This is a genomic window from Fibrobacter sp. UWH6 (genome assembly GCF_900142465.1).
Classification (GTDB): domain Bacteria; phylum Fibrobacterota; class Fibrobacteria; order Fibrobacterales; family Fibrobacteraceae; genus Fibrobacter.
Genome location: NZ_FRAX01000005.1, coordinates 57,672 through 115,342, shown reverse-complemented (window position 1 = coordinate 115,342; position 57,671 = coordinate 57,672). Strand labels below are relative to the sequence as shown.

The window sequence follows — 57,671 nt, the reverse complement described above, 5'->3', positions numbered from 1 at the left end:
GGTGCATTGGTAAAAAAGCATGGCGGCTCCAAGGTCTTGCTTCATTTCGGTGGCGGTTCTGCCGTTCGTTCCGGATTGATTGACCGCGTTAAGGCAAGCCTCGATGCCGCAGGCGTTCCTTTCGTAGAACTGGGTGGAGTTCACCCTAATCCGCTGGATACCAAGGTCTACGAAGGCATTGAAATTTGCCGCAAGGAAGGAATTGACTTTATTCTCGCTGTAGGTGGCGGATCTTCTATCGATAGCGCCAAGGCTATTGCCATGGGCGTTCCCTACGAAGGGGACTTCTGGGATTTCTATTGCGGAAAGGCCGCTCCGGCTGTTGCCTTGCCGGTGGGTACAGTGCTGACCATTGCCGCTGCAGGTTCCGAAGGTTCCGGCGACTCCGTCATAACCAAGGAAGATGGCATGCTGAAGCGCGGTGCCGGTGGCGATTGCATCCGTCCCCGTTTTTCTGTGCTGAACCCGGCTCTCACTTGCACATTGCCGGCCTATCAGACTGCCTGCGGTGCAACCGATATCATGGCTCACGTTTTTGAACGTTACTTCACCAACACTACCGAAGTGGAAGTTACCGACCGTCTTTGCGAAGCGGTTCTCATGACCATGGTGAAGGAAACTCCCCGCGTTATTGCTGACCCCAACAACTACGAAGCCCGCGCCAACATCATGTGGGCAGGCATGGTGGCTCATAACAATATCGTCGGTGTTGGCCGCGGTCAGGACTGGAACAGCCACGCCATCGAACATGAACTTTCTGGCATGTATGACTGCGCCCACGGTGCAGGTCTTGCTGTCATTATGCCCTCCTGGATGGAATACGTCATGGACCACAATGTGATGCGTTTCTGCCAGATGGCTACTCGCGTATTCGGCTGCGCCATGAATTTCGAAAAGCCCGAAGAAACGGCTCGCGCAGGTATTCGCGCATTCCGCAGTTTCCTCAAGAGCATCGGCATGCCCATCAACTTTGCTGAACTTGGCGCCAAGGAAGAAGACATTCCCGAAATGGTGCGTAAGCTGAATCCGGGTAATGGCTGGGGCTTTAAGCCGCTGAATGCCGACGACGTGACTAAGGTTTATCAGATTGCCGCCAAGGCAACAGTTTAATTTAGCTGTGAGGTATGAGGTCGGCACTTCGTGCCTAGAGGTATGAGGCAAATTTTCTCCATAGATACCTCATACCCCAAAGCTCCCCTGTAAGGGGAGCGACCTCTCACCTGAACTTTAACAAACTCATATTATGCGTGCACTTTTTATTGGCGGAACGGGGACCATCAGCATGGCCATTACTCGCCTGGCTGTAGAACTGGGATGGGAAATCTATTTGCTGAATCGCGGAAATAGAAACGCCGCGGATTTGCCTATGGCTGTGTTGGCGGACGGAACTCCCGCAATAAAGCAGATTACCGCTGACATTTACGATGAAGCTGAAGTGGCTTCTAAAATTGCGGACTTGCAGTTCGATGTGGTTTGCGATTTTATTGCCTTCCATTACAGCGCCCTGGAACGTGACTACCGACTGTTCAAGAACAAGACCAAGCAGTTCATGTACATCAGTTCCGCCAGTGCCTACCAGAAGCCTCTTTCTGACTACCGCATTAACGAGGGAACTCCCTTGGCTAATCCTTACTGGGAATACTCCCGTAACAAGATTGCGGGGGAGGAGTACCTGATGAAAATGTACCGCGAAGAAGGTTTCCCCATTACCATCGTGCGCCCCAGCCATACCTACGACGAACGCAAGATTCCTCTGGGCGTTCACGGCAAGAAGGGAAGCTGGCAGGTGGCCAAGCGCATACTTGAAGGTAAACCTGTAATTATTCACGGAGACGGAACCAGCCTCTGGACCATGACCCACAACAGCGATTTCGCCAAGGGCTTCGTGGGACTGATGGGAAACATTCACGCCATCGGCGAAAGCTTCCAGATTACCAGCGATGAAACCGTCACTTGGAATCAGGTGTACCAGAGCATTGCCAATGTGCTGGGCGTAGAACTGAAGGCGGTCCATGTGGCATCTGAGTTCCTGGCCGCTGTGGGGGACCCGTTTGGCTATGACTTTACGGGAAGCCTCCTTGGTGACAAGGCCAATTCCGTGGTTTTCGACAATTCCAAACTGAAGAAGGCTGTGCCTGGTTTCTGCGCCACCACACGCTTTGATCAGGGAATCCGCAAGACCATCGAGAATGTACTGACCCATCCGGAATTGCAGGAAGAGGACCCGGAATTCGACGAATGGTGCGACAAGGTAATTGAGGCTATGGAACGGACGAAGAAAAGCATATTGCAAAGCAAGTCCTAGCCGCGCCAAGGGTTGGCATGCCCGTTTAAGCGAATATTTTACTATATTTGAGATACCTTGAGAGGAGGTCTTCAACTCTCTGGGTCCCCCAACGGGGGTGCTTTCTGTCCTTTGGACAGTAGCACCTGCGGCTCGGTCATGAAAATGAACAAGTTCATTTTCGCGACACTCACCTGGGGGTGCTTTGGTTTCGACAGGGTTACTGAAGTGTTAGTTGCAAGCCGGGGTCTCAGACGAGGGCACCCGTAAAAAAGTCTGAAAAAAAATAAGTGCTGAAGAAAACTACGCACTCGCAGCCTAATTAGCGGCTACGCCGGGCCTCGACTCACTCCCATTGGGTAGTACGTCCGGACGCAATATGGGATGGGGGACTGTAATGCCTGGGTGCAGTTCCCGAGATTTACTAGGCTGGTCAAAGTTCGCGCCGACCTTCTTGGGCGTGGATTAGACGAGATCTCAAATGCGAAGGGAAAGCTTGTAGGAATGGACAGGGATGAAATCTTGGACAGGGGTTCGACTCCCCTCACCTCCACTAAAAAAGGCCTCGCTTTAAAAGCGAGGTCTTTTTCATATACAAACAGCGCTAGGTGATTTGCAGATTACAGCTCGGGCTGCTTGCCGGTTGCATAATGAATCGGTTATGGGGTTCTCTCTTGACATCTTTTTTTAGATGTGTATATTGCTGCTGGAATGTGAAGCCCGACGTAAGGAATGGTATTCCTGGATTCTCGTTGATTTCACTGTTATTATATGTTTTAACAGTTTTTTAGGGGAAAAGGAATTTACTCATGAGTCAACTCTCTGTTGATTGTGTTTTGCCGGCTGTTGAAAAACGTTTGGCGGAATTGAATTTGTATGCGGAACGTCTTCGTAAAAAGTTAAAGAGGGCCCCCGCGGGAAGGCTTCGTCTTGGGAAAAGCAATGGAGCTGTTCAATATTTTTGGGTGAAATCAAATAAAAAATCGGAAGGCGAGTACATCTCAAAGGAGAAACTTGCTCAGGTGAGGTCTCTTGCGCAGAAACGCTATGATGAGCAAATGTTGAAGGAGATTTTGGATGAAATCAAGGTCCTTGAACTTGTTCGGAAACGGTATCATCCATCGACTTTGGAAAAAATCTATTCATCGATGGGCCATGATAGGATGTCGCTTGTGGAACCGGCTGTGTTGCAAGAGGATGCTTTTGCAGAGCGTTGGCTTTCGGTCCCTTATGAGGGGAAGGCGTTTTTGGAAGATTCGGCTGAACAGGTGACTTCTTCGGGAATTCGGGTTCGGTCAAAGTCTGAAGCGATTATTGCAGAGACTTTGAATCGTCTTGGAGTTCCGTTTCGCTACGAATGTCCGCTAAATATGGGGGCGGAATCTTGCTGGTATCCTGATTTTACTTGCTTGAATATGCGAACCCGTGAGGAATTTTTGTGGGAACATTTCGGCTTGATGGACAAACCTGATTATGTGCAGGGATTTGTTTCCAAGGTTGTCAAACTTAGTTCCAAAGGGGTTGATGTGGGGCGAAACTTGATTATTTCGGTGGAAAATTTAAACCATCCAATGACTCCGGCTTATGCGGAACGGTTAATCAAGCGCTTTTTACTTTGAAAAAGGGGGCTTTTACTAACTAAGTTGGCGAAATAGCCTGGTTTGATTAGTAAAAATCCGTTTTTTTGGAGTGTGCTGAGTGCCGGTGAAAATAAAACTACTAACCAAAAAGAATGGAAATCAATTTTGGTTAGTATCTTTCCCTGACTGGATATAAAAACCTTTATGAATAAACTAAAATACTACTAACCAAATCTATGGGGAGGGAGTGTTTGGTAAGTAGGCGTTTGGGATACTACCTACCAAATGTGCAAAAAACTCAATTTGGTTAGTAAAATTATCGTTGGCCCAAGGTTTAATCCGTGTCCCCGTCAAAAAAGAAAAAGACCTGTCGTGACAGATCTTTTTCATAAGTCAATGCCGATTGGATTCGGCCTGACTTCTGGAATTACAGTTTCGGCTGCTTGCCAGTGAGACGTACGTGTCATCCCGGACTTGATCCGGGATCGTCCTGTTGATTTTTCAACAGGACAAATTTTTGTTAGAGTTCGGGCTGTTTTCCTGTGAGTCTAACAAAAATTTCGATGTACTTGTCGAGGGTGTTCTTCACCACGTCTGCCGGAATTTCGGGACCCGGATAGCACTTGCCCCAGTCCAAGGTTTCGAGCCAGTCACGGATGTACTGCTTGTCGAAGCTTTCCTGGTTCTTGCCGACCTGGTACTTGTCTGCAGGCCAGTAGCGGCTGGAGTCCGGAGTCAGAACTTCGTCGATAAGAACGGTTTCGCCGTCGATTTCGCCAAATTCGAACTTGGTGTCTGCCAGGATGATGCCCTTGGATGCGGCGTAGTCGCGAGCCTTGGTGTAGATGTCGAGAGACATGTTCTTCAGGTCGGTTGCAACCTTTTCGCCAACGATTTCGAAGGTCTGTTCGAAGCTGATGTTTTCGTCGTGGCCTACATCCGGCTTGGTGCTGGGGGTGTAGAGAGCGTTTTCAAGCTTGTCGCAGAGCTGCAGGTTGGAGGGGAGCACATGACCGCAAATGCGACCAGTCTTCTGATAATCCTTCCAGCCGGAACCCACGATGTAACCGCGGACGATGCATTCCACGGAATGACGGTGAGCCTTCTTCACGATCATGGAGCGACCGCGGAGGTAGTCGGCGTGCTTCTTCAGCACTTCCGGATATTCGTCCACGTTTGCAGTGATCAGGTGATTCTTCATGCCAAGCTGCTTGAACCAGAACAGAGAGAGCTGGTTCAGGATCTTGCCCTTACCCGGAATGGGGGTGGGGAGAACCACGTCAAAGGCGGAAAGACGGTCGCTAGCAACCATCAGGAAGCTGTCGCCCAGGTCGTACATGTCACGTACCTTTCCCTGGTGGAACAGCGGGACTTCAGTAATCGGGGTTTCGAATTTTAAGCTCATAGTAGCCATAATTTAGTAAAACGGCCGGTTTTTGTTTAGTGATTAAAATCTTAAGTTGCTCCTTAAAATTGAAATGTCTTAAGACAAACCATGGATGTTGTTTGACAAGATTGCGGAAAAAACTAATTTTGGGCCATCAAGTACTACCGTAAGGTTTTTGTATGAACAAGAAAAGTATATTGGCTGTGTCTACTCTGGCTTTTTTGGGCCTGCTAGGTTTAAACGCCTGTTCTGATGACGGTAGCTCCTCCACCGGGGCTGAAAATGGCGAAGAAACCATCGTTTCCAGCGAATCATCTGACGAAAAACCTGCTAGTTCCGACGTTGCAAAAAATTCATCAAGTTCCTCTGTTGGTAATCAGCAGAAGAAATCTTCCTCCAGCGCAAAGGAAGAATCTCCCAAAAGTTCTGCAAAGGAAATAGAATCTTCTGTAAGCGAAACTGAAAATGCTAAAAGTTCCGCAGAAGAACAGTCTTCTAGCTCTGCCGAGGTCAAGGAATCGTCTAGTTCCAGCACTCCCGCTGTGGAACACACCCCGGCATTCAAGGAAGACTTCCGTAGTGAATGCACCATTGGTGAAATTCCCACTTCCCTGAAAAACGCTAAATTGCCTGACCCGTTTAAGACTTTGGCTGGTACCCGAATTTCCACCAAGGCTGAATGGAAGTGCCGCCGTGAAGAAATTGGCGCCATGTACGAAAAGATTATGTACGGTGACAAGCCTCGTAACCCTGAAAAGGTGGAAGGCAAACTTGCAGGAAGCACATTTTACGTGACCGTAAGCGACAAGGGAAATACAGCTTCCTTTGCTGTGGTCATCGATAATGCCGGTACCAAGGATAATCCGAAGCCCGCCATGATTGGCTTTGGCGGTGGCTTTATGGGCAATACCTGTGGAAGTCTGGGAGAATCACTCGATGGACTTGATATTGCCCAGATTATTTTTAACCCCGATAACGTGGCTCCCGAAAGTAATCGTGGAAGCGGCAAGTTCTACGACATTTACGGATCCAATGCCAGCGCCGGTACCATCATGGCCTGGGCATGGGGCGTTAGCCGCTTGATTGACGCTCTTGAAAAATATCCGGAAGCCGGTATCGATGTCAAGCGTCTTGGTATTACCGGTTGTTCTCGCTGGGGTAAGGGGGCTTTGGCCGTTGGCGCCTTCGATACCCGTATCGCCCTCACCATTCCCCAGGAATCCGGTTCCGGTGGCGCCTCCCTCTGGCGCGTTGGCGCACAGGTCAATAAGCAGAAGGGTAAGCAGTTTGTTCAGGGCCTGAACAGTGCCGGTTCCGAAGGCAACTGGATGAAGACCACCTTCAAGAACTACGACGGTCGCGAAAACACTCTGCCCTTCGACCAGCACATGCTTGTGGCTATGGTGGCTCCCCGTCCCTTGCTGATCATTGACAATGCCGGCCAGGAATGGCTTGGCGAAGTTCCCTCCAACTATTGTGGCCAGGCTTCCAAGGAAGTGTACGACGCTCTTGGCGCAAGCGACAACTATACCTATAGTCAGGAAGGCGGCCACGCTCACTGTGCACTGCCTAATGGACAGTTTGACGAAGTCAAGGACTTCATCAACAAGTTCCTGGTTGGTAAGGAAGGTATCAAGACCGGTAAGATCGACTACACCAAGAATTCTGAGTTGATCAAGTGGAATAAGTCCGAGTGGATCGACTGGGAAACTCCAGACTTGAATTAGCTTGGATGTGGATGCAATTTGTATATTGTATTCCATGAAGTTTGTACAAGTAGCATTTTTTTCCCTATTGTCTGTTTCTCTAGTTTTTGGTCAGAAGGCTCCGACGAAAGCCGCTCCTATTGACCCCAAGGCGTCTGCGCCCACTCCTGCGACGACCATGCCCGCTTTTGAAATTACCGAAGAGGATATGGCCATGATCCGTATGCTCTTGAATAACGAAATGTTCAAGAATTCCTTTGCGGAACAGTGTACGGCAGAATCCGCAACACTTCTCGGGGCGGAACAGGCTGCCAAGTCCTGCAATTGCGCTTACGACGGACTGATCAAGAATGACAAGCTGCTTTATGCCTTGGCCACAACCGATAACGACGACGGATTTGACAAGTGGGGCTTTGATGTAATTGAACCCTGCTTGCCGGAGAAGTTTACAGCTGAAATGGGAAAGGCTTTCGTGAACCAGTGCGTCGCCGAAAGTGGTGAGGCCGCCCGCAGCGTCTGTGAATGTACCTACAAGGAAATTACCAAAAAGTATACTGTAAAATCCCTGGTGAAGTCCGCTTTCGAAAATCCCGAAAAAATGCAGATGGATCTGGTGATGATCGCTGGCGGGTGCGCCTTGAAATAATATTTTTTTCTGCAAATTGGGAACGTCATATTTTTAATTAAAAAAGGTTGGGTGATTCATGTCTCAAAAATTTTCATATCTGGTTATTGTGGCCTTGGCTGTCCTGTGTTTCATTCTTGTGAACCAGAAGAGTGCTGCCGATAATACAGTCCCTGTTGCGGTGCCGGGAAATGCTCCTGTCAACACTCAGATGGTAACGCCGTCCATCGAAGTGAATGCCACGGAATTCAAGAAATTCCAGGCGAATCAGTTTGTGGTTTACGCCTCCATTCAGATGGCCAACAGAGACAAGAGCGTTCTTTCTCAGCAGATGGGGGAACGTCGCAATAAGATTTTTGCCATTGCGAAAGAACTGGAAATTCCCGAGAGTGACGTTCAGCAGAACAGCGTTGAACTCCGTAAGGAATGGTCCTATCGCGAAGGCGTTCGCAAGTTTGTTCAATATAACGGCACTCAGAATTTTTCCATTACCGTAGACGATAAGCAGAACGCTGCTAACCTGGTGGAAGCCTTGTCTATCGAGTTTGATATTGATGTGGGCCGTACCATCGCCACGCTGAAGAATACGGATTCTCTGCAGAAGTCCATCGTCGATGCCGCCGGCAAGAAGGCCATGGAAAAGGCTGCTATGTATGCAGGCAGCGTTGGTGCCAAGCTGGGCAAGATCATCAATATCGGTACCGGCTATAGTGACGGTGTGGTTATGCATGATGCCGGCGATGTGATGCTTTTGTCTAACGGTCCCATGATGAAGGGCGCCCGCTTAAACCGTTCCGCCGACATGAACGCCATTGCTGATTCCGTAACGCTTTCCGCAGAAATCAGGTTGGTGGTAGAAATCAAGCAGTAGCTTATTTCGGCTCTTGTCTTTTTTAACTCCTCTGCGTTTGCGGGGGAGTTTTTTTATAACGCAAAAAAGTGACCCGCCGGCGGTTCTTCATATACGGGCGTAGCCCTACGATACTAGCGGCGTGCAAGGGCACGCACGGTAAACTGCCACCTGCAAGGGTCCTTACTAGGCCGCCCGTAAACGGGCACTAACCGCCAAACATTGACTGTTGTTTGCCCAGTTTGTCGTCCTCCAACTGTTGCTGAATATACGCCTTGATACGATCTGCGTTTTTACCAGCCGTATCAACGTAGTAACCACGGCACCAAAAGACCCTGTTTCGGTACCTATTCTTCAGTTCCGGGATGATGTCAAGCAATTCAAGACTGCTCTTTCCTTTCAAATATCCCATAAAACTCGCAACAGAGAGTTTCGGCGGTATGGCAACCAGCATGTGGACGTGGTCCGGACAGACTTCGGCCTCAATTATCTCCACATCTTTCCATTCGCATAATTTTCTAAGAATTCTTCCCACAAGTTCTCTTTTCTGATTGTAGAGAATCTTCCTTCTGTACTTAGGCGCGAACACAATATGGTACTTGCAATTCCATGTGGTATGAGCAGTCGATTTATTTCTATCATTCATTTTATATCCTTTGATTTTATTGTGATGCAGCTTGCAGACCGCATTTCAATATTAATCAAAGGATTTCTTTTTCTCATGACCGCCAGAAGGCTTTTACGGAACTACCGGCGTAGCCGGTAGTTTTCTTTATACAAAAAAGAAGCGCCTGAAACCAGACGCTTCTTGAATTTCCTTTAGGAAAAATGGGCTTACTCTTACTTGTACAGCAGAGCGAAAACCATGCCCGGACGGAAGTACTTACCGGCGGTGTACTTCAGAGCGGTGCTGTGCATGAGGGTGAACAGCTTTTCTGCGCCAACCTTTGCATCCTTGGCGATGGCGCCGTAAGCCTTGGTGAAGGCGGCCACGTTGCGGGGGAGCTTGGGGCTGATGCGAGAGTCGGCGAGGAGAGCGCCCTTTGCGAGGAGAGCCTTGTGCATCTTGTCTGCAGCGGCCTGAGACAAACCGAAGTTTGCGACCAGGGCGGCAGCGTGGAGGCGGCAAGAACCGTTAAAGCCTTCCGGTGCTGCAAAGGGAACCTTTGCTTCGTCGTAGAGGTTACGGGTCATGGAATCGCCAAGGTCAGCGGCTTCCTTCACGAGGCCGTGCATCATGCAAGCGGTCATGACGCTGTACTGAATACCGATCCAAACGTCGTGAGCCTGGAAGTTGAATTCATCCAGCGGGCTGCCATCCTTGTGAACAAGGTTTGCGGCACCGATCAGCGGGCTGTTTGCCTTGTAGTTGGTGTTGAAGACCTTCAGGAGGTTCTTCTTGGCCTTGTTTGCATCGCAGATGGGCTTCAGGTCCAGCATGCGCAGGTAGGTGTCTGCCAGGAGGGTGTCAACAAAAACGTCGTCGCAATCGTTAGCAACCTTCTTTTCCCAAGAGGCGTTGAAGGCTTCCTTGCACTGAGCGGTGAGCCATGCCTTCTTGAGGCCGCGGAGTTCGGACTTGGAAAGTTCGACGTCAGACGGAATTTCGCCAGAATTCAGCCAGGCATTGATTGCTGCAACGCCAGCCTTGGGGCATTCGGGCAGTTCAATGGATTCCTTGACAGCTTCACGAAGTTCTGCATACTTTTCGGTATTGATGTCCTTCAGTTCCATGGGGGTAACGAAGAAGTGGTAGTAACCGCCCTTTTCGTCCCACAGGGCTTCGTCGAATTCCTTGTTGGCGGCGATGGACTTTTCGTTCCACTTGGCAGCCTGTTCCTTGTCGCCCAAAAGTTCTGCAATCTTTGCTGCTGCGCGGAGGCCAGCAATCCAGAGAGAACCGCAGTAAACGGAAATACCGTGAGAGCTGAGGTTGTCGAAGGTATCGTCGGTACCGTGGGTCAGCGGGAAGTTTTCGCCTTCATTCACCATCTTTTCAAGATATTCCATGGCGGCGTAGACAGCTTCCTTACAGTCGGCCAGACACTGCATGTCCTGAGTCTTGTGGAAGTGACGGAGTACCATCAAAACGTACTTGGGAGCCAGATCCTTCCATTCCTTCACGTTGTGCCAGTCGTAGGCATCCGGTTCTGCATCGAAGGGGCTACCCAGGTCATGAATCACGGCGCCGCGAACAGCGCGGGGGCCTTCCAGCTTCGGATCCGGAAGATCGGCGAAGGGCAGGTTCACGTATTCGTGATGACGACGGCGGTTTTCGTTAACAGCGAGAATGGCGTCACCGAAACGCTTCATCACAACGCCGTCCAGGCGGGGCATGAGAGCCAGCAGGCTGAAGCTGCCGTAGAAGTAAACGTCCAGAGAGTTGAAGAACGGATAGTCTGCACATTCACGAACCAGGAAGCGATCGTCCTTGTCCCAAACGGTGGCTTCGGCCAGGAAGCTGAGGGTGTTGATGGCGAGGCTCTTGAATTCAACCTGCTTCTTGGCTTCCTTGTAGATCTTAGCGACCTTGGCCTTGGGAACCAGAGCTTCGAATGCCTTGAGACGTGCGTCGAAAGTCTTGTCTGCTGCCAGGGCTTCTTCCAGGATAGCGCCTACGCGGCCGAATGCTTCGGGGTAGAAGGCGGTGTACTTCTTCTGGCTGGTGAGCTTTACAAGCTTGATTTCGGGGAAGTCCAGAACGGTGTTGAACTGGAAGGAAACCTTCTGCTTGGGCTTGAGAACGACGGTCACGGCGATGGCGCCTGCGATAGTTTCACGACCGCTGTAGACGTTCTTCACGAAAGTGTTGGAGAGACGACCGCTCTGGAGTGCTGCCTTAACGGTAGCGGCTGCGTCGTCCTGATAGAACATGGGCTTCACGGAAACGTTCAGGTTGTCCTTCTTGTTCCATGCCACAGAGATGCCCATGCAGCCGTTGAAATCGCTAGCGGGCTGTTGTTCTTCGTTGTAGAATTCGATACCTCGAACCTGGCGACCATCGGCAACTTCCTTGTCGAACTGAACTGCCTTGGGATTCTTGGCCATGGGAACCAGGACGAAGCTGGAGTCCTGAACACCCTGACGATCCTTACGGGCATAGTAGCCGCAGAGGCTGTCCTGCACCTGGACCAAAGTCACTTCACGAGTTTCCTTGGTGGTGTTTTCCAGAGTGAACACGGTTGCGCTAACCGGCAGGCTGGAGAGGCGTTCATCACCCGGAGTCACGTAGCTAGACTGGGTCTTGGTAATCTGGACGCCCTTGCCTTCGTACTTGGTTTCGCTAACGGGGTAGAGTGCGGTGTACTGCATCTTGGATGCATCGTAACCTTCCTGACCCAGGAAAGTGGTATCGTCTGCCCATGCGGCAGTCAATGCGCCCTGACGAGCGATCTTTTCGCCAACAACGCCATCGAAGAAATCAATGACAACGGCACGGTTTACTTCTTCAACCTTTGCGCCCTTCTTGGAAAGAATTGCAGCGGTGCGGTCGCTCCATTGGATGTGCCAGCGTTCGAAAGCGGCGGAGTTGTTGTTCAGGAATTCCTTGTCAGAAAGAATCTTGTTCAGCTTGGATTCAGCCTTCTTCTGGTCGGCCAGGTCGGCTGCGGTGAAGAGGGCTGCACCCTTGGCGTCAACCAGGGCGAACTTGCCCAGGTAGGTGGTGAATGCTGCAAAGTTGTGGATGGCCAGAGCAGCCTTGTCGCTGATGACTGCTTCACGGAAGAAGAAGTTGTTGAAGCGGAGGTCGGAAGCCTTTTCGGTGCGAACCTGAACACCCGGCATCACGTTCATTACGGGAGTGGTGCCTGCGGGAGTTGCAGTAAAGGTGGAACCAATGCCGCCCACTGCGATACCGGTGGTAGACGGAGTGGTAGAAAGCGGGGTATACCAGGGCTGGATGAATTCCACGGCGAGACCCGGGGTCATAAGCTTCTGGACGGAACCGGCCATCTTGGCGCCGGCAAGGTATTCTTTAGTGCTCATATAGATTTCCATTGAATGGAGGGTTAAAATTTTTTCGAAAATAAAAATAGCATTTTTAAAACCGCAGACCATAAGGAAAGCGACGAAAGTGTTTACAACTGTTCATAGTGTTTGAACGTTTTGACTGCGAAATAAAAAAACGAACCAAGAAAAAGGCCCCTAGATTTTCTAGGAGCCTTTTCATCATGTTCTCTTTTCAGGTTAGAATGTAAAACCTGCGAACACATTATTACTGATGAAGGGCAACACACCAATGAGGATTACGGTCGCTGTCAGGGCGATGATCACCCAGCGCTGACGCTTGGTCATACGGAGGGGGCTCAGGTTATCGTCGGCTTCATCTGCCCAGGCACTCTTGATGACCTGCAGGTAGTAGAACAAAGCAAGAACGTTGTTCAAAACGGCGAACACTACAATGCCATAATGGCCGGTAGATGCACCGCTAAAGAACAGGTGGAACTTGCCGAAGAAACCTGCAAGGGGAGGAATGCCTGCCAGGCTAAACATGGCTACTGCCAGGGCTACCGCCAGGGGGGTATTCTGCTTGGAGAGACCGCGGAGGCTGTCGAAGTTTTCTTCGCGGTAGTGTCCGATGATGGCGAAAACGAAGAATGCCAGGTAGTTTGCGACGGTGTAGACAAACAGGTAGTAGATGATGGCTGTCTTTGCCAATTCTCCGTTACCCAGCAAGGCGACCATGATGTAACCGGCCTGGGCGATGGAACTGTATGCCATGAAGCGACGGAGGCGAGTCTGCTTTAGGGCTCCCAGGTTTCCTACAAACAGGGTGATTCCTGCAAGCAGGGCGATGAGGGGGGCAATCTGTTCGCGGATCGGAGCCAGGGGGCCATACACCAGCACCACCAGGAATGCGATTGCTGTTGCCTTGGAGGTTACGGAAAGCACCGCGGTAACGGGGGTGGGGGCGCCTTCGTAAACATCGGGGGCCCAGGTGTAGAAGGGGAACAGGGTCAGCTTGAAGCCGATGCCGCAGAATAGGAACAGCACGGCGATCCAAAGCAATGCGTTGGGTGTGCTTGCTGCGCTCTGGATGGCGTCAAAGCGGATGTTTCCTGCAAAACCGTACAAGTAGCTGAATCCGAAGAGTTCAAAGGCTGTTGCCACGGAACCCATCAGGATGTACTTGGTTGCGGCTTCGGATCCGAACTGGTCGCGTTTATTCCATGCGGTCAAGGCATACATGGGGATGGTTGCGATTTCGAGACCCAGGAAGAATGTGAGCAAGTCGCTGGCGGAAATAACCGTGATTCCACCGAAAGTGGCAAAGACGATGGTTCCAATGAACTCAGCCAGCTGGCGCATGGCCGGTTTGCCGTCTCCACCATGATCGAAGTAATCCTTGGAAAGCCATACCCCGAGAATGGCGCTGAGTACCAGTACTTCACGCATGAGGGTGCCGAAATCATCCACACGCCAGTTGCTGATGAAGAACTTTGCGCTTGCCAGGGGGATGGTGTTCAGCAGGATGAAAATCAGAACCAGGCCGATGTTGGCAACGCGCCAGGGAATCTTGGAATTTTCATTGACGAACAGTCTGCTACCGATGACGAGGAAGGGGAGCAGCAAAAGCAACAAGTCGGGAATAACGTAATTCGGAATGTAAGTCATGTTAACCTCCAATTCCTGCGGTGGATGCGCTAGAAGCTGCTGCAGAGATCTTTGCAAAGATGGGGGCGATGCTCTGGTCCAGCATGTTTGAAATCCAACCCGGGAAAATACCGATCAGCAGGAGGCATGCCACCAGAACGATGATAACCAGCTTTTCGCGGAAGCATCCGTCGGTAAGGGTTTCGTACTTGGCGGGCATATTGCCGTGAAGCATACGGTTTGCGGTCTGTAGAATGTACACTGCAGTGGTTGTAATGGAGAGGATTGCAAGGATGGTCACGATGCGGGTGAGGGTAGATTCCTGGGCAAAAGCTCCAATAAAGATGGTGCTTTCGGCGACAAATCCGCTAAAGCCCGGAAGGCCGAGACCTGCAAAACCGGCGATTACGAAACCCACGCCCAGGAAGGGCATCTTACGCATGATGCCGCCCATCTGGGTGATGTCGCGGGTGTGAGTGCGTTCGTAAATCATACCGATAGTGGCGAAGAACAGACCTGTCAGGAAACCATGGGAAATCATCTGGAGGGCTGCACCGCGGAGACCCACGGGAGTGATGGCGGCAAGGCCCAGGAAGATAAGACCCAGATGGCTAATGGAACTGTAGGCGGTAATGTACTTCAGATCCTTGTGGCGGAGGGCGATGAAAGGCCCAAGAACCACGTTGAAAATCAGGAAGGCAACAACCCACGGGAGCCAAATCTTGGCGGCTTCGGGCATCAGGAACATGGCGATGCGAAGGCAACCGTAGGCACCCATCTTCATCATGACGCCTGCAGCAAGCATAGAAACCGCGGTAGGTGCGCTGGCGTGGCCGTCGGGACTCCAGAAGTGGAAGGGGAACAAAGAGGAACTGACGGCGAAACCCATGAACATGAGGGGGAAGGCCCACATCTGGAAATCCATAGGAATCGTAATCTTGGAAAGTTCCATGATGCTCCAGCTATTGATTCCGCTTTCGAAGTAGAGACCGAACAGCGTTGCCAGAATCATGGAGGAACCGAATGCAAGGGTAAGGGTCAGTTTCTTACCACCGTAATCCTTGCGACCGGAACCATAACCTGCGATCATCAGATACATGCACAGGGCTTCCATTTCGTAGAACACGAAGAACAGAACCAGGTCCATGCTCATGAACACGCCGTAGACGCTGGTGGCCAGCATCTGGATCAAGGCGAAGAACACCTTCTGGTTGCCCTTGATTTCCCAGCTGACAAATACACCGGCCCATACGATGACAGCGGTGAGCAACAGCAGGAACATATTCAGACCGTCGGCGCCAACCATATAGTGGGCGTTGAAGGCTGTTATCCAGGGAATGTCCGTGAAAAACTGAAGCAGGAGCGGAGCCGTTGCTTCATTGGCGGGGGTGCCGCTCAGCATATAGAGACGATAGGTCAGATAACCCACCAGCAACAACACCAGCGTGGCGGAGGTGCCGTGGATGCCCTTGATCAGTTTTGCCTTTGCCGAAGGAATCGGAGCACAGACAAGAACTGTGAAAAGGGGAACAAGCCAAATCAGGTTAAAAAGTAAAGTATCCATGCTTAAACCTGCTTAGAAGGGGAGATTCCCGATGAAACGCCAAATGATAATGCCCACGATCAGTGTGCCCACGTAGAAAGTCAGGTTGCCGCTCTGGGCGGTACGAACCAGATTTCCCAACTTGTGTACGAACCAGACGGCGAATGCGACCAGACCTTCGATAACCACGTCCTGAATTCCACGAGCGATTTTTGCGATGCCACCAATGACGAACTGGCGGACGACGCAGTAATACATTTCGTCGAAGTAGAACTTGTGATAGATGGTCTTGTAGATTCCGCAGCGGTTGGTGTCATCCAGGGCCCGTTCAATTTTAGCCTTGGGACTTGCATAAAGGAACCAGGCAATCAACAGGGCGAGAACAGCAACGCCAATGGCGACAACAGGAATCCAATGAGCCTCGGGGAGTAAGACCAGTTGAGGAACACGGAGCTTGCCCGGCACAAAGAAATGTTCGAACAGACCCTTTGCTGCAAAACCGCTAGCCAGAGCAGGGATTGCAAGGATTGCGATAGGCAAGGTCATGGCGAAGTCTTCGTGAACGTGGCCTTCTGCAACGGAGTGGCAACGGGGCTTACCGTGGAATGCCAGGAAGAACAGGCGGAACATGTAGAAGGTGGTGAGACCGCTGGTGAGCAAGGCCAAACCGAACACTACATAATGATGACCCTGGAATGCCGCCAGAATGATTTCGTCCTTGGAGAAGAAACCGGAGAAGGGCGGAATACCGGAAATGGCCAAAATGGAAATCAGGGCGCAGATGTAGGTGATGGGCATCTTCTTGCGGAGACCTCCCATGGCATCCAGATCATTGGTATGAACTTGATGAATCAAGCTACCAGCAATCAGGAACAAACTGCACTTGAAGAAGGCGTGAGTAAAGATATGGAAGGTGGAGGCTGTCCAACCGGTTACGATGACGGCATCGCCAATCTTACAGGCTCCGAGAGAGAACATCATATAGCCCAGCTGACTCAGGGTAGAGTAGGCGAGGATACGCTTGATATCCTTCTGGGTGCAGGCGATTACAGCGGCAAATACCATAGTGAATGCGCCAACCCACATAATCAAGGTAAGTGCATCGCCGCAGGCGGCGAAGAAGGGGAACAGACGTGCTACCAGATAGACACCTGCCACCACCATGGTTGCACTATGGATGATGGAGGATACCGGGGTCGGACCTTCCATGGCATTGGGCAGCCAGATGTGCATGGGGAACATGGCAGACTTGCCCCAGCCACCAGTAAAGATCATGATGGAACCAAGAATCAGGGCGTCTGCCTGGGAAATGCTCATGATGCCCAGGTTTATGACCTGCTTCTTGAATGCAATGAGGGAAATGCTGTTGATGTTGGCGAAGTCAAAGGTCTGCAGAACATAGCTGACCAACACGATGCCGAACAGGAAGAAACTGTCAGCGAAGCGGGTGAGGATGAAGGCCTGCTTGGAGGCGCTTACTGCAGAAGGCTTGTGATACCAGAAACCGATCAGAAGGTAGCTTGATACACCCACCAGTTCCCAGAAGATGAACATCTGGAATAGGTTGGTGGCGGCAACCAGGCCCAGCATGCTAAAGCTGAACAGCGAAAGCAGCGCGAAGAAACGTCCTTCGGCGCGGTCGCCACGCATATAGCCTACGCTGTAGATATTGACCATGAAGGCGATAAAGGTAACCACCACCAGCATCATGATGCTGAGAGGGTCTACCAGAAGGCCTATGTTGGCCACGAAGGTTTCTGCAAACTTCAGGAACGGAAGCTCGAAAAGAATTGCCTTCTGGGGAGCGTATCCGGAACTGAAGTAGCTTATGGCCAGGGACAGAGCCGAAGCGAATGCGATGCCGTTGCAGATAATTGCAAAGATTGCTGCACCCTTGGCTGATTTACGTCCCAGGAAGAGACCGTTTACCACAAAAGTGAGAAGCGGCATCAAGAAGATAAGATAGCTGATGGAAACGTCGTTAATCATGGAGGTCCCTCAACTGTTCAACGTCAAGACTCTTGTAGCGGCGATACATACTGACTACAATGGCAAGGGCGATTGCCATTTCGCAGGCCGTTACGGCAATGACGAAAATGCTAAACAGGGCGCCCGCCGTAGCGTCACTAGCTGTGAAATAGGCGAACGAGATAAAGTTGATGTTTGCTGCGTTGAGCATGAGTTCAATGGAAATCAGCATACCCACCAGGTGACGACGGTGCATAAGGCCCCAGACGCCAATGCCAAACAGCAAAAATGCGAGGATTAGGCAGTTCATCAAAGTCATTTTTGAACCTCCTTGTTTCCCTTCATGTCTTCCTTGCCCTTGCGAGCTATGGTGATGGAACAGATCAAGGTCATCAAGAGTAAAATGCTTACAACTTCAAAAGGTATGACGAATCCGTCTGCGCCGTAACTCAAAAGCCGTAAGGCAAAGGCGTTCAGCGAAGCGAATCCTTCGGGTGCGCTAGGCGTAGAAACTGTCAGTTCCTTAACAGGCAAGATCATCTTGACCATTACGGCAACAAAGGCGATAGCCAGTGCGAATGCCGCAAAGGTGCGAGGCATCTTAGCCTTGAAGGAATCTTCTCCCAAGTGGCTTGTAAGCAAGATGGTGAATACGACGAAAATCACCACGCCGCCCACGTAAACCATGATCTGGGCCAAGGCGATGAATTCCGCATGGAGCAACATGTAAAGGATTGCTGTACCCACAAAGGAGAAAATGAGGAATACGGCACTTTGCAGTATGTTTCGTACGGCAACAGTCAACAGTGCGGTAAACAGCATGATGGCTGCAACCACATAGAATGCAATGTCCATGCCGCCGAGGGGGAAGGCCTGAGACAGTGCAGGAAGTATCTGGGAAATGTTAGGCATTAACCTTGTCCCTCCTTCTTGTTCAAGATCATTTCCAGCGTGCTGGGGTCTGTGGTAGCCACTTCAAATTCCTGGCACATGCGGATTGCGCCAAAGGGGCAGGCTTCTACGCAGAGACCGCACTGGGTGCAGCTGGCAAAATGATAGACGTAACGGCCCAGCACTTTCTTGCCGGCGATGTTCTTCGTGGGAAGAACGTTGATGCTTGCGTTGGGGCAGGCACGTTCGCACATGCCGCAAGCGGTGCAGTGGTTGTTTCCTTCGGCGTCTTCAACCATCTGGAGACGGCCGCGGTAACGTTCGTGCATCTTCAAAGTCTTGCGGTTTTCGGGGTACTGTTCCGTAACAATACGCTTGGGGTTGAAGAAGTACTTGAGGGTAACGGACAAACCGCACATCAGACTCCAGGGACCCGTAATGCAGCGCTTCAAGTAGCGCTTGAAATACTGTTTTGCAGTTATTCTTTCAGCCATTATAAAATCCTCTTAGAACAACGCGATGTAGATTGCGCCTGCTACCAGTACCAACAAGTTTACCGGCAGCAGGAACTTCCATTCGAAACTCATCAACTGGTCTACACGGGGGCGCACAAAAGTCCAGCGGACCATCATGTAGCACCAGATCATAAAGTAGACCTTTGCAAAGAACCAGATAACACCGGGAACCATGTTCAGGTAGGTGTCTACGGCAGCGACTCCGATGCAGGGTGCGTGGAAACCACCCAGGAAGCAGGTGGTGGCCAGTGCGGAGTTGGTGACGAGGGCAATGTATTCTGCCAGGTAGAACATGGCGAAGGGGGTGCCTGTGTATTCCGTGTGGTAACCGCCGGTCAATTCCTGTTCCGCTTCGGCAATGTCAAACGGTGCGCGGTTCATTTCTGCAGTACTGGAAATGAAGAACAGGATAAAGGCGATAAAGCCAAGCACAGGAACCTTGAAAATCATCCAGTCAAGAACGGTACCGCTCTGGCTCTGGGTGATATCCATCAGGTTGGTCGATCCGGAAAACATCACCACGAAAAGCAGAATCATGGCGAAGGAAATTTCATAGCTGATCATCTGGGCGCCGCTACGGAGGGCTCCGAGCAGGGAGTACTTGTTGTTACTGGACCAGCCGCCCAGCAAGATGCCGAGAACGCCAAATCCGTTGACTGCGATAATCAGGGGAATGCCCATATCTACATCGGCAACCACCAGGGTGGGGCCAAAGGGAATAAGGGCTGCTACCATGAAAGGGGCTATCAGCACGATCAGCGGGGCCATGTAGTACATGACTTTGTCAACGCCACCGGGGTTGTACACTTCCTTAAAGAGCATCTTCAGAACGTCGGCGATGGTCTGGATGGTGCCGTGCCAGCCAAGGCGCATGGGGCCAAGACGGCATTGCACATGGGCGCAAACCTTACGTTCCATATAGATGAGGATGGGGGCGGAACCGATGTTTACGGCGCAAACTGCAATGACGCAGATGACAGCGTTTACCAGGAAGGCTACGATCGTGTTCAGTGTGTCGGACTGGATGGCTGCCGGCAGGTATTCTGCAAGCTTCGGCACCCATTCGCGAACAACATCGCCAATTGGATTTGTGATAGAGGGTACGAACATAAAAGTCAAACTCCTTATCTGTCAATTTCCGGAATCACCGGGTCCAGAGTTGCCATGATGGTTACCAAGTCGGAAACCGTGTGACCTTGCACCATCTTGTTCAATGCTGCAATATGGGGGAAGCTGGGGCCGCGGGTATGAATACGATAGGGCTTGTCGCTGGCGGTTTCTGCAACCACATAGGTGGCGTAGAGACCCTTCGCGGTTTCAACTTCGCTGTAGAAACGACCGACGGGAAGCTTCACCGGCTTTTCCTTGGAACGCCAGGGACCTTCTGTGGGGAACTTGTCGATGCACTGACGGAGGATTCGCATAGATTCGTGGATTTCAGCAATGCGAACGTTGTAGCGGTCATAGCAGTCGCCATTGGTTGTGGTGGGTACGTCAAATTCCAGCTGATTGTAGATGCTGTAGGGATTTGCCTTACGCACGTCGAAGTCAACGCCGCTGGCGCGAAGTACGGGGCCTGAACATCCGTAGGCAATTGCGTCTTCCCTTGAAAGTACGCCAATACCGATGGAACGTTCCTGCACAATGATGTTCTTGGAGAGGAAACGTTCGTAGTCACGCATGGCACCGACCAGATGATCCAGGAATGCCTTGACGCGAGGAATGAAATTTTCGGGGACGTCGAAACGGCTTCCGCCGGGGCGGAAGTAGTTTGTGGTCAGGCGGGAACCGGTGACTTCTTCAAGAATGTCATGAATCATTTCACGTTCCTTAAAGCCGAACAGCAAGCAGGTCTGTCCGCCAAGGTCGCCGCCAAAGCAGCCGAAGAACACCAGATGACTTGCGATACGTCCAAGTTCGCAGAGCATGACGCGGATGTATTCCTGTCTTTCGGGAACGCCGATGTTCATGCCTTTTTCCAAAGCAAGAACTACGCCAAGATTGTTCTGGATGGCGGTCAGGTAGTCCTGACGGTCAGACATACCGATGTACTGCAGGTAAGTCATGGACTCAGCCTGCTTTTCCATACCGCGGTGGATGTAACCGAAGTGGGGAACGACTTCAATGATGGTTTCGCCATCCATTCGAAGGGCCAGACGCAAGGCACCGTGAGTACTGGGGTGCTGGGGGCCCATGTTCACGAAGAATTCTTCGGTGTTAGATTCTCGGGTGATCTTGAATCCCGGGGGGAGCTGTGTTACACTCATACGGGCCTCTTAATCATATCGGGGTGAGTAAAGTCCTTACGGAGGGGGTAGCCCACAAAATCCTTGTCCAGGAAGATGCGGCGAAGATCTTGATGACCTGTAAATTCTATGCCGAACATGTCGAAGACTTCACGTTCCTTGACTTCGGCGGCGGGGTACAGGTGGCTGACGGTAGGAACCTTGGCGAGCAATGCGGTGGCTCGCTTTTCTGCGGCGACATTTTCGTCCTTCTTAAGCTGTGTGCAGAAGAACAACTTGTGTCCGTGTTCCATGCTGCGGAGCATGGTAATCAAGTCAAAATGATCGCTGTAGTCGGCGGCGGTTACGTCAATTAGGTAATCCATCTTGAACGAGGCGTCTTTCTTTACGAATTCAACCGCTGCAAGGTAGTCGTTGGAATCGACTAGAACTTCCAGGGGAGTGTCTGCGGTCATATTCTGGACCGTCGTTTCCACGGAATCTTCTCCAGCGGTGCGGACGGTAATTGACGGGAATTTTTCCTGCAGTTTCTTCAACATTTCTGCCTGGGAAAGACCGCGGGTTGCAACAGGTTCACGTACAATTTCGGGGAAGGTTTCCTTTACGACGCGAACAGGCTTGAAGGCGCTCTTGTAGTCTGGATTCTCTTCCTTGAACTTGACGCGGGCTTCGGCCATTTCTTCGTCCTTGATTTTTTCAAGTTCGGCCCAGGCCTTGGCGGCTTCGCGGTAACGGTCAAAATTGGCTGTATCCTTGGTTTCACCCTCGTGCCAGGGGTCGCGGCAGGTTTCCTTGAGGATTTTTTCGCGAAGGGTCAGCAGACCATGGAAAAGTGCTTCGGGACGGGGCGGGCAACCGGGAACGAATACGTCTACGGGAATAAGGTTTTCGGCTCCGCGAACGACGGAATAGTTGTCGTACTTGAAGGGGCCACCGCTAATAGTGCAGGCTCCCATGGCAAGCACATACTTGGGGCCCGGCATCTGTTCCCACAGCATCTGCAGGGCGGGGGCCATGCGACGGGTAATGGTTCCCGCAATAATGAACAAGTCTGCCTGACGGGGAGATGCTCGGAACACTTCGGAACCGAAACGTGCAATATCATAGCGGGCCATGGAACTGCTCATCATTTCGATGGCGCAGCAGCTGGTGCCGTAAGTCAGGGGCCAAATGGAATTGGCACGGGCCCAGTTGACCACATAGTCAACCGCATTCACGACGTACTTGCCGCCGGGAATGGGGTCCAGAATCTTAGGAGCAAAGTTGATTATTCCCATTTGAGAAGTCCTTTTTTCCAGGCGTAGGCAAGGCCAGAAACAAGAATGGCGAGGAAGATTACCAAGTCAATTACAACAACGATGGGGGAGAGGGCTGTATGCCCTGCCATGATTTCCTTGAAGTTCGCCATGACAGGAAGCAGGAACAGCGCTTCGATGTCAAAAACAAGGAAAAGGAGGGCAAACAGATAGTAGCCCACCTTGAACTGAATTCGAGCATTGCCGATGGTTTCCATACCGCATTCGTAGGGAGCCATCTTGTTTTTTGTTTTCTTGGTGCGGTAACCTAGCAATAGGCCTGTCACGGTAGCGGCCGCGGCGATAAACGCTCCCAAAAAAAGGAAAATGGATAGAATTACATATTCTGACATTTCTCGCGCCTCTTAATAGAAGTTCTGCAGTTCCTGTACGGTTCCGAAGAGTGTGTTGCCGATCTGGAATCGGTCTAGGACGTGCTTGAGCAGATCCTTGAATTCATCAATGGTGGCTGCATTCATTTCGTTCAACTTTTCTTGAATAGCGTTGACGTAACCATAACCCACCGGCTTGGTTTTCAAATCCTGCATTTCGCCTGCCCATTGTTGAAGCATCTGGTCTGTCTCGATTCTTGCAATCACGTAACGTGTCGTCGACAAGAGCTCTCGCAAAAAGTGTACCAAGAAGATTTCTTCTTGCAAAATACCCCAACGCTTGTCCTTGCTATAGAGGGAGGCGTTTTCGGCTTTGCCGTAAAAAACTGCTGCCTGGGCATATTCAAGGCACGTCACAAGACGATGCTCGAAATGCTTGGTCTCGTGACCAAGATGCTGAAACCAGATGGCATCGGCAACCGGGTTTGGTTCTTTGCGTTCGGCCACTTCGTTTGGGAACATGGCTCTGAAGGCGTAATATACTTCTTCGTAGTAACGATTGCGCATTCGGCAGTTGAATGCACGATTCTTCAATGTATAGTCGCTGTGGTGGAGGGTTGTAATCATGATTTAACCACCTGGCGTACGCCTGGAATTTTCTTGATGTTTGAAATAAGGTTGTCGACCTGTTCCTTGCGGTATGCCTTGAATACGAGACGAACCCTGCCGGAATAATTGACACCGGCAGAGGAAATCCGATCCATAAACAGATTCTCGTCTTTCAGGGCTTTCAGCACATCGTAGGTAAAGTTCTTGCGGTTGTCGTTTTCGATGGACAAGTGAACTTCGAAGGCATGGGTTGACTGCTCGCTCCACTGCACGGCGATCTGCTGACCATCGGTCAGTTTCTTTAGTTCGGGGCAATCTTCGTTGTGGACTTCGATACCGATCTGGGGGCGTAGGACACCGACAATCTTGTCACCGGGAACAGGGGCGCAACACTTGGCGAAGTGGATCATCAAACTGGTTTCGCGCCCGATCTGCAGCGGCATTTCGTCGCGGTATTCGGCCTTCTTGTCCTTGTTGAACGAGGGGAAGAACTTCAGAGCCTTTGCAGAATCGTTGCCGTTCTGGGCGCGGTCGCCGTTGAGGAATCTCTGGATGTCTACCAGGGGCAGTTCGCCTTGGCCGATTCGTTCGTAGAAGTCGTCGACGCTTGTGGTCCCGAAATATTTGTTGATGGCTTCTTCTGCAGGACGTTTGTCCTTTTCAATTTTTGCAAGACGCAGTTCTCGAATCCAGATTTCCTTGCCCAAGTCCTTGGACTGTTGGATCATGCTGTTTCGCATCCAGCGACGCAGTTCCTGCTTGGCCTTTACGGTCTTGACCATTTCGAGCCATTCGGGGCTGGGTTCCTGGTGGGGGCTCTTCAAAATCTGGATGGTGGCTCCATGGGTGACCACGGTGTCAAGATTTACCACTTCATCGTTGATTTTTGCGCCAATGCAGTGGAGACCCAGTTCCGTGTGTACGGCAAAGGCGAAGTCAAGGACAATGGCACCCTGGGGCAGTTCTATGGATGTACCCTTGGGGGTGAATACGGTCATGCCGCTAGGTTTCAAGTCAACCTTCAGGAAGTCCAGGTATTCCTTGGAGTCGGAAATCTCGGACTGGAGCTTCACCATGTGGTTCAACCAGGCCAGCTCTTCACCTTCGTGCTGGGTTTCCAGTTTGTAGGCCCAGTGTGCGGCAAAACCCTTTTCTGCCGTAAGGTCCATATCCTTGGTTCGAATCTGGACTTCGACCATCTTGTTGTCGGGGCCGATAACCGTGGTATGGATACTCTGGTAAAGGTTGGGCTTGGGGGTGGCGATGTAATCCTTGAAGCGGCTCTGCAGCGGAGTCCACAGGTTATGGACGTAGCCTAGGGCCAGGTAGCATTCGGGGATGGACTCCACGATGATGCGGATTGCGAAAATGTCGAAAATATCTTCGAACTGGCAGCCGCGACTGAGCATCTTGTTGTAGATACTGTAGATGTTCTTGGTGCGTCCCTGGATGGTACAGTCGAAATCTTCCAGGGCCATCTTGATCTGGAGCGGGCCAATCACGGACTGGATGTACTGTTCGCGGGATTCCTTGTTCTCGATAAGAGCGTCTACCAGTTTTTGGTATTCGTCGGGGTTCACGTACTTGAAACTCAGGTCTTCAAGTTCGTTTTTAAGCTTGTAGAGACCGAATCTGTGGGTCAGCGGAATGTAGATGTCCAGGGTTTCCTGGGCAATCAGCTGGCGCTTTTCGGGCTTCATGTACCGCATGGTTCGCATGTTGTGGATACGGTCCGCGATCTTGATCATGATGACGCGGGGATCCTTGGCCATGGCGATAATCAGCTTTCGGTAAGTCTCTGCCTTCTGGGCTGTCTTGTTGGCTTCCTGGGCTGCTGTAATCTTTGTGACGGCGTCCACCATGAATGCGGTGTCTTCGCCGAACATTTCGGCAAGTTCTTCCAGGGAATGATCCGTATCTTCGACGACGTCGTGCAACAGGCCTGCCAAAACGGTGGGCTGGTCCTGCTTAAGGTCTGCAAGAATCTTGGCTACTTCGTAGGGGTGCTCGGTGTAGGGCATGCCGCTCTTGCGGTACTGTCCTTCGTGAGCTTGGGCGATAAAGGCAACAGCCTTAGACAGAATCCCACGATCTAGGTCGGGATTCTTTCTAATCAGCACATCAATAATGTGCTCTTGGTTAGATGAAAGATTCAGTTGATCCATTACCCTCAATTATATCTAAAAAAGGGGGTGTCGTGTTGTACAGATTGTGAAATAAGCGAAAAATAAGGGCTTTGGGGTTTTCATGCTAAAAATCCAAAAAGGAACTTTTCAAGAGACGTAAAACGTTTGACCCTAAAAAACAAATTTTGTAAAGCACGGTAGGGGCGTTTTTCCCGGGAAAAAATGTTGTAGTGTCTAACAACGTTAATCGTGGATAAAATGTGATTCTTGTCACGTTTGAGATTATATTGTATGGGCCTCGATCTCAAATGGTTGAGAAGAGGGATTGGATGGGTTTATGAAAACAAGAAAAATGCTGGCTGTTTCTGCCATAGCTGTTTTGGGGCTGTTCTCTGCGAATGGCTGTTCTGATGATAAAAGCAATGGTCTTGGACCAGAGGGTGACGTCAATGGGGTTGTTTCCAGTGAAAGCCTATTGGGGCCGGAAAGCTCCGAGTCGGTGTTGCAGGATCCCGTAGGTGGAGAGGCCCTGAGTTCTGAGCAAGAGGAAGTTCCTAATCTGGAGGGGGAAAGTAGCTCCTCCGTCAATCCGGAAAGTTCCGTTTCAGAATTGCCTTTAAGTTCTGCAGATTCCGCGGAAAGCGAGGTGCTGTCTTCCTGTTCAGAAGTCGCAGAGATTTCTAGTTCCAGCGCGATAGTGGAGGCCGCCCCTGCTTTCAAGGAAGACTACCGAGATGAGTGCTCGATTAGTGAAATTCCTACTAGCGTCAACAATGCAAAACTTCCGGACCCGTTCACCACTTTGGCTGGAACACGAATTTCTTCCAAGGACGAATGGAAGTGCCGTCGTGAAGAAATTGGCGCCATGTACGAAAAGATCATGTACGGCGATAAGCCTCGTAATCCCGAAAAAGTGGAAGGCAAACTTGCAGGAAGCACCTTTACCGTGACCGTGACCGACAAGGGTAAGTCGGCTTCCTTCGCTGTAACCATCAATGGCGCAGGCACCAAGGATAACCCGAAGCCCGCCATGATCGGCTTTGGCGGTGGCTTTATGGGTAACACTTGCGGTAGCCTGGGTGGCTCCCTCTCTGGTCTTGACATTGCTCAGATTATCTTCAACCCCGATAATGTTGCTCCTGAAAGCCAGCGTGGTAGCGGTAAGTTCTACGACATTTATGGATCCAACGCTAGCACTGGCACCATCATGGCTTGGGCATGGGGTGTGAGCCGCCTGATTGACGCTCTGGAAAAAACTCCGGAAGCTGGCATCGATGTAAAGCATCTTGGTATTACCGGTTGTTCTCGCTGGGGCAAGGGCTCTCTTGCTGTTGGCGCCTTTGATACCCGTATTGCCTTGACCATTCCCCAGGAATCCGGTTCCGGTGGCGCTTCCCTCTGGCGTGTGGGGGCTCAAGTCAATAAGCAGAAGGGCAAACAGTTTGTACAGGGCCTGAATAGTGCGGGCTCAGAAGGCAACTGGATGAAGACAACCTTCAAGAACTACGACGGAAAGGAAAACACCTTGCCCTTCGACCAGCATATGCTGGTGGCCATGGTGGCTCCTCGTCCCTTGCTGATTATCGACAACGCAGGCCAGGAATGGCTTGGTGAAGTTCCCTCCAACTACTGCGGCCAGGCTTCCAAGGAAGTCTTTGACGCATTGGGCGTAAGCGAAAACTACACCTACAGCCAGGAAGGCGGTCACGCCCACTGCTCTTTGCCCAACGGACAGTTTGACGAAGTGAAGGACTTTATCAACAAGTTCCTGCTGGGTAAGGATGGAATCAAGACTGGTAAGATTGACTACACCAAGAATTCTGAGCAGATTAAGTGGAATAAGTCCGATTGGATTGACTGGACTACTCCGACGCTCCGATAATTGATTGCGCTAATATGAAAAAGGCTGTTCCTGAAAATGGGACAGCCCTTTTTGATATCTGTTTTTTTTGAGGTTACGCCCCTGCGTCTTCCAAACGCTTGACGTGGCAGTATGCCAATTCCTTGGTCTTCTCGTCACGAAGGTGGAGGCTGGAACCTTCGCAGTAACGCCAGTACTTGCACTTCTTGCAGTCTCCAAGGCGGGCCCAGTTGCGGTCTCGCATAATCTGGTAGCGGTTCTGCCATACGTCCCAGATGTCATCCTTGTATATGTTTCCCTGGATGTAGTCGCCACGGAGGCTGGGGCATGCGGAAATATCTCCGTTGGCAAGGACTGAACCTACGTTTACGCCGGCTCGGCAGAAGAAAGGATAGTTGCGAGATTCCTTTTCGTAGCTGCCCAGGAATCCTTCGCAGCCATAGTTTACGTTGATGACTCCCATCCGCTTTGTTTCGCGGATGAAGTCAAAGACCTGCTTGAATTCCTGGTTGGTTAGCTGGAACAGCGGATTGTCCTTGGCTCGCCCCTTGGGGAATACGGTTGCGATACGCCAGCGCTTGACGCCCATCTTGACTAGCATATCCCGGATTTCTGGAAGTTCCGGAAGATTCTGCTTGTTGACGCAGGTCATTGTGTCAAAGGTAAGACCTGGTGTATGGGCTGCCATATTGATGGCGCGGATGGCGTTGTCGAAACTGTTGGGACTTCCACGGAAGTGGTTGTGGCTGTCGTGGAGACCGTCGAGGCTGATAGTCAGGGAACGAAGACCTGCGTTTAGCAAGTCCACGAACTTCTGGGGAGTCATGGCGAGAGCGTTGCTGACCATGCCCCAGGGGTAGCCGCGTTTCTTGATTTCCTGACCGCATTCTACCAGGTCCTGGCGCATCAGCGGTTCGCCGCCGGTAATAACTACCATAAAATGCTTGGGGTCGATGTGGGGGGCCAGGTGGTCCAATACTGCCATGAAATCTTCACGAGGCATGTCGGGAATGGCATCCTTTAGACAGTCACTTCCGCAGTGCAGGCAATGCAGGTTGCAGCGCAGGGTGCATTCCCAGAAGAAATAAGTCAACGGGTGAGTCTTGATTTCGTTATGGCGGTAAAGTCGGTAAAATTCCAGCGCCAGGCGCTTTTTCAAGCCAAGCTTCATCGGGACTATTCCTTTTCTTCGGTGCTGGGAACATCGTTGCATGTTCCATTGAAATAGCAAGGAGGTCCGTAAACTGCAGGCTGGTCGATGAAGGCGGTATCCTTGACGAATGGCGATTCGTCGATGCCCATGGAACTGCTGGAATTTTCCTCGCTGGAATTGTTCGGACCTGTTGCGTTGCCAGGATTGCATTCTCTTGCTGCGTCTTCATTAACACCAAAGAGATTGGAAAATTGTTCCAGAGTGTAGGAACTTCCATCACTGCAATCGCAACCTTCCGTTTTCACAATTTCAACACCGTAATCCGGGCAGATTTCGTCGTGACAAGGAGGAATCGAATAGCTTTCGACCACGGATGGCTTACAGGTCGGCTGTAGCGGCTCCTGCACTACACCATACAGCGGCTCTATCTGGGGAATGGAATTAGACGAACTGCTTGAGGGACGAATCGTATTTTCGCTGTTACTGGATGTCGGTTCCACATTGCTGCTAGAATTAGGGGTTGTCTCGCTGGAACTAGACATTGCTGCGTCGGAACTAGACGGCCCGTCGTAAACAGGCTGTGTGGATGATTCCGAATCGCTGCAACTTGCCCAGAAACTAGCAAACGAGGCAATGATGAACTTTTGCCAATGCTTCTTTAATAAACTCATTTTATGTCTCCTAATCGAATGAGGTTACTTCTTGATTTTTACTGCGGTTCCATAAACGATGATTTCTGCGGCGCCTGCCATGACGGCTGAAGTCATAAAGCGAATTCCAACGATGGCGTCAGCGCCAACATTGCGGGCGTCCCGTTCCATTCGTTCTGTAGCCTGCTGCCTAGCTTCGTTCAGCATTTCTGTATAGCCTGCCAGTTCGCCACCGATAATGGATTTAAGACCTGCAAAAACATCGCGGACTACATTCTTGCTGAAGACGACGCTACCTTTGACCATGCAGATAGTTTCGATTTCCTTGCCCGAGATAAAGTCTGTGGTGAAAAGTCTCATGGGAACCTCCGTGACGTCGAAAAAAGGATAGATCTTTCCCTAAATATACAATAAAACCCGCCTTGTAGTTAAAGGCGGGTTTTGCTCTTTAAGAGCCCAGATCGGGAGTCGGACCCGAGACCTCTTCCTTACCAAGGAAGTGCTCTACCACTGAGCTACCTGGGCTTTTGCTTAGGTGAGCCCAAAGATAGTACAATATTTGGAACTTTGCAAGGGGTTTTTTGCGGTTGTTGCAAAATTGAGGGAAGAAAGTTAAAAAGGGGAAGTTTTTCCTATATGTCTCATGGTGAGACATATGACGTTTTTTTGCTTTTTTTGATGGCAAAAACTTCAGTTTGTTGTCTTTTCTCCTCTGTAATAAAATTGAAATTTATTGCTTAAAAACATAAATTTGGAACGCTCCATGAAACCGATTTCTGACTACAACGATTATCGCCTTTACATTAGGGATTTCTACGAAGAACGCAAGTTGATGACCGGCTTGTCCTGGCGCGGTTTCAATAAAATGGCTGGCTATGCTTCTCCAAGGTTCTTAAAACTAGTTTGTGACGGGAAGTCGAAGCTGAGTAGTGTCGGCGCGATCCGCCTTGCAAAGGTCATGGGACTTTCTAAAGTTCAATCATCGTACTTCTTAGCATTGGTTTCCTATTGCAACACTTCGGTAGAACGCAGAAAACAAGTCGCCTATGAGCATATGCAGGCTATAGCGAAGGACGAGAAAGTTCGGATTGTAGGGGACGACGCTTATGATTATTATAAAGATTGGTGGAATCCGATACTAAGGGAACTTGCCCCTAGAGTAGCGGTTGCGATACCTGCAAAAATCGCGAGCCTGTTCTATGAGAATGTGTCTTCGGAGGATGTGAGGAAATCTCTGGATTTCATGGTTCAGGCTGGCTTCCTGAAAAAGAACAAGAAAAGTTATGTGCAGACCGATAAGGCTATTCTTGGTTCCTCGGAAAAGATTCCGAAGGCCATTCGCAACATGCATAAACAAATGGCATTTTTTGCAGAGAAGGCCGTAGATAATTTCTCCGTAAGTGACCGTAATTTTTCTGGCATGACGCTTTCTGTAAATCGGGCTGCTTATGATCAGATTGTGAATGAACTTGACTCTTGCCGCAAGAAAATCGCCGCAATTGTCTCGGCCGCAGAGGAGTGTGACCGGATTTACAGGTTGAACTTGCAACTGTTTCCGGTGACAAAAGAGATTGAAAAATGAAGTTTTCTTTGGGAATGATTCTCGCTTTTTGTTGGACTTTCTTGTTCTTTGCCGCCTGTAGCGATTCTGAGAAGAAAGTTGCAAACGGCTATACAGAGGAACAGAACGCGACCAATTTGGATAGCGCGGCTTATGCGCTGTTGATGACATGGGAACCTGCGTCCCCTGTGGCTTTGAGAAAGGTTAACAACGCTGAATTTGGCAAGTCTTGGTACGAAATCCAGTTTACGACGGCAGGCAACTCCTATTACAAACACACTGGCAAGACAGTGGAAGATGCCTGCACCGTAGATCTGTATACCGAACAGAATGGTGTCCGCATGAACCTGACCCGCGTTTACAAGAAAGATGCGCATACGGAATTCTTGAGCCGCGATTCCCTGGACGCCGTGGTGGAAGACCATCTGAACAATACCTACGAAGGCAACAGCGCCGTGGCAAACTGCCAGGCAGATTCTACGGCCTTTGTGGATTATTGTTCCGAAAACGACGGAATCGTCACAGACCTATTCAAGCTGGACAAATGTACCATTCTCCATTTGATATGTGTTGTAAAATTCAAGCCGAAGGTTACCGCAAACGAATATTTGCAAGGCACCGCCAAGAAGATGAAGGACCGCTGCATCGCTGAATTCTACGCCCCGGAGGATCCTGAAGATGAGGAACCTGCGGAAGTTGCTTCCACCTTGTTTGTAGATGAACGCGACGGCCATGTGTATAAAACTGTGAAGATCGGCGACCAAACATGGATGGCAGAAAATCTGAACTACGCCTACCTGGTTTCTACAGAAACATTGGATTCACTTAGCTACTGCCCGGGAGGAGATCCGGCCAACTGTGAAAAGTACGGCAGATTGTATTCCTGGTCCGCTGCTGTGGATTCCGCGGATGTTTTTGGAAAGGGCGTAAAAGATTGTGGAGGAATGGATATCTGCAATCCCGGTCGAAACATCCAGGGCATTTGCCCCGACGGCTGGCGCATCCCGAATCTAGATGACTTTGAAATTCTTGAAGAAGAAATGGGTGGGAAGGATGTGGCCGGAGAAAGAGCTACGACGGAAGAAATGTTTGGAACGGATGATTATGGATTTAGCGCTTTGCCTGCTGGAGGTCTCTATAATCCTGCGTATAGTTCCGATGCAGGCTCATTTGGAGCTGTGGCAACTTTTATCATGACCACGGAATATGATTGGAATGCATGGGTATGGTTGCTTGTCAAGGAACGATCTTGGTCTCAATTCATGCAAACCCAAAAAAGTGCTTTCATGTCTCTGCGTTGCATAATGGGTACAGCTACTGAATTTGCAAACTACGTCGTAGATCCAGCCACAGTCGTGACTGGAAGTCTTACGGATTCTCGAGATGATCATGTTTACAAGATTGCGACAATTGGATCGCAGACCTGGATGGCCGACAATTTGAAATATAAGGGCGCATCCACAAGTTATTGTTATGATAACGAAGAAAGCAATTGTGAAAAATACGGTAGAATGTATTCACAAAGTGAGTCTAGGACAATCTGCCCAGAAGGCTGGCATCTGCCAACGGCCGAGGACTATGAGGATTTGTATGCTCATACGGGGAAAACGGCTTCGTCCTTGAAATCTGCCGAAGGTTGGAGTTCTGTTTACTATAAGAGTTTAACGGATCCTTATAGTTTTAATCTTTATCCAACGGGTTCTGTTACTGTAAAAACGGATGGGTCGCTGAAATTCCAGAGCTTGGAGCTTGATGCTTGCTTATGGACTTCCTCGGAGAAGGAATCGACTTCTGGAGAAATAGAGTATCTTATATATACTGTGCACTCAGGGTCCTATGAAATGGCTTCAAATGATTATGCCAATGTTCGCTGCCTGAAGGATTGATTAGTTGTCCTTGAAGCAACGAACAGAGAACACATTGCCCTTATCGCGGTAGTTCAGGATGACATCGTCCATGTTGTAGTACAAGCGTAGGTAGTAGGCGTCGGTACTGTTGAACTCGCTAGCAGACCAGAAGGTGGCATAACGACCGGCATCGTAGAAATCGCCATGGTAGTTCCTGTAGCCAGCCGGGAGCGCAGAGAAGCCAGAGGAGTCTGTTCCATTGCCGCTAGAATCCCAACCTGTCATAGACCTGAGATATTTGCCCGCTGTTGACGAAAGTGCTTCAATAGTGTGGTTATAACCGAATTTAGAATCGAAGTTGTTGATAAGTACTTCATACTCATAGAGGCTCGGCAAATGCCAGCCGCTTGGGCAAACTCCTTGAACAAAGCCGTTTGGCTTGCATTCCTTTCCATGAGCACAATCTGCATTATTCATGGCGACTTGCCAGGTATAAAGGCGACCGTATTTGGAGCAGGAATCCGCCTTGTTGTTGTAGCATCCACTCCATGCGTATTCGCCCATGTCAGAAACATCACCCGGATCGTAGTTCAAGTTCTGGGCCATCCAGGTCTGGGTGCTGGTAGAGAGGGTCTTATAGACCTGGCCGTCGCGTGCATCAGTAAACTCACTGTAGTCAATGTCAGGATTCAAGTAAGCCCATGCGCCTTTGCTAGAACTGACGCTGGACTCTTCAGTTTCCAAATTTGGGTCGGGGACGAGCTCGGTTGAAGAGGACGAGAATTCTTCTTCGCGGAAATGGCCGGATTCCGTGAAAAAGTCGCAACCCATCTTCTCGACAAGTGGGCTGAACACCCAACCATTTTCGCCATCGCACACAGCCTTGCCGTGGTATTCCACCAGGTAGGTTGTAACGCACCTCAGGCTCTTGCCGCAGTCGTAGTTCGACAGTTCCACGAAAGTCTCAACCGTATCGGGAATGCCGCCGCGGAAACCGTCGTTGTTTACAGGCCCGCTGGTGGAACTGGAATCATCGCCGCAGGCGTTGAGCGCAACAGCGAGCGGAACAACGCTTCCAAGCACAAAAGCTTTCAACAAACCGAACTTCATAAAGTTTTCCTCGATCTTTTACAACCAAATAGTAGAAAAGAACCTAGCGACTCCCGGCCGCCCGCAGCAACCGCTTTCCCTCAAACGCCCCACATTTCCCACGCATTTTTAGCCGAATTTTCTATATGTAACACCCTGTTACATATAGGCTATTTTTAATGGTCTCCTGCTTGACTTTTGCATTTTGCAACTGTAAGGAAAGTGGACACAAAAAGTTCTTTTTGATCAGTCCTTGATGCAACGGAGAGAAAGTGATGCGCTTCGTGACATTGATGAAGCATGCAGTCTAGCACTGGAATTCATGCCGTATGAATGATCCGAGGTTGAAGCGCCTAAGTATGAATGATCCGAAGCGCCTAAGTAAATTGTCGAGGAGCGGAAATACGAATCTTTCAAATACCCAGTTGCCATCTCGGTTTCTGAAATATACCCTGACAGCATTTTAGGGAAACCAACATAGTCATTGTAGTTTGAATAGGAACCTACCGTAGAATCAATGGCATTCGCCAGGTCATTCCACTCTTCATACGACGGAACGTGCCAGCCAGTCGGGCAAATTCCTTGAGCCTTCAGATACTGTGTGGAATCCTGTTGCAGTGAATAGTCGATATTTTCAGGGAGTTTCATGACTGTGTGCCATTTGTAGAGACGGCCCATGCTTTCGCAGTTGCTTTCGGCAAGGCCAGGGCACAAGCTTTCATCAACATCGCTGCCGTTGTATTTCAAGTTGTCGGCCATCCATGTGCGTCCGGCGATTTCTGTTGTTCTGTAAACATGGTTGTCGCGAGAATCCGTTAATGTTCCATAGGGGTATTCCCAACCGTTTGCGGTGCACTTTGTCTTGTTGAGTCCGTTGTCAACGAGCACGCCAATGCGTGCGGAATTACATTCCCCAAGAACCGAGAGCATGGTTTGTATTGAACTGCTAGAGCTCACGGCGGAACTGCTGGAACTTTTTACAGAACTGCTGGAACTACCTGGGCTTGTCTTTTGGGTCCATTGTCCGCCGCTGCAAAGGAATACCGTATCCGATACCGTAACCTGTTCGCCATTGTTCTTGTTCAGGCAAGGTCCAATTTGCCTTTCCAAGTCGCTCAGTCTTTTCCAGGTGGAAGACTGACACTTGTACGGAGTTCCGAACAAAGTATCGAGCATGTCGCGGTTGCTTGTATTGCATGTTTCAAAGACCCATGTGTAGTCTCCGAGTTTCCAGGTTCCCTTTTCGCAGACGCGTACCGTGGTGTCTTTTTCGTACAGCACGACTTTATGGTAGCTTGAATCGGTGCACGGGCCAATTTCCTTTTCTATGTCGGTCAGCTGTCTCCAGCCTTGCTGTGCTGACGGGCACACTTGCTGCACAGAATCGAATGTAACGACTCGGCCAACATTGCTGCTGTCGCATTTGCCGTAGATGTCATTGATGTATGGCTTTTCCCAGGAACTGCCGTGGCATGCATAGACTTCCCCAGTTTTTGCAGTATCCAGTTTTCCATAAATATCCTGGTAGCAATAGCCAAGTTCCTTATTGAGGCCGACAAGTTCCGTCCAGTACCAGTTTTCGCAAACGTAGGTGCGTCCGCTGATTTCCACTTGCTTATAGCGGATTTCGGGCTGGCAAACTTCGCCAATTTCTGTAGGACCGGCAACCTTCCATCCGTTCTTGGAGCAAACAAGCATTGTGTCTGCATACCAGAACCTGGCCGAGGTATCGGAACATGCCTTTGCGGATGTGCCTGTAACAGCATGCCAGCCGTCACTGCCACATTCATAGCTAGAATCCTTTTCTGCCACGAAGACGTTTTCGTAGCGGTTGTAGCTTTCGCATGCAGGGAGCTCGTTGAACTTTGCCACTATGCCGAGCGGCCTTACGCACTTGGCGAAATAGAAACCGTTTGAAGAATCATCTTCAAAGAAGTTTTTGCCAAGGGAGTCTATGACAAACGCATAGCCGTCGCTTGTTTTATAGTAGCCGTAGGTTCCAAGGTTCTTGCAGGCCAACGTATCGTTCTTTTGGCAGTAGCCGCCGGTAGAAAGTTCGAGCTTTGCCGCCGAATAGGAGTATGCTCCCCTGCTTGCAAGGCTGTATCCCTTGGGGCATACTTTGCCAATGCTATACCTGTTGTAGTAGAGCCTTCCATATTTTTCACAATTGTCGTCATCATAGTCGTAGCAGGTACTCTTGACGCTATCGCTTTCGATACGGATGGTTTCCTTGATCCACTTGTAGGGCCCAATAACGACTGTACTGTAAACGGCGTTGTTTACGGAATCGACAACCGTGGTGTCGTCATTTTTGAACTGCGAAATGTCAATGACCGCCGCCGAAGAAAGTTCCTTCCAAGAGGAGCTGCTCTGAGCCGATGAGGAAGATTCCTGTTCAAGGTCGTTGGAGGATTCCGGGTTTTCTTCGCCATTGTTGCTTGCGCTTGCGCTGTCATCACTGCATGCAGCAAAGGTAAAGAGCATTGCTGTCATGAAAAATAATTTAAGATAGCTCTTCATTTTTCAACCTCCTTAGTAGTCCTTGACGCAACGGACGCCATGAGCGAAAACCTTGCTGTTGAGCATGTACATTTCTGGAGTTGTGGTCGAAAAATTGTCATAATCCACAACATCCGAAATTATCGTAGTTTTGCTGTTAGCAAAGCTAGCTCCCCAAAAGTAGCCGGTAGTATCTATCTTTTCAAAACCTGTAACAACATCAATGCCGTTACGATACCATTGGTAACGGAAGCCTGTCCCTGCGACTTTCAGGCCGATTGCATATACAGGAATTTTCGAATTGTTCACTGCTCTTCTAAGCGACGATAGTTCGTCTTCATCCGGGATATGCCACCCTGCCGGGCAAAGTCCCTGCCATTGCGGCTTTATCTGGTCATATCCAAGGATGGTCTTGTCGTAAATGGAATCAAGCTGCATAGCAGTGTGCCATTGATAAAGGAGGCCCCTGCTTTCATATTTGATGTTGTCGTTTGGATACCAGAAACGATCTACTCCAGCGCCCTTGTAGCGCAAGTTTTCGGCCATCCAGGTCTTTCCGTCAAAAGTAGTTGTGTAGTAAACGTTTCCATCGCGAGGGTCCTTGAGGGTTTCGGTCAAAACAGCCTTCCATGAACTGGCCGTGCACTTGGCGGTAACCATTGAGTCGGAATAAATAGCACCTTCCAGCGCAGTTGTGCACTTCTTGAGTATTTCTTCCCTTGTAGCTTCCTTCCAAACGTTAGGGTCGGGGGTTCCAGAGCAGATGTAGTACACGTCTTTGTAGCTAATCAGCAAGTTTGCCCTGGGTTTTGCGCAGTAGCCTGCTACCGAGTCAATCGGCTGCATTGCATACCACTGGTACGATCCGCGGTCAATGTCGCAAATGTATTCGACTCCGTTGAAAACGCCCGACAGTTTAGTTTTTGTCGAAGAACAATTTCCATAAACATCGCTTACCGAAGCGGCAACCCATGAATTGCTCGTGCACTTGTAAGAAATTCCACTTGCAGTTTTCTTTATGGTGCCGATAAGGTCAGCAGTGCATGCCCCAAGAGAAGCTACATCGTTTGTTATTTTCCCCCAGGAGAACTGTACGTTTTGCGACTGCGATGACGGAACCTCGATTCTGCACAAATAGGATGTGTCCCTGTACGTCTTGATTTTGCCGAAGGTAGTGTCGGTGCATGCGCCAATGGATTGTTCAATGCTGCTAAGCTGCTGCCAGCCGTAGGTGCGGCACTGGTAAGACTTGGTTCCGATTGCGGTAACCTTGTTCATTTTCGCCTGGTTGCAAACGCCAAGGTAAACGGTGTCAGAAATGGCGACCCAGCTCCCGGCTTCGCAACGCATTGCCGTATTGCCGTCAACCTTTACAGAAAGTTCCTTGGTGCAGCTCGCCGGGTTTGAAGAACTGGAATAAATATTGATCGAAGAGGAACTCAAGATTGTCTGCAGCGACAAGTTCCAGCCGTTTTCATCGCAGGTATATGGAAGGTTTTGGAACATTTCCGTCCTATACTGGCTGGGCTTTTTGCAGAATCCATAGACTTTTTCAATTTCCTCGAGCGATCTCCAGCCATCTTCTTCACAGACCTGCGTTATGGGGCCTATCGTCATGACGGAATCACGCATGGAATCATCGCAGTCGTAAAGATCGACTGGTGCTGCGTAGGACCATGTTTCGGATTTGTAAAAGCGCTTGCTCCTGCAAACGAATATGGCAGTATCGCTCTTGAACAGCGCACCGGCATCGTCGCAGTGGTCTACAAAGATACTCGAAGAATAAACGGGCCTCCAACCATATTCCCCGCAATGCAGATCGTCTTTTATGCTCCATACATAAAAAGAATCCACAAGGGTACGCGCTTCGTCGTCACATTCTGGAAGATCATCGAACTTTGCTACCACATGGGCGTATTTCATGCAGCGCAGCGAATAGTAGGTCATGTTATCCTGCTCCGTTGCGTAGCTTGAATCCTTCGAAATATGGAAGGCCTTGTTCTTTGCCGTAATGAATGCTCCTACGGAATCAGCGCCAACGCAACCGGAGGAATCCGAAGTATTGCAGAATCCGCCAAGCGTAATTCCAAACTTTTCATCAAAAATTCTTCCATTCCGCACAAGGTATTCCCATTCGCTTTTGAGCGGTAGCCTAAAGTTGCCCGGGCACAGCTCCCCCGCATCCAACGGCCTGTAAAGCCTGCCGTACTTTTCGCAAGACTTTTCATCGTTACCGTAGCAGGTGCTGTTGATGACCTTCGGCTTTACCGAAATGTTTTCTGCAAGCCAAACAAACGGGCCGACCGTAACCGTCTTGTGCTTGATGCCTGTATTTTCATCCAGGTAAAAGCCCTCATCGATATTAATTTCAGAAATATCGATATGCGTAGTCGAAGAATACTTTGTAGAAGAACTACTTTTAGAATCGCTGCTAGATTCCGGGGAATCGCTGTCGGAGGACTCAAGCCCAGACGAAATTTCCTCTTCATCTGGTGCGCTGCTAGAACTTTCGCTGCAAGCAAAAATGCCAATGGATAAAAAGGCAATGCAAATAGTCTTGATAAACTTGTCTAACATGTCTCACTCCTTACTTCGAAATAGCCCATGACGTTCCGTTGCAGAAATAGCGCTGGCCGTCTAGCCCATTAACAAGCTTTCTATAGTTTATTTCATCGCATGCGCCAAGGGCCTGCGTCAAGTCGCCAGACAAAACCCAGTTGCTGCCGTTGCATACCATGCTTGCCCCGGCATAGGTTGCCGTTTCGCCCTCGAAATTTTCCATGCACATAGTCCCGATGCTCCAGTTGAGCGCCGTAGTAACGACCCAGCCCTTTTCGGAACAGCCATAATACTTGCTGATATACTTCTTGGTCGCACCCAGGTTACTGTTGTCGCACTTTCCAAGGAAATCCTTGTCTGTAGCGGTTCTCCAACCCGTAGAATCGCACATGTAGTTACTGCCGTTATACACCTTGAATTCGCCACGGTTGCTTGCCTGGCACAAGCCGATTTTCTGTTCTAGCGTAGAAGATACAGACCAGGTGCCGCTTGTAGAGCAGTAGTATCTTGTTGGCGAAGTGTTACCGCCTGAAGTCCAGTCAACAATATCGTATGCCCTGTCAGCGGTACATTCCCCGTGAACCTTCGAAATGTAGCTTGCCCCCGCAGAATGCCAGCCGGTAGAATCGCAAACATAATAGGCGTTGTACCCGTCCTTCTCCAGTGAACCGAACCTCTTGCTATAGCAAATTTTGCCAAGAGTTTTTTCAAGGGTGGTAAACGCGCGCCAAGAAGTGTCCGTGCAGGCATAACGATTTTCATTGAATGTTGCGGAATCTCCGTTGCGGGTTTCTGTGCACTTGCCATAGACATCGACAAGGTTTGCCGTCCTCCACCTCAGGGAATCGTTGCACACATAGATAACTTCATTTAGCGTATCTAGCGCACCCGCAATCTTGCTTGTGCAAAAGCCGAATTCAATTTCAATATCAGAAAGGCGGACCCAGCCGGTATCGTTGCAACCATAATAATCCCCATTGTACGGAATATATAGCCCTTCTTTTTTCTTGTTGCATTCCTCTACAATGTCTTCAAAAGAAGCCTTGCGCCACCCTGTAGAATCACAATAGTAATTGTCATTTTTAATGGAACCGACAAAGCCAAGAGCTTCGGCATTGCATAGGCCAAGCTTTATTTCTGTAGCGGTAAACTTGCGCCAGGAATCATTTTGGCAAACATAGTCAACGCCGTTGAACTTCGTTGTAGAGCCGTCATTGGCAGCACCGCACTCAAGATCCACGTCATCTATTTCTGCAATTTCCCAGGAACCATATTTGCAAATGTAGGTAGTGTCGTTGACTACCGAGGTGTAGCCCTTTCTTACATGTTCGCAATCACTATTGAAGTTGTCAACCCACTTGTAGGAGCCGTTGCAGCGGTAGTTACTCTGGGCATCCGTCACATAGAATTCCCCGAGGCTCATTTGAGAAGAACTATCGCAGGTAGGGAGGTTTTCTACGGACTTCACTATGTAGGTTCTAGAAATGCAGCGTAGCGAATAGAAACCGTTATTCTCGGCAGGCGCAAAGGAACCGGTCAACCCGTCATTTGTCACGAATACGGTATTGTTCGCTGTCAGGTAGAACGACTTCGAACCTTGCATTTGGCAGCTCAGTTCACCGTCGTCGGCCTCGGAACAAAATCCAGCCTTCCTGACGTTCATACCGAACTGTTGTTCCTTGTCTAGCGAACTTCTGTATTTTTTCAGCTCTTTCCAATCCTGTTCCGATGGAATTTCAAAGCCCTCTGGGCAAGCTTTCTCCGCCTTTGTAGCACGATAGAGCATGCCGAAATTTTCGCAGTTCGCATCATCCAGGTCGTAACACATGGGGCCGGCAGAGAACGTATCGTAATGAATGTCGCTCATGAGCCACTGGTACGTTTTGAACCGCACCAAAGCATAGGTATTGCCGCTCTTGGAATCGTAAAACTCTCCCACGTTCAGGCTGTCAAACGAGGATTCATGCGGAACCGTATCCAAAACGTCTTGATTTGACTGTTCGGAACCATCCTTGGATGGACCAGAACCGCTATCATCGCCGCAGGCTACGAGTGCCATAAAGATTGGTACTGCGCACCCAAGAGCCAATGCTTTAAAACAAATGATCTTCATAAAAATTTCCTCATACTTTTACAACCAAATAATAGAAAAGAACCAAGCGACTCCCGACCGCCCGCAGCTACCGATTTTTCGAAAATACCTCTCATTTTCCTCGCATTTTTAGCAAAATTTTCTATATGTAACACCCTGTTACATATAGGCTGTTTTTTGATGTGTTCAAAAAAAATGTCAACTCTTTTAGGGAAGGACACCTCAAAAAAGTTTTCAATGGATTATCTGCGCACTCTAATCAAAAATACATCATTCATACCTGCGCACTCTCTCTAATTTTTAGTATATTTATACCTGCGCACTCTCGAAAAATACGGGTATTTATGGCATTCAAAAGAAAAATCTACTCCAAGCTGCTTGACTGGAAAAACACCACCCAAGGGAAAAAAGCCCTGCTCATCGAGGGCGCAAGACGTATCGGCAAGTCCACCATCGCCGAAGAGTTCGCTAGGCACGAATACAGATCCCACATCCTTATCGACTTCAACGATGTCTCCGATGCAGTAATTAACGCGTTCAACAACCTTCTGGGAGACTTGGACACATTTTTCATGGTGCTTTCCACCGAATATGGCGTAGAACTTTTCAACAGGGAATCCCTGATTATCTTTGACGAGGTGCAGCGATTTCCAAAGGCAAGGCAATCCATAAAGAAACTCGTAAAGGACGGGCGCTACGACTACCTTGAAACGGGATCCCTCATTTCCATACAGCAGAACGTGAAGGACATCACGATACCTTCCGAAGAACGCGCCATGGACATGCACCCCATGGACTTTGAGGAATTTTGCGACGCACTTGGCGAATCCATGCTGGTCAAATACATCAAGAACTGCTTTGCAAAGAAAATTCCCCTAGAAAGTGGGCTTCACGAGAAAGCCATGCTCATCTTCAAGGAGTACATTCTTGTTGGCGGCATGCCCCAAAGCGTCGCGGCGTTTCTTGAAAAGCGGTCCTTCCAAAGGAGCGACGAAGAAAAGCGGGACATTCTGAAGCTGTACCGCGACGACATCATGAAAATCGAGGACCGTTACCAGTCCCGCGTACTGGCAATCTTCGACCAGATTCCCGCATTCCTTTCGCAGCACGAAAAGCGCATCGTCTTCAGCGAAATCCAGGCGGGCTCCTACTTTGCACAATATGCAGACACCTTCTTCTGGCTCGGCAATTCAAGGATCGTCAACGAATGCTTTAACTGCACTGACCCTAATGTAGGCCTGACACTTAACGAAGAAAGAGCCTACATAAAATGCTACATGGGCGACACCGGTCTCCTGGCAAGCCACGCCTTTAGCGAAAACGCCATAACCGAAAACGAACTTTACAAGCAAATTCTCAACGGCAAGCTCAACCTGAACGAAGGCATGCTGTACGAGAACGCCATAGCGCAAATGTTACGTGCAAACGGACACAAGGCATTTTTCTACACCCATTACAACGAAGAAAAGCACCGGAACGACATCGAGATCGACTTTATCATAACCGACAACAACAAGGTGAACTTCAAAATTTTCCCCATCGAAGTCAAGTCGGGCAAGCGGTACAAATACGAATCGTTGACAAGATTCTGCGAAAAGTTCCGCAAGCGAATCGGCGAGGCATACATTATACACCCAAAAAATTTCGAAATCAAGGACGACGGAATTATTTGCCTACCAGCCTACATGGCCATGTGCCTATAGAACACAACTGTCAAAACATTCATGGCCTGATGATTGGGCGTTCCCCCAGCTTCGCTGGGGTCGGCCCCTTGCGCTATCGACTCGCGCTCCGTGCGACTGCACAAGGCAAGCGCCGCGCGAGTCCGACCCCATGCGGGCTGCGGGGCCTAACGCGAATGTTCAGCCACGGAACTTGCGCTAGACCTTTACGCAACGAACAGAATTGGCATATTCCTTGGATTCGGTATCGCTGTAGCTATCACTGTTGAAGTCGAGGCGCAATTCCAGTGTGTAGGCATAGTTATCACCATCTTGTCTAGTCGACCAATTTTATGGTAGATTTGGGCAAAATAAATTATCCAGCAGAAAAATAATTTACCTACTAAATAATTTTAGAAATTTAGCCATTTATTGGGCGTTCCCCGGCTTCGCCGGGTCGGGCTGTCGCGTTATCGCACGGCAATTTTTATGGCAAGAATAAGGCAGCCGTGCGTCCGTTCAGCCTCGCTTCGCGAGTCCGAATGGCTTCGCCACTTCCATCCCTAACGCGATTCTAGTGTGAAGTGTGAAATGTGCGGTGTGGAATTGACAATCCGTCGGCGGGTTAGTCGGAGTCCTTGATGCAGCGGACGGAGTAAGCTGTTGTTTTTGAATGGCGAAAACTACCCATGCCTATTGAAACTTGATCAATACTAGCCATTGCAGCATCTTTTTTCTCATTAAAATCGTGAGGAGTGCTACTCCAAAAACTAGCACTGAAGCCTAAATTATAAAAACAATCGCCTACGCAAAGCGTACTTTTCTTAATTCCTGATGGCTTAACGGAAAATTTCCAGTAATCAGTTCCCTTACCATCTTTCCAAAGGTTTTCACTTTGTAAACGTTCTTTAGAGAAGCTGTTCCAAAAACTAGCTACCTGCAAGAATAGAAGCCATTCCGTTGAATCAGGCAAGTACCAGCCGTCAGGGCAAATACCGCGTACAGGAGTCCGCTTCGGAACAGCGGATGATTCAAAACCACAATTTTCGCAGTCGTCGTTCATAATTCCAGCACTATCTACGGCAGCGGACCAGGTATAGAGACGGCCATACTCATCGCAGTAGTCCGTATCGTTGTTATAGCACCAGCTAGTAGAGTCAAAAGTGTAGCCGTTATAATTATACTTCACACCCTTGTAAGCATAATTCAAGTTCTCCGCCATCCAAGTATGGCTTCCATAAGTCACAGTTCTGTATGCCCTACCGTCCCTTTTGTCAGTAAAGGTTCCCTCGACAATAGATTCATCATCTAGCCCCCAAGAGCCTGATTCACTAAATTTATAACATTTTAATGGATACCCTTCAAGATCTATTTTCGCTCCAAGATTTTCACTTGTACAGCCAAGTCCAATCGCTTGCTCGCTACCTGTAGCTTCCCTAAATGAACTAGAATCACAGACATACAGCATATCGGTGTGTATATTTCCAGGAACCAGCTTAAAATCTTTTGGGCATTCTTTTTTGTATGTGTTTCTTTCCAAAGAGGACGCTTCACGCCAATCATCGCCCGCTTTTTTACAAATAAAGTAGATTGTATCACGGCTATTATATGGCGAAGGATATACAGAGCGAATCTCCCCTAGAAGAGATTCCGTGCACCCCGATCCTACAGCAATTTCAAATGTCCAAGCATCTCTCCAGCCTGAAATTCCGCAGACATAAAAAACTGAATCCATTTTTTCCAAGTCATACGCAGGCATCATCTCGCCCCGCAAATCTTTGACACAGGCAGACTTCAGCTCTATTTCCAAATCAGTCGCTTTGACCCAAGAACCCGACTTGCAGGCTACATAGGACGAAGAATCCTTCTTTCCGATAAATCCTTCCCTACTCGCATCGCATTCTGGCAACGCCTTTACCGTATCCTTCACGCAACTCTTTACTTTGTTGTCGTTCCCGCCGCCGTTCTTGCAAGTCGATTTTGCGGCATTGAATGCCATCTCCACGCCCGCTTCGGATTCCATATTATACATAGAATAAGTCTTAGAATCAGTCGAGCCGTCGGCACTCTTGATGGTCACGATAAGGTCCTTGCCGTCCACCGTGTAGGTGTATTCCGCATCGTCGCCGAAGTTGTCCTTGCGAACAAAGTGCCATGTACTTATGTCGGTCTTGACCATGGCGTCGCAGGCGCCCACCTCGGTGCAGGTCTCGTTCACGGTGATTTCGGGTTCAAGGATTTCCGTCGGGCGCGAGCTGCTGGACTTCGCAGAACTGCTAGATGTCGTAGCGTCGCTGCTCGATGAACCGTCCTTATCAGAATTCTTGGAATCGCTGGACCCGTCGGACTTCTTGCTGCTCGACGACTTTGTAGAAGTCGAACTCGGCTTTGTCTGGTCGTAAGACTTGAACCACGCATCACCATCACACTCATACAGAAGGTCTTCGCTTTCCACGAACACTTTTTCGCCGATGACATCCATGCTGCACTCGTATGTCTCGAGTTCTTCCATGTCGGCCACTTCGGCGGGGAGCCCCGTCCCTTTCGGCGAAGACGACCCGTCGTCCCCGCAACCGATAAACGCAGCACCAAGCACCCCCGCAAAGGTGCAAACCGTAAACTTTCTGGAGAATGTATTTTTCATAGCAAAACCTTTTGGAAATTCGGATTTATGAATTCGGATTTCGGAATTGATAATTCATCGGCGGGCTAGTTTGAGTCCTTGACGCAACGAAGACTTAGGCCAACTTTCTTCTGTTTGCCGACTTTTGATGCTTCACTGTCTTTATAGTAGAAACACTTGCCCCAAGCGTAGTCATTCATATTACCCGCAGAAGCAGTCCAAAAGTAGGTGCGGTATCTCTCATCGACGAAATTGCCATTATAGTCCCTAATACCGGCAGGAAGCACCGAGAAGCCGTATTGGTTAGCACTGAAACCGCTATACCAGCTACTAGCGGATTTTAAATTCCAACTAGCACTGAGGAAACCACCAGTGTAAAAAAACAAGGTGTCATACTCTGCATTTGTAGGCACATGCCAGCCATCAGGGCAAATGCCACGGTGCAGGTTGTTTGGTGTACAAGATCTCATATAGCCACACTCAGTTCCTGCATTTTCACTGAACTGTGCGGCACTGTCCATCGCTGCACTCCAGGTGTAAAGACGACCGTATTTATCGCAGTTGAAAGAATCATTTTCGTAGCACCAACTGGTGGAGTCTGAAACATAGATTCTATTGTCGGCACTGTACTTATAAGGCACTCCGGTATAGGCGTAGTTTAAGTTCTGGGCCATCCAAATTCGACAATTTTCGCCATATTCTCTGTCGCATATAACCACGGTTTTGTACACTTGTCCATCCCGTTCATCGATAAACTCACCATAGTCTACGTCCGGATTTAGATAATCCCATGCATTTTTCATTTCTTCACTCGACGAAGACTCTACCTTGCTCATGGCACTGCTACTTTGCTTTTCACTCGAAGAAGAACCAACCGACGAACTAGAATCGCCCTTATGGCTGTTAGAAGAATTTCCAGACTTCACAGAACTGGAACTCTTGGTGTCAGATGAGTCCTTCGTTTCTTTTGCCGAACTACTGGACCTATTCGACTCCACTTTACCGTTGCTGGAGATTGCTTCATCCTTATCGTTGGAGCGAGAATCACTGGATTCTTCGCGGCTATCGCCACTCAGAATGACGTCATCGCCTCCCGCCGACGACGAATCATCGCAGGCGGTCAGGGCGAAACAGAGCACCCCCGCAAGGGCGCAGACCGTGAACTTTTTCGCGAATGTATTTTTCATAGGGAAACCTCTTGAGATTTAATCCGAGTCCTTGATGCAGCGCACCGTATGTTTATCCTTATTCTTTTTGACGCCTCCTGACGTGCTGACAAAATTTGCAAACAAGGATCCATCATCTGCGGAAACGCACATTTGGGAAGCGGTTTCTTCAGATTTTTCCGTGGAAGCCCAATAGCAAGAAGTCAACGCTTTACCTCCATAATACTGGGTGGTATGCTGGGTTGCAGTGTGTCTAAAATAGAGATTGTTTAAATCATCTTTCCATTTTAGAGGCTTATCGCTTGCATGGGCCATCAAAGTCCAAAAATCTTTTGTGGTCGGTAAATGCCAACCCTTTGGACAAATGCCTCGAACTTTGCCGGATGTAGAACAGAACTTTCCATTGCCGCAGCCTTTGCCGTCTGTTGAATAAATTCCTGCACTATCCATGGCAACGCTCCAAGGATATTCTTTATCATACTTGTTGTAAAGCGTGTCTGTCGTATCTTGAAGCCGTAGGTTATCCTGCATCCACCATTGGTCTCCAATTTTAACAGTTCGGTAAACTATTCCGTCTCGCTCATCCACAATGGAATCGCTGCATCCGGAGCCTTTGCAGGGGTCTATGACGGGAATGGTTTCGTCAAAAGTCGGGAAGGAAATTTTTGTATCCGGTTCGGTCGGTTCGTAAGAATCGAAATGTCGAACGCATCTTACGGACATGTGGTTACTTTTATCCTGATACTCCCAATCATGATCGAATAAATAACTATGTACTTGCATATAGGTGGCATATTTTTCTTCGACAGATGAACTTGTCCACATAAGGGCGCCATAGCCTTCGTACCAGTGTCCTCGTTTGATTCCAACTGGACGGATGTTTAACCCAAGTGAAAAAGCTCCGCCGGCACTGAATTCCGTTTTGGATTCGATATCCTTATTTTTGTAAGCCATATATTTAAGATCCAACACTTCAGCACCAGACGGCAAATGCCAACCTTCCGGGCAGACTCCGCGGATAAATCCCGTGTCCGGATAGGGACAATATTCAATTCCGTAGCCGCAGCCTTTTCCATTATCACTGAAAATTCCCGCGCTATCCACCGCCGCACTATACGAATAGAGGCGCCCATCTTTTTTACAATTTTCCGGATCGTTTTCGTAGCAGGAACTTGTAGAATCTTCTGTAGCCGACGGTTGCAAATAGCGGTAATTCAAATTTTCCGCCATCCAGATCATATACCCGACTTGGACGGTCTTGTACTTTTGTCCATCTCTGGAATCGATGAGGGTTCCATATTTACAAGAATCGACTTCGTCTGTTTTACAGGCTACAGCGCGATTAAGGTCATTTTGGATATCGGTGGAAATGGCATAAGTGGAATCTTCTTCTGTTTTAATACAGCGCAGGTAATTTTTGTGGGAAGATTCCAGAGAGCCATTATCGTAGACTGCGGCATATTGTGGGCTGAGATAGAATTTTTTGCTGTACTTGGAACTTCTTTGCACAGAAGTCCAAAAGACGGAAAAATTCGTTTTGTAATACCCGGAATGAGTTGACATGATCGCAGAGAATCCGTAATCATCGGTTCCAGTCGTTTTTTTCCCGTTTGAACCTATCTCCGAGTAAAAGGCATTTGCATTATGAAGATAGTAGCCCGTATTTACTTTTTGATAATGTGCTCCCGCATAATATAAAAGCTTTTGGTATTCGATTCCGTTCGGCACGTGAAAGCCTTCCGGGCAGATTCCCTGTACAGGATAAGACGGTCTGCACATGACTCCGTTTCCGCATCCTTTTCCGTCGTCATTCAAAATTCCCGCACTGTCCATGACAGCACTCCAAAGATACATGCGTCCGAATTTTTTACAATTTTCCGGATTGTCTTCAAAACAGAAACTGGAAGAATCCAAAGAGGCAGTTTTTCCTTTGTAGCGGTATCTCAGGTTTTCGGCAATCCATGTCTGGTCCCCGATTTTTACGGTCTTATAGACTTCGCCATCGCGACTGTCCTTGATTTCTCCATAGGAAATTCCCGGATTTAAGAAGTCCGCTGTTTTTAAATTTTCGGGATTTATATCCGATGTATTTTTCTTGGATGAGCTGCTGGATGTTTTGTTCGAAGAGGAACTCGGTGTGGTCCTGTCGTTTGTTTTTTGCCAAGTTGTGCCGTCACATTCGTAATTCAGAGCTTGTTCAGAGACATAAATTTTTTTCCCTGTTATTTCGTCATTACATTCATAAGTATGCAGCTCCGCCAAGTTCTCGACTTCTGCAGGGAACTCATCGCCACCCGCCGATGACGAATTATCGCAAGCCGAAAGGGCAAACCCGAACACCCCCGCAAGGGCGCAGACCGTAAACTTTTTCGCGAACGTGTTTTTCATAGGGAAACCTTTTGAGATTTAGTCAGAATCCTTGACGCAACGGACGGAAAGCCCGCGGTTCCTGTTGCTGACGTCCAGGTTCGCATCGTCGTAGTTCAAGTACATGCGGTACGCGGTGTTGCTATAGTGCTCCGTAGAACTCCAGAAGTACGCGTAGTTGCCCTCGTTGTCGTAATTCCCACTGAGGTTCCTGAGGCCAGCAGGCAACGCCGAAAACGAGAAGGCATCCGTGCCGTTGCCGCTACTATTCCACCCGGACGTAGACTTGAGCTTTGTTCCGGCGACCGATGAACCGCCCACCGCCGTGAACAGGGTGTTCCATTCCGATTGAGTCGGCAGATGCCAGCCTTCGGGACAAACGCCACGCACTGGGTATATCGGCAAGCATGTCTTAAGATAGCCGCAGCCCTTGCCGTTTGTGCTCCACTCGCCCACGCTGTCCATGGCCGCAGCCCAGGTATAAAGACGGCCGTACTTGGCACAGTTGGCAGGGGCGTTGTCGTAGCACCAACTGGTGGAATCGGAGGTGTAACTACCATATTTATAGGGAACACCGGTGTAGGCGTAGTTCAGGTTTTCGGCCATCCACACCTTGTCACCGATTTTCACGGTCCTGTAGGTCTGTCCGTCGCGGGAGTCGGTAAGCGTGCCGGTGACCACGTCGTAGGCGCTGGCGTCGCTGCTGCCGCCGGGAACGCTTGCGGAAGAGCCTTCCACGCCTTCGGAGCCGCTGGAGTCCGGCTCTTTGGAAGCGCTGGACTTGGTCGATGTTCCTGCCGAAGAAGGATTGTCCTTGCTGTCGCTGGAGTCGTCGGTCACTTCGGCGGGATCGTTGGACTTGCTGTCGCTGGACTTGGCACTCGATGAAGAAAAGTCGCAGTCCATCTTCTCGATGAGAGTCCCGATGACCCAGCCATCCTCGCCATCGCACACTACCATGTCATGGTATTCCGTCAGGTAGGTGGCGACACACTTCTGGCTCTTGCCGCAGTCGTAATCCGACAGTTCCATGAATGTCTCGATGGTGTCGGGAATACCACCACGGTTCACGCCATCGCTAGACCCGCTAGTGGAACTATCATCGCCGCAGGCATTGAGCGCAACAGCGAGCGGAACGACGCCTCCAAGCGCAAAAACTTTCAACAAACCAAACTTCATAAAGTTTTCCTCGATCTTTTACAACCAAATAGTAGAAAAGAACCAAGTAACTCCCGACCGCCCGCAACAACCGCTTTCCCTCAAACACTCCTCATTTTCCACGTATTTTTAGCCGAATTTTCTATATGTTTCACCCTGTTACATATAGGATTTTTTCGTAGACAATTCGTGAATTTTTACAAGAAATAAGGAACGTAAATCCCTTGTTCTGGAAACTTTTTTAAGCTATATTCTACCATATCACAATTATCAAGGAAAAAAAATGAATAAGATTATCCTTCTGTCTGTATTTGCTGTCGCCGCAATGTTTACCGCATGTAGCGATGATTCCTCTTCTAGCGCAAGCTCCAAGGCCTGCGTTTACAAGTACAATGGTCAGGTAACAAATTGTACCGCAAATGCTGACATGATTGAAGAAATGTGTCAGGGTGACAATGCCGAACTTGTTGAAAACTGCCCGGCAGGTTATACTGTTGAATGCCCGACCGGAGACAAGATGTTCGGTACAGAATATTACTATGGTGAAGGCATGCAATGCCCGACTTTCCTTGCAAAGTAATTTTTACTTCTTAAGTAAAAATGCCCCGCACTTTTGTGCGGGGCTTTTGCCTTGAAGACAATCGCAATTTTTGAACAAAAAAATATTTGAAGGAGCTCTCATGAAGAGAATAATTTTGTTTTGTTGTTTAGCGCTTTTGCTTTGCTCTTGCGCAGGTATTAATGTTAAGAAACCCGATATTGGAAATGTAAAGAAGATTGCTATTCTTGCTGTTACTGGTAACGAGGAATTTATTGACATTGAAGAGTTTAAAGAAAAAAAGGAAACGTTGATGTCATTTGTCGGTGGCATTATCAAGGATAATGTTGAATACTTTACCGAAGAACAGGTGACCATCGTAACTCATGGTGCAAATGAATTGCATAAGGCATTAAGTAGCATCGATGGATGGACAGTCGTTCCTTTTGAAGAAACACTCAATAGCGAAGATGTGAAAGCTTTCTTTGCAAGCGATGCAATTCAAAAGACTGCTGAGGCTATTGAAAATGCCGAAAACCATCTTCACATGGACAAGATCCATAATGCCAAAAAACCGCGTTATGTTACCCCGACTGGCATGATGCCGCTTCCTTACAACTACATTGTTCCATCTGGTCATTACTATGTGAATAACACGAAGGTGGAAGATTTCATTCTAAAGCCGGTTGGCGAACTTTGTGAAAAGCTGGATGTCGATGCTATCGCTATTGCGGATTTTCAGTTTGCCTACGAAAAAGGGATGATGACCAAATTGATGAATCGCGTGACTCCGATTGTCCGTGTGGATGTGGCCTTGGTTGACAAGTCCGGTAATATGATCCTTTATTCTGATCGCGGATGGGATCAGTTTGAAGGTGATGACTATGCCCGCTATAGCAATGGTGGCGTTGACATGAAGGCCAGTGGTACCGTGGATGTGTATAGGGCTGCAGTCAACAAGGCTGTGGAAGGTTTTAAGAAAAAAGCCGCCGCAAAGATTGGTAAGTAGTTCTTTTACTTCTTAAGGAAAAATGTCCCGCACTTTGTGCGGGACTTTTTCTTTTTATGGGAAAATTACTTAAGGAAAATTTGCAAGGGCTTTTGACGAGGTCGCCTGGGTTGTAGATTTCGTCGGGGTCGGTCATGACGCGGAGCTTAAGGCTTTCTGCGTTGCCTACACCGGGAAGTTCTGCAATCAGTTCACCGAATGCACAAGTTACCTTGTCATCGGAAGCACGCTTGCATTCCAGAATATTGCACTCGCCCATGAAGGTGGCCACAAAGCGATTCACCGGATGTTCGTAAACATCTTCGGGAGAACCATCCTGCACAATCTGGCCCTTGTACATCACCAGCACGCGGTCGCTTACGGCGATGGCTTCGTCCTGGTCGTGAGTCACCATGATAAATGTGGTGTCCGTCTTCTTCTGGACTTCCTTCAGTTCCACCTGGAGTTTCTTGCGAAGGTTTGCGTCCAATGCGGAAAGAGGCTCGTCCAGCAAAAGAATGTCGGGCTCGTTCACCAAGGCGCGGGCATTTCGTTTTTCAGGTCGGTGATGTTCACCATTTCCATCATGGCGTTTACGCGCTTCTCGATTTCGTCCTAAGGAACCTTATGACTCTTGAGGCCGAAAGCGATGTTGTTAAAAACGTTCAGATGGGGAACAGGGCGTAACTCTGGAACACCGTATTGATGGGGCGGTGTGCCGGAGACTTGCTGGAAATGACTTCACCACTGAGAATCACTTCGCCTGCGTCGGCCTTTTCGAAGCCTGCGACAATGCGAAGGAGCGTGGTCTTTCCGCAACCGGAAGGACCACGCAAAGTCACGAACTGGCCGTCCTTGATGAATACGTCAATTCCCTCGAGCACTGCCTTTTAGCCGAAGCTCTTGGAAACGTTCTTGACCTGAAGATCGAAAAATTTCATAGAGGTATGAGGTACGAGGGCACTCGCGAAGCTCGCCTTGAGGTCTGAGCATGTCGCTACGCGACTTATAATGAAACGCCTTTGGCGTCATTAATAAAACTCATACCTCGAAGGCCGTAGGCCGACCTCGAACCTCGAAGCCTTGCTTTGCAAGGCGACCTGCTAACTATGCAGGTACTCGATGATGGCGTCGTGGATGGTGGTGAACACGCTGCGCAGTTCTGCTTCGTCTTCTTCAAGCAGCGTCACGCGGAAGCCCTTGAGGTCTGTGCAGAAACTGGTGCTGGGCACCACGCAGATACCCTTTGCTCCCAACAGATAGTACACGAAGCGGTAGTCCAGATTTTCGGTCTTGGAGCACCATTCTTCAACCTTGGCCTTGATCTGCGGATTGTCGATCTTCAGGCTCTGGTGGTTGTTCAGAACACCTTCACGGAAGATGATGGTGTTGTAGAATGCACCGTAAGTGGGGTTGAAATACAGTTCCGGAATGTCGGAAAGAATTTCGTTAATAATAGCGCTACGACGGCCAATCTTTTCGTTCAGAGCCTGGCGGTGTTCCATGAAGCGAGGATCGCCCAGCACGCGAGGAATGGTCATCTGGGGAAGGGTGGTGGAGCAGACTTCAACCATCTTGGCGTTGTCAAGAGCGCGGCAGAAGGCGTCGAACTGTTCGTCCTTGTCGCGGTTGTAGTATTCAGCCCAGCCGCAACGTGCGCCCGGCCACGGATATTCCTTGGAGATACCCTTGAGAGCGATAGCCGGAACGTCGCCGATGTATTCGGCCAGAGCGTAAGCCTTTGCTCCATTGTAGGTAATCTTGTTGTAGATTTCGTCGCAGATGATGAACAGGTTGTAACGCTTTGCGATATCAACGATCTTCTGGAGAATTTCAAGAGGATAGACCATGCCAGTGGGATTGTCCGGATTCAGAATCAGGATGCCAGCGATGGAGGGGTTGTACTTCACCTTGTTTTCAAGTTCTTCCAGGTCCGGATACCAGTGGTTTTCCGGCTTCATGCTGTAGGTGATAGGAGCAGAGTGTGCATGTGCTGCTTCTGCAGAGCTGTGGGTGCTGTATGCAGGAGACGGTCCAATGATACGGGTGGTCATGGACAGGAGGCTGTACAATGTGGCGATTGCATCACCGAGGCCGTTGAAGAACAGGATGTCGTCAACGGTAATCTGGGCGCCGCCCAGTTTGTTGGTTTCCTTCACGATGAATTCGCGGGTTTCCAGCATACCCTTGGACGGGCAGTAACCATAGGAACGGTTTTCCTTGGAAAGGTCCACAACGATGTCCTTGATCCATTCAGGGACTTCACACTTCTTTTCGATGGGGTCGCCAATATTTTCCCAATGAATCTTGGACATACCCAGCGTTTTCAGGAGGTTCGCCTTCTTAACGATCTCACGAATTTCGTAAGACAGTTCCTTGGCACCTTCGGTAAGCAAACGCTTTCTCATTTTATACTCCTGTATCGTATTGAAAATTCAAATAATTTACCGCTTAATAATAGATAAAAAATGATTTTGAATTTTCCTTGTTTGTTGTTTTTGGTTTAAAATTGGCTAAAATAAAAAGGGCTGTCCTTGCGGGACTGCCCTTTGAATTCCTTTTTGTCTGATTCGCTTGTTGGTTGCGTATAGACCCTTTACAATTCTTGAACAGTCGCGTATGATTCAACACAGGCTCGTGCTTCCGCCGCGCCTGCCGCAATTGCTGCTGCGATGATGTTCTGTTCAAAGATCTTGTTCATGTCCTAAAATATACTTCTGGATTTTATGTAAGTCAAGGCATAAAAAGTCTTTTTTTGGGGAAAATTGGACTCCAAATTAAGATTTTTCCCGATTTGGAGCCTGTGTTTTTTAGTTTGTATGAGATGTTTTTGAGAGGACGCTCATTGAAATGGACTCCAAAATGGGAGTTGTTGTGAATATGGAGTCCATTGGATTCAGTTAAAGTGAATTTTATTGTTAGTTTGTGCGTAATATTGGACTCCAAATCTGCAAAATGCGGGCGTGTGGAGCCCAAAAAATGAAAAAAGGTCTGTTTTAGGGAAACTCTCTAACGCAATGTCGCCTGTTTTCTATTTTTCTGCTCATGTCAACAGAAACCATATATGACCCAATCCGCAAGAAGGATGTTCCCGCAACGCCCGAAGAACACGTGCGCCAGGCGACTATCCGTTATTTGCTGGACCAGGTGAAAGTTCCGGAACATTTGATTGCGGTAGAGTTTTCGTTGAATGTCGTTGATCCGAAGACGGACGACCGTGTGGACATTATGGTCCATAACTTCCGTGACGGTGCTACGATAGACAAACCTTGGCTTCTGGTGGAGTGCAAGGCTCCCGGGGAATACAACTGGCCTGCTTTACAGCAGCAGTTAAACAAGTACCTGCAGATTTTGACTCCCAATTATGTGATGCTATCCCTTGGGGATGGGGTCCGTTATTTTAAGCTAGACGGAACAACAAAACGTTTCGAAAAAATTGAGACTATGCCAATATTCCAATAAGTGGCTGTTCTTGATTTTGATGTCACTGCACCACGGAGGTGACTTCTCCGTCGCGAAGGCGAGTGGTCATCTTGTCGCCAGCTTTTAACTGACTTGCGTTACGTATAAACTTACCTGCGGCGTCCAGAGTGAGGGAATATCCCTTGGCTAAGGTGGTTGCCGGGTCTGCCGCTTTTACACGTACTTCGGATAGAGTAAATTTGGATTTGGCGAGGTCAAGAATTTTGCGGGATCCTTGTTTTAAACCTTCGGTGTTTCGGTCCAGTCGGGCACTCTCGTCTCGAATGATGTAATTCAGGTCTCGTTTTAAATTGCTTCCGCAAACGGCTAACTTTGTTTTTTCGTTCTGAATTTTAGCTGTTACTTTTTGCTGTAGGCGGGCACCTGCATTGGCCAAGGTCTGGTTTTCCCGAAGGATTGCGTCCTTGGCGCCGATGGCTACATTTTGGGCGGCTACAAGCATTTTGTTCCAGCCATCATTGACTCGGTCAATAATGCGCTTGGCGGTATCTGTAGGCGTGATGCAACTTTGGTAGGCCACCTCGTCCAGCAAACTTTTATCAATTTCGTGGCCGATGCCGGTGAAAACGGGAATGTGATAGTTGGCTACAGCACGGCAGAGGGCTTCGCTATCGAAGTAATTCAGGTCTGTTTTAGAACCTCCTCCACGGACGATGCAAACTACATCGAGAGAAGGCTCGCGGGCAAGTTTTTCAAGCGCAGCCAATACCGACTTTTCTGTTTCTTCTCCCTGCATCTTGGCGTAAACGGTCATGACCTTAAATGCGAAAGGGGAGTCTGATAGCTTTGATGTAAAATCCTTAAAGGCGGCTGTCTTTTCGCCGGTAATTAAACCGATGCGCATGGGCATTTCGGCAAGATCCAGACTCTTGTTTTTTTCTAGCAAGCCTTCTACGGCCAGACGTTTTAGAATGGCACTCTTTGTAAGGGCCAGTTCTCCAACGGTGTATACCGGGTCAATGTCCAGAATCTGGGCTTGTAATCTCCCGGTGGGAATATAAAGGTCTGCTTTAATCTGTAAGCTTACCTTTAATTCTTCCCGTAATTCGAAGGGTTGTTCAAAACTCTGGATCTTGGCGAGGATGTAGGCAAAACGGCTGGCAAAACAAGTCAAGTCCAGGGCGGCAACGGGCTTGACACTTCCTTCCACAAAGTCGGCGATACTGATGTAGACAATGTTGGGTTTTACCGTCATTCGGGTAATAACCCCGCGAACCCATACAGAAGGGGTTTCTTCAACCCTCTTTTTTAGGGATGTCAGGTACTGGGTAACGGTAAAGGACTTGATTTCTTGCGCCATGGGGCAGAATATAATTATTTATGCAGACCAAAATTTTATTTTTATAGAACTATGGCAAAAGTTGTATCTGCAATGGAAGCACGTCAAAATTTTGGCAACCTGTTGAACCAGGTTGCCATTAAGGACGAAGAGATTGTTATTGAACGTGCCGGTAAGCCCTTGGCTCGCCTGGTGAGTGTCGCTGCACCCGCAGCCGGCAAGCTGGACTTTCGCGATATCGGAAAACTTCCCAATCAGATTTGGGAAGAATAATCCTTTTTAGTCTGCGGCCTTGATGATCGAAATCTTCAGGGTGTCGCGCATAGAGGGGTCAGCCTTGCTCTGGGCAATAATCTCGGCTGTTTCTCCAATACCGCTTTCCTGGATCATCAGGTAATCAGAAGAAATTTCCTGTTCATCATCATCATCGCTACAACGGTACAAGTTGTCGCGGTTGATGTAGTTCAGGGATTCGCAGGGAACGAACCAGCTCACATCGGAACCAATTTCCTTCCACTGGGAGGAACTCTTTGCTTCGAAGTTGAAGTTGTTAATGTCCTTGAAGCGGAGGACGGAACCGGCAGACTTCTTAATGAGAGTCATTGGTTCATCCTTTTCGAGGTCGTAGAAGTTCATGCTCTTCAGAAGGCCGGGCTGCTGAACCATCACGAAAAGCTGCAGCACGTATTTCAGGGAATCCGATACACCGGAAAGGGCGTAGGAATTCAGACGCAGGTAGTGCAGGTAGTAGGGTCCCTTTGCAGGAACCTTCAGTTCCCCACCATAGGTGCAGCTGATGGAGGCGACCACTTTCTTGTCCTTGTTCAGGATTTCGCAGGTGGAGGGGCTGTTGAAATTGTCTTCACTGTAGTTTGCTATCCAGTGCTTTACCATCAGGGAATCGCCCTTCTCGTAATTACCAATCCAAACGAACTGTTCCTGACGCAGGTTGTAACGGTAGATTTCTGCTTCGGGGAGATCCTTGGGACGGTCCGTCTGGAAGGTTTCGCCAGGATACTTGATGGAATCCGGGTTGGCGAAGTATTCGCCCTTTTCGAGTTCGCGGGAACGGGTGGTTGTGGTAAAGAATGCGAAAGGACCGCTCCACACGCTGGAGAAAGTTTCCGGAGTAATCTTCAGAGACCAGCTTGTGGTGTCGTTGGGAATCATCATGGTGTCGATTTCGGATACGGCTTCGCTCAGCAGGGAATCGTTTTCGAAAAGTTCGCACTTGTTCAGGTTGGTTCCTTCGGTGGTCAGGTTCAGGCTGTGGCCTTCGCTGGCGGAGAAATCAATCGTGATGTTTTCGGGAGCGTCATCACCCATAAGGATGATGCCACGCAAGGTGTCGCTCATTTCCATGGAAACGGAATCGTTTTCGCCGGTGTATTTGTAATAGGATGTGTCAATCTGAACAAAAAGACGTGCCGTAGATTCGTTCGTGAATTCACCCTCGATTTCCAGGTAGTAGTGGTTGGGGGTGAATACGACAAACTGGTTGGAGTCCCTATAGGTGGAGTCCGGCTTTGTTCCCAGACTGGG

At 49.2% G+C, this 57,671-nt stretch carries 45 protein-coding genes, 1 tRNA gene, 1 other RNA gene and 1 pseudogene (2 of these 48 cut by a window edge); 15 read left to right on the top strand and 33 right to left on the bottom strand.

What is annotated here, in order from left to right:
* The 4 genes from BUB73_RS06360 to BUB73_RS06345 form a co-directional block, all read left to right on the top strand.
* On the top strand, positions 1-1,110 hold the 3' portion of the coding sequence (locus tag BUB73_RS06360; RefSeq protein WP_073158214.1) for an iron-containing alcohol dehydrogenase. Its footprint begins 66 nt before the window's first position; only the last 1,110 of its 1,176 coding nucleotides appear in the window; its start codon lies beyond the left edge, outside the window; it ends in the stop codon at positions 1,108-1,110.
* A 133-nt stretch (positions 1,111-1,243) separates the two neighbouring features.
* Entirely contained in the window at positions 1,244-2,305 is a 1,062-nt protein-coding gene (locus tag BUB73_RS06355; protein WP_073284492.1) for an SDR family oxidoreductase, read from the top strand.
* Between the two features lie 175 nt (positions 2,306-2,480).
* Positions 2,481-2,840: a transfer-messenger RNA gene (gene ssrA, locus BUB73_RS06350) on the top strand.
* Between the two features lie 253 nt (positions 2,841-3,093).
* Positions 3,094-3,903 (top strand): hypothetical protein, encoded by an 810-nt coding sequence (locus tag BUB73_RS06345; protein ID WP_073284489.1) that lies wholly within the window; start codon positions 3,094-3,096, stop codon positions 3,901-3,903.
* Between the two features lie 481 nt (positions 3,904-4,384).
* Here BUB73_RS06345 and BUB73_RS06340 read toward each other — a convergent pair whose 3' ends face one another.
* Positions 4,385-5,269, bottom strand: a complete 885-nt coding sequence (locus BUB73_RS06340) for a phosphoribosylaminoimidazolesuccinocarboxamide synthase (protein WP_073234952.1) — start codon at positions 5,267-5,269, stop codon at positions 4,385-4,387.
* A 161-nt stretch (positions 5,270-5,430) separates the two neighbouring features.
* Here BUB73_RS06340 and BUB73_RS06335 point away from each other — a divergent pair, with 161 nt between their 5' ends.
* From BUB73_RS06335 to BUB73_RS06325, 3 genes are read left to right on the top strand one after another with little or no spacing between them, the layout of a single operon-like run.
* The gene (locus tag BUB73_RS06335; protein WP_088658638.1) at positions 5,431-6,978 is read left to right on the top strand and encodes a glucuronyl esterase domain-containing protein; all 1,548 of its coding nucleotides are present in this window, start codon (positions 5,431-5,433) and stop codon (positions 6,976-6,978) included.
* Between the two features lie 34 nt (positions 6,979-7,012).
* A complete protein-coding gene (locus BUB73_RS06330; RefSeq protein WP_139259131.1) occupies positions 7,013-7,603 on the top strand; it encodes a hypothetical protein in 591 nt (196 codons plus the stop codon).
* 58 nt (positions 7,604-7,661) lie between these two features.
* The gene (locus tag BUB73_RS06325; RefSeq protein ID WP_073234960.1) at positions 7,662-8,453 is read left to right on the top strand and encodes an SIMPL domain-containing protein; all 792 of its coding nucleotides are present in this window, start codon (positions 7,662-7,664) and stop codon (positions 8,451-8,453) included.
* A gap of 187 nt (positions 8,454-8,640) precedes the next feature.
* Here BUB73_RS06325 and tnpA read toward each other — a convergent pair whose 3' ends face one another.
* From tnpA to BUB73_RS06255, 15 genes and pseudogenes are all read right to left on the bottom strand, one after another.
* Positions 8,641-9,078, bottom strand: a complete 438-nt coding sequence (gene tnpA, locus BUB73_RS06320; protein WP_073284480.1) for an IS200/IS605 family transposase — start codon at positions 9,076-9,078, stop codon at positions 8,641-8,643.
* A 194-nt stretch (positions 9,079-9,272) separates the two neighbouring features.
* On the bottom strand, positions 9,273-12,419 hold the full coding sequence (locus tag BUB73_RS06315) for a GH116 family glycosyl hydrolase (RefSeq protein ID WP_073284662.1): 3,147 nt from the start codon (positions 12,417-12,419) through the stop codon (positions 9,273-9,275).
* Positions 12,420-12,620: 201 nt separating this feature from the next.
* Complete coding sequence (locus BUB73_RS06310) at positions 12,621-14,048, bottom strand: NADH-quinone oxidoreductase subunit N (protein ID WP_073158233.1); 1,428 nt, start codon at positions 14,046-14,048, stop codon at positions 12,621-12,623.
* A 1-nt stretch (position 14,049) separates the two neighbouring features.
* Positions 14,050-15,591, bottom strand: coding sequence for a complex I subunit 4 family protein (locus BUB73_RS06305; protein ID WP_073234966.1), 1,542 nt, complete (start codon positions 15,589-15,591; stop codon positions 14,050-14,052).
* A 12-nt stretch (positions 15,592-15,603) separates the two neighbouring features.
* Positions 15,604-17,559, bottom strand: a complete 1,956-nt coding sequence (nuoL, locus tag BUB73_RS06300) for an NADH-quinone oxidoreductase subunit L (protein ID WP_073234968.1) — start codon at positions 17,557-17,559, stop codon at positions 15,604-15,606.
* Positions 17,552-17,857 (bottom strand): NADH-quinone oxidoreductase subunit NuoK, encoded by a 306-nt coding sequence (nuoK, locus tag BUB73_RS06295; protein ID WP_073158242.1) that lies wholly within the window; start codon positions 17,855-17,857, stop codon positions 17,552-17,554. Before nuoK ends, nuoL begins: the two co-directional genes overlap by 8 nt.
* Complete coding sequence (locus BUB73_RS06290) at positions 17,854-18,450, bottom strand: NADH-quinone oxidoreductase subunit J family protein (protein ID WP_083538125.1); 597 nt, start codon at positions 18,448-18,450, stop codon at positions 17,854-17,856. The genes nuoK and BUB73_RS06290 overlap by 4 nt, the downstream gene beginning before the upstream one ends.
* On the bottom strand, positions 18,450-18,923 hold the full coding sequence (locus tag BUB73_RS06285) for a 4Fe-4S binding protein (RefSeq protein ID WP_073158244.1): 474 nt from the start codon (positions 18,921-18,923) through the stop codon (positions 18,450-18,452). The genes BUB73_RS06290 and BUB73_RS06285 overlap by 1 nt, the downstream gene beginning before the upstream one ends.
* Positions 18,924-18,935: 12 nt before the next feature.
* The gene (locus BUB73_RS06280; protein WP_073234971.1) at positions 18,936-20,054 is read right to left on the bottom strand and encodes a complex I subunit 1/NuoH family protein; all 1,119 of its coding nucleotides are present in this window, start codon (positions 20,052-20,054) and stop codon (positions 18,936-18,938) included.
* A 14-nt stretch (positions 20,055-20,068) separates the two neighbouring features.
* Complete coding sequence (locus BUB73_RS06275; protein ID WP_073158250.1) at positions 20,069-21,211, bottom strand: NADH-quinone oxidoreductase subunit D; 1,143 nt, start codon at positions 21,209-21,211, stop codon at positions 20,069-20,071.
* Entirely contained in the window at positions 21,208-21,990 is a 783-nt protein-coding gene (locus BUB73_RS17965) for an NADH-quinone oxidoreductase subunit C (RefSeq protein ID WP_371522364.1), read from the bottom strand. The genes BUB73_RS06275 and BUB73_RS17965 overlap by 4 nt, the downstream gene beginning before the upstream one ends.
* Positions 21,985-22,467: pseudogene (locus BUB73_RS17960) on the bottom strand (NADH-quinone oxidoreductase subunit B); the annotation flags it as partial. The pseudogene BUB73_RS17960 and the gene BUB73_RS17965, both read right to left, overlap by 6 nt.
* The gene (locus BUB73_RS06265) at positions 22,458-22,838 is read right to left on the bottom strand and encodes an NADH-quinone oxidoreductase subunit A (protein ID WP_073158255.1); all 381 of its coding nucleotides are present in this window, start codon (positions 22,836-22,838) and stop codon (positions 22,458-22,460) included. The gene BUB73_RS06265 and the pseudogene BUB73_RS17960, both read right to left, overlap by 10 nt.
* A 12-nt stretch (positions 22,839-22,850) precedes the next feature.
* A complete protein-coding gene (locus BUB73_RS06260; protein WP_073158258.1) occupies positions 22,851-23,444 on the bottom strand; it encodes a hypothetical protein in 594 nt (197 codons plus the stop codon).
* The gene (locus tag BUB73_RS06255) at positions 23,441-25,591 is read right to left on the bottom strand and encodes a RelA/SpoT family protein (protein ID WP_073158261.1); all 2,151 of its coding nucleotides are present in this window, start codon (positions 25,589-25,591) and stop codon (positions 23,441-23,443) included. Before BUB73_RS06255 ends, BUB73_RS06260 begins: the two co-directional genes overlap by 4 nt.
* A gap of 298 nt (positions 25,592-25,889) precedes the next feature.
* On the opposite strand from BUB73_RS06255, the gene BUB73_RS06250 reads away from it, so the two are divergent.
* Positions 25,890-27,434 (top strand): glucuronyl esterase domain-containing protein, encoded by a 1,545-nt coding sequence (locus BUB73_RS06250; RefSeq protein ID WP_073284477.1) that lies wholly within the window; start codon positions 25,890-25,892, stop codon positions 27,432-27,434.
* Positions 27,435-27,507: 73 nt separating this feature from the next.
* On the opposite strand, the gene BUB73_RS06245 is transcribed toward BUB73_RS06250, so the two are convergent.
* From BUB73_RS06245 to BUB73_RS06230, 4 genes are all read right to left on the bottom strand, one after another.
* Complete coding sequence (locus BUB73_RS06245) at positions 27,508-28,584, bottom strand: TIGR04133 family radical SAM/SPASM protein (RefSeq protein ID WP_073284474.1); 1,077 nt, start codon at positions 28,582-28,584, stop codon at positions 27,508-27,510.
* Between the two features lie 5 nt (positions 28,585-28,589).
* Positions 28,590-29,237, bottom strand: coding sequence for a hypothetical protein (locus BUB73_RS16875; RefSeq protein ID WP_139259130.1), 648 nt, complete (start codon positions 29,235-29,237; stop codon positions 28,590-28,592).
* 24 nt (positions 29,238-29,261) lie between these two features.
* Positions 29,262-29,576, bottom strand: coding sequence for a YbjQ family protein (locus tag BUB73_RS06235; RefSeq protein WP_073158272.1), 315 nt, complete (start codon positions 29,574-29,576; stop codon positions 29,262-29,264).
* Between the two features lie 93 nt (positions 29,577-29,669).
* Positions 29,670-29,741, bottom strand: a tRNA-Thr gene (locus BUB73_RS06230).
* A 238-nt stretch (positions 29,742-29,979) separates the two neighbouring features.
* Here BUB73_RS06230 and BUB73_RS06225 point away from each other — a divergent pair.
* Both BUB73_RS06225 and BUB73_RS06220 read left to right on the top strand, forming a co-directional pair.
* On the top strand, positions 29,980-30,798 hold the full coding sequence (locus tag BUB73_RS06225) for a TIGR02147 family protein (protein WP_073158275.1): 819 nt from the start codon (positions 29,980-29,982) through the stop codon (positions 30,796-30,798).
* Positions 30,795-32,663 (top strand): FISUMP domain-containing protein, encoded by a 1,869-nt coding sequence (locus tag BUB73_RS06220; protein ID WP_073284469.1) that lies wholly within the window; start codon positions 30,795-30,797, stop codon positions 32,661-32,663. Before BUB73_RS06225 ends, BUB73_RS06220 begins: the two co-directional genes overlap by 4 nt.
* Here BUB73_RS06220 and BUB73_RS06215 read toward each other — a convergent pair whose 3' ends face one another.
* The 4 genes from BUB73_RS06215 to BUB73_RS06200 form a co-directional block, all read right to left on the bottom strand.
* A complete protein-coding gene (locus BUB73_RS06215) occupies positions 32,664-33,734 on the bottom strand; it encodes a fibrobacter succinogenes major paralogous domain-containing protein (RefSeq protein WP_088658636.1) in 1,071 nt (356 codons plus the stop codon).
* 225 nt (positions 33,735-33,959) lie between these two features.
* Positions 33,960-36,236, bottom strand: a complete 2,277-nt coding sequence (locus BUB73_RS06210) for an FISUMP domain-containing protein (protein WP_073284466.1) — start codon at positions 36,234-36,236, stop codon at positions 33,960-33,962.
* Between the two features lie 12 nt (positions 36,237-36,248).
* Positions 36,249-38,792: an FISUMP domain-containing protein gene (locus BUB73_RS06205; RefSeq protein WP_073284463.1), complete on the bottom strand. Its 2,544-nt coding sequence runs from the start codon at positions 38,790-38,792 to the stop codon at positions 36,249-36,251.
* 10 nt (positions 38,793-38,802) lie between these two features.
* Complete coding sequence (locus BUB73_RS06200) at positions 38,803-40,887, bottom strand: FISUMP domain-containing protein (RefSeq protein WP_083539668.1); 2,085 nt, start codon at positions 40,885-40,887, stop codon at positions 38,803-38,805.
* A 323-nt stretch (positions 40,888-41,210) separates the two neighbouring features.
* Between BUB73_RS06200 and BUB73_RS06195 the strand changes: the two genes are divergently transcribed.
* Positions 41,211-42,569: an ATP-binding protein gene (locus BUB73_RS06195; protein WP_073284457.1), complete on the top strand. Its 1,359-nt coding sequence runs from the start codon at positions 41,211-41,213 to the stop codon at positions 42,567-42,569.
* Positions 42,570-43,152: 583 nt separating this feature from the next.
* Here BUB73_RS06195 and BUB73_RS17215 read toward each other — a convergent pair.
* The 4 genes from BUB73_RS17215 to BUB73_RS06175 all read right to left on the bottom strand — a co-directional run bounded on the left by BUB73_RS17215 (position 43,153) and on the right by BUB73_RS06175 (position 49,862).
* Positions 43,153-45,171 carry an FISUMP domain-containing protein gene (locus BUB73_RS17215; protein ID WP_073284454.1) on the bottom strand — a complete coding sequence of 673 codons (2,019 nt, stop codon included), beginning with the start codon at positions 45,169-45,171 and terminating at the stop codon, positions 43,153-43,155.
* Between the two features lie 65 nt (positions 45,172-45,236).
* Entirely contained in the window at positions 45,237-46,337 is a 1,101-nt protein-coding gene (locus BUB73_RS06185) for an FISUMP domain-containing protein (RefSeq protein ID WP_073284451.1), read from the bottom strand.
* 18 nt (positions 46,338-46,355) lie between these two features.
* On the bottom strand, positions 46,356-48,578 hold the full coding sequence (locus BUB73_RS06180; RefSeq protein WP_170932271.1) for an FISUMP domain-containing protein: 2,223 nt from the start codon (positions 48,576-48,578) through the stop codon (positions 46,356-46,358).
* A gap of 144 nt (positions 48,579-48,722) precedes the next feature.
* A complete protein-coding gene (locus tag BUB73_RS06175) occupies positions 48,723-49,862 on the bottom strand; it encodes a fibrobacter succinogenes major paralogous domain-containing protein (protein ID WP_249269306.1) in 1,140 nt (379 codons plus the stop codon).
* Between the two features lie 262 nt (positions 49,863-50,124).
* Between BUB73_RS06175 and BUB73_RS06170 the strand changes: the two genes are divergently transcribed.
* Together BUB73_RS06170 and BUB73_RS06165 are read left to right on the top strand one after the other, a co-directional pair.
* Positions 50,125-50,421 carry a hypothetical protein gene (locus BUB73_RS06170; protein ID WP_073158317.1) on the top strand — a complete coding sequence of 99 codons (297 nt, stop codon included), beginning with the start codon at positions 50,125-50,127 and terminating at the stop codon, positions 50,419-50,421.
* Positions 50,422-50,521: 100 nt separating this feature from the next.
* Entirely contained in the window at positions 50,522-51,388 is an 867-nt protein-coding gene (locus tag BUB73_RS06165) for a hypothetical protein (protein WP_139259129.1), read from the top strand.
* Here the strand turns inward: BUB73_RS06165 and BUB73_RS06160 are convergent.
* The 3 genes from BUB73_RS06160 to BUB73_RS06150 form a co-directional block, all read right to left on the bottom strand.
* Positions 51,354-51,905, bottom strand: a complete 552-nt coding sequence (locus BUB73_RS06160) for an ATP-binding cassette domain-containing protein (RefSeq protein WP_073284445.1) — start codon at positions 51,903-51,905, stop codon at positions 51,354-51,356. The genes BUB73_RS06165 and BUB73_RS06160 overlap by 35 nt on opposite strands.
* A gap of 127 nt (positions 51,906-52,032) precedes the next feature.
* A complete protein-coding gene (locus BUB73_RS06155; RefSeq protein WP_073284443.1) occupies positions 52,033-52,251 on the bottom strand; it encodes an ATP-binding cassette domain-containing protein in 219 nt (72 codons plus the stop codon).
* A 219-nt stretch (positions 52,252-52,470) separates the two neighbouring features.
* A complete protein-coding gene (locus BUB73_RS06150; protein WP_073284441.1) occupies positions 52,471-53,775 on the bottom strand; it encodes a pyridoxal phosphate-dependent aminotransferase in 1,305 nt (434 codons plus the stop codon).
* 637 nt (positions 53,776-54,412) lie between these two features.
* Here BUB73_RS06150 and BUB73_RS06145 point away from each other — a divergent pair.
* The gene (locus BUB73_RS06145) at positions 54,413-54,829 is read left to right on the top strand and encodes a type I restriction enzyme HsdR N-terminal domain-containing protein (protein ID WP_073284438.1); all 417 of its coding nucleotides are present in this window, start codon (positions 54,413-54,415) and stop codon (positions 54,827-54,829) included.
* Positions 54,830-54,851: 22 nt separating this feature from the next.
* On the opposite strand, the gene xseA is transcribed toward BUB73_RS06145, so the two are convergent.
* On the bottom strand, positions 54,852-56,150 hold the full coding sequence (gene xseA, locus BUB73_RS06140) for an exodeoxyribonuclease VII large subunit (RefSeq protein ID WP_073158337.1): 1,299 nt from the start codon (positions 56,148-56,150) through the stop codon (positions 54,852-54,854).
* Between the two features lie 51 nt (positions 56,151-56,201).
* On the opposite strand from xseA, the gene BUB73_RS06135 reads away from it, so the two are divergent.
* Positions 56,202-56,402, top strand: a complete 201-nt coding sequence (locus tag BUB73_RS06135; RefSeq protein ID WP_073158340.1) for a type II toxin-antitoxin system Phd/YefM family antitoxin — start codon at positions 56,202-56,204, stop codon at positions 56,400-56,402.
* Between the two features lie 6 nt (positions 56,403-56,408).
* Here the strand turns inward: BUB73_RS06135 and BUB73_RS06130 are convergent, their stop codons facing one another.
* Positions 56,409-57,671: the 3' portion of a hypothetical protein gene (locus BUB73_RS06130; RefSeq protein WP_073284436.1), read on the bottom strand. Its footprint extends 459 nt past the window's final position; 1,263 of the gene's 1,722 nt are visible here — the last part of the coding sequence; the start codon falls outside the window, past its right edge — the gene reads right to left on this strand; the stop codon is at positions 56,409-56,411.

Coding starts and splice junctions, on each gene's coding strand:
- BUB73_RS06355 (WP_073284492.1), top strand. CDS start 1,244: ATGCGTGCACTTTTTATTGGCGGAACGGGGACCATCAGCATGGCCATT.
- BUB73_RS06345 (WP_073284489.1), top strand. CDS start 3,094: ATGAGTCAACTCTCTGTTGATTGTGTTTTGCCGGCTGTTGAAAAACGT.
- BUB73_RS06340 (WP_073234952.1), bottom strand. CDS start 5,269: ATGAGCTTAAAATTCGAAACCCCGATTACTGAAGTCCCGCTGTTCCAC.
- BUB73_RS06335 (WP_088658638.1), top strand. CDS start 5,431: ATGAACAAGAAAAGTATATTGGCTGTGTCTACTCTGGCTTTTTTGGGC.
- BUB73_RS06330 (WP_139259131.1), top strand. CDS start 7,013: ATGAAGTTTGTACAAGTAGCATTTTTTTCCCTATTGTCTGTTTCTCTA.
- BUB73_RS06325 (WP_073234960.1), top strand. CDS start 7,662: ATGTCTCAAAAATTTTCATATCTGGTTATTGTGGCCTTGGCTGTCCTG.
- tnpA (WP_073284480.1), bottom strand. CDS start 9,078: ATGAATGATAGAAATAAATCGACTGCTCATACCACATGGAATTGCAAG.
- BUB73_RS06315 (WP_073284662.1), bottom strand. CDS start 12,419: ATGAGCACTAAAGAATACCTTGCCGGCGCCAAGATGGCCGGTTCCGTC.
- BUB73_RS06310 (WP_073158233.1), bottom strand. CDS start 14,048: ATGACTTACATTCCGAATTACGTTATTCCCGACTTGTTGCTTTTGCTG.
- BUB73_RS06305 (WP_073234966.1), bottom strand. CDS start 15,591: ATGGATACTTTACTTTTTAACCTGATTTGGCTTGTTCCCCTTTTCACA.
- nuoL (WP_073234968.1), bottom strand. CDS start 17,559: ATGATTAACGACGTTTCCATCAGCTATCTTATCTTCTTGATGCCGCTT.
- nuoK (WP_073158242.1), bottom strand. CDS start 17,857: ATGACTTTGATGAACTGCCTAATCCTCGCATTTTTGCTGTTTGGCATT.
- BUB73_RS06290 (WP_083538125.1), bottom strand. CDS start 18,450: ATGCCTAACATTTCCCAGATACTTCCTGCACTGTCTCAGGCCTTCCCC.
- BUB73_RS06285 (WP_073158244.1), bottom strand. CDS start 18,923: ATGGCTGAAAGAATAACTGCAAAACAGTATTTCAAGCGCTACTTGAAG.
- BUB73_RS06280 (WP_073234971.1), bottom strand. CDS start 20,054: ATGTTCGTACCCTCTATCACAAATCCAATTGGCGATGTTGTTCGCGAA.
- BUB73_RS06275 (WP_073158250.1), bottom strand. CDS start 21,211: ATGAGTGTAACACAGCTCCCCCCGGGATTCAAGATCACCCGAGAATCT.
- BUB73_RS06265 (WP_073158255.1), bottom strand. CDS start 22,838: ATGTCAGAATATGTAATTCTATCCATTTTCCTTTTTTTGGGAGCGTTT.
- BUB73_RS06260 (WP_073158258.1), bottom strand. CDS start 23,444: ATGATTACAACCCTCCACCACAGCGACTATACATTGAAGAATCGTGCA.
- BUB73_RS06255 (WP_073158261.1), bottom strand. CDS start 25,591: ATGGATCAACTGAATCTTTCATCTAACCAAGAGCACATTATTGATGTG.
- BUB73_RS06250 (WP_073284477.1), top strand. CDS start 25,890: ATGAAAACAAGAAAAATGCTGGCTGTTTCTGCCATAGCTGTTTTGGGG.
- BUB73_RS06245 (WP_073284474.1), bottom strand. CDS start 28,584: ATGAAGCTTGGCTTGAAAAAGCGCCTGGCGCTGGAATTTTACCGACTT.
- BUB73_RS16875 (WP_139259130.1), bottom strand. CDS start 29,237: ATGAGTTTATTAAAGAAGCATTGGCAAAAGTTCATCATTGCCTCGTTT.
- BUB73_RS06235 (WP_073158272.1), bottom strand. CDS start 29,576: ATGAGACTTTTCACCACAGACTTTATCTCGGGCAAGGAAATCGAAACT.
- BUB73_RS06225 (WP_073158275.1), top strand. CDS start 29,980: ATGAAACCGATTTCTGACTACAACGATTATCGCCTTTACATTAGGGAT.
- BUB73_RS06220 (WP_073284469.1), top strand. CDS start 30,795: ATGAAGTTTTCTTTGGGAATGATTCTCGCTTTTTGTTGGACTTTCTTG.
- BUB73_RS06215 (WP_088658636.1), bottom strand. CDS start 33,734: ATGAAGTTCGGTTTGTTGAAAGCTTTTGTGCTTGGAAGCGTTGTTCCG.
- BUB73_RS06210 (WP_073284466.1), bottom strand. CDS start 36,236: ATGAAGAGCTATCTTAAATTATTTTTCATGACAGCAATGCTCTTTACC.
- BUB73_RS06205 (WP_073284463.1), bottom strand. CDS start 38,792: ATGTTAGACAAGTTTATCAAGACTATTTGCATTGCCTTTTTATCCATT.
- BUB73_RS06200 (WP_083539668.1), bottom strand. CDS start 40,887: ATGAAGATCATTTGTTTTAAAGCATTGGCTCTTGGGTGCGCAGTACCA.
- BUB73_RS06195 (WP_073284457.1), top strand. CDS start 41,211: ATGGCATTCAAAAGAAAAATCTACTCCAAGCTGCTTGACTGGAAAAAC.
- BUB73_RS17215 (WP_073284454.1), bottom strand. CDS start 45,171: ATGAAAAATACATTCTCCAGAAAGTTTACGGTTTGCACCTTTGCGGGG.
- BUB73_RS06185 (WP_073284451.1), bottom strand. CDS start 46,337: ATGAAAAATACATTCGCGAAAAAGTTCACGGTCTGCGCCCTTGCGGGG.
- BUB73_RS06175 (WP_249269306.1), bottom strand. CDS start 49,862: ATGAAGTTTGGTTTGTTGAAAGTTTTTGCGCTTGGAGGCGTCGTTCCG.
- BUB73_RS06170 (WP_073158317.1), top strand. CDS start 50,125: ATGAATAAGATTATCCTTCTGTCTGTATTTGCTGTCGCCGCAATGTTT.
- BUB73_RS06165 (WP_139259129.1), top strand. CDS start 50,522: ATGAAGAGAATAATTTTGTTTTGTTGTTTAGCGCTTTTGCTTTGCTCT.
- BUB73_RS06150 (WP_073284441.1), bottom strand. CDS start 53,775: ATGAGAAAGCGTTTGCTTACCGAAGGTGCCAAGGAACTGTCTTACGAA.
- BUB73_RS06145 (WP_073284438.1), top strand. CDS start 54,413: ATGTCAACAGAAACCATATATGACCCAATCCGCAAGAAGGATGTTCCC.
- xseA (WP_073158337.1), bottom strand. CDS start 56,150: ATGGCGCAAGAAATCAAGTCCTTTACCGTTACCCAGTACCTGACATCC.
- BUB73_RS06135 (WP_073158340.1), top strand. CDS start 56,202: ATGGCAAAAGTTGTATCTGCAATGGAAGCACGTCAAAATTTTGGCAAC.